A 41,303-nucleotide genomic window follows, 5' to 3' on the forward strand; every position below is an offset into this window, starting at 1 on the left:
CATCCACTTCAACCGCACCAAACTGGGGCATAAGCGACTGTGCGATAGGCATAAACCCATAGTCTAACTCTAGTCGGAGTTTTGTGGTTATTTTTTTCTCAATTGTTTGAAGCAGCTTGAGCGCTTGTTGCACTCCACCACCATAAGCTTTGACCAAACCGCCTGTGCCAAGCTTAATGCCGCCAGAGTAACGAGTGACCACCGCAGTGATCTCTCCAACTCCAGAGCCAGACAGCTGTGCGAGGATTGGTTTACCTGCCGTCCCTGAAGGTTCTCCATCATCACTAAAGCCCCACTTCATCGAATCTTCTGGTCGACCAGCAACAAATCCCCAGCAGTTGTGCCTTGCATCAGAATGTTTGGTTTTGATCTGCTCAACGAATGCTTTCGCCGCTTCCACGCTTGGTGTATGCGCTAAGTAAGTAATAAAGACACTCTTTTTAATCTCTTCTTCAAATTGAGCTGGTTGGGCAGGAATCAGATAAGGCAGGTCATTCATAGGATTAGGTCACTTTTCTCTTTGTTCAAAGTCTATCACGAGACGGAATTGTGAGTCGCATAAGATCTGCACCAGCGCACAATGTTAAACACTTGTTTAAAAAATGTGTTGAAATTAACCAATCCGAGGTCCAAACTAACTTCACTGGTCAAACCAGAACAACAAATATAACGACTTTCCTCTATATCTATTTGTTGCCCTACAGGCGCTCAGCCCGCATCAAATCGGTATACAGACAATCCAAGATTGTATGTCATGGAGATAGACAATGATTTACCAAGCCGAAACCCTACAGGTAAAGGAAGTACAAGATGGTATTGCAGAACTAAGCTTCTGCTCTCCAAAATCCGTTAACAAGCTCGACCTAGCGACACTAGAGTCACTCGACAAAGCCCTTGATGCACTAAAAGCGCACCAAGGACTGAAGGGCTTGATGCTCACCTCAGATAAAGACGCGTTCATTGTTGGCGCTGATATCACCGAATTCTTAGGTCTTTTCGCTAAGACAGACGCTGAACTCGATCAGTGGCTACAATTTGCTAACAGCATCTTTAACAAGCTGGAAGACTTACCGGTCCCGACTATCTCGGTACTAAAAGGTCACACGTTAGGTGGCGGTTGTGAGTGCGTGCTTGCAACTGACATACGAATTGGTGACAAGACCACCAGCATCGGTCTGCCAGAAACAAAACTGGGCATCATGCCGGGCTTTGGTGGTTGTGTGCGCCTGCCACGTGTTATTGGCGCCGACAGTGCGATGGAAGTGATCACACAAGGCAAAGCGTGTCGTGCGGATGAGGCATTAAAGATTGGTCTTCTTGATGCGGTTGTTGATAGCGACGCACTTTACGAGTCAGCACTCAAGACAATTACCTCGGCAATCAACGAGAAGTTGGACTGGCAAGCTCGTCGTAAGCAAAAGACATCACCACTTACGTTAAGTAAGCTCGAATCAATGATGAGCTTTACCATGGCGAAAGGTCTGGTGGCACAAAAAGCAGGTCCTCACTACCCAGCACCAATGACTGCCGTTATTACTATTGAAGAAGGCGCTCGCTTCGCTCGTAACGAAGCACTCGACATTGAGCGTAAACACTTCGTAAAACTGGCTAAGTCTGAAGAAGCAAAATCACTGGTTGGTTTGTTCCTTAACGACCAATACATTAAAGGGCTTGCGAAAAAATCCGCTAAGTCAACGAGTAAAGACACGCAACGTGCGGCTGTGCTTGGTGCGGGCATTATGGGCGGCGGCATCGCCTACCAATCTGCATTAAAAGGCGTACCGGTGTTAATGAAAGACATCGCGCAACCTTCACTCGATTTAGGCATTACTGAAGCATCTAAGCTACTAAATAAACGCTTATCTCGTGGTCGCATTGATGGCTTTAAGATGGCTGGTATTTTAGCGTCTATCACACCAAGCCTACATTACGCAGGCATCGAAGAATCAGACGTGATTGTTGAAGCCGTAGTAGAAAACCCGAAAGTAAAAGCAGCAGTTTTGAGTGAAGTCGAATCACATGTCGGTGAAGACACGGTTATCACCTCAAACACCTCGACGATTCCAATCAATCTATTAGCGAAATCGCTAAAACGTCCAGAAAACTTCTGTGGCATGCACTTCTTCAACCCAGTGCACCGCATGCCTCTTGTTGAGATCATCCGTGGTGAACATACCTCTGATGAAACCATCAATCGTGTTGTCGCCTACGCAGCGAAAATGGGCAAATCACCAATTGTCGTCAATGACTGCCCTGGGTTCTTTGTAAACCGCGTATTGTTCCCATACTTTGGTGGCTTTAGCATGCTACTTCGTGATGGCGCGGACTTTACGAAAATCGACAAAATCATGGAACGTAAGTTTGGCTGGCCGATGGGACCTGCATACTTGCTCGATGTTGTTGGTATTGATACTGCTCACCACGCACAAGCCGTTATGGCGCAAGGTTTCCCTGAGCGTATGGGCAAACAAGGTCGTGACGCGATCGATGCACTATTCGAAGCAAGCAAATACGGTCAGAAGAATGGCAGTGGCTTCTACAGCTACACCATAGATAGAAAAGGTAAGCCGAAGAAAACCTTCTCTGAAGAAATCTTGCCGGTACTTGCTGACGTTTGTGCCGATAAGCAGGACTTTGACGAACAAACCATCATTCAACGTATGATGATTCCAATGATCAACGAAGTGGTACTGTGTCTACAAGAAGGCATCATTGCCACTCCACAAGAAGCGGATATGGCACTGGTTTACGGTCTTGGTTTCCCTCCATTCCGCGGCGGCGTATTCCGCTACCTAGATAGCGTAGGTATTGCTGAGTTTGTTGCAATGGCAAAACAATACTCAGAGCTTGGTGCTATGTACCAAGTACCACAGATGCTGATTGATATGGCGGCGAAAGGTGAAAGCTTTTACGGTGCACAACAGCAAGGTTCTATCTAAGGAGGGATTCTAAAATGACTAATCAAACAAGAAATGTTGTCGTAGTCGATTGTCTACGTACACCAATGGGTCGCTCTAAAGGTGGTGCTTTCCGTCATACACGAGCAGAAGATCTATCTGCGCGCCTGATGAAGGGCATTCTTGCGCGTAACCCACAGGTAAACCCAAGCGAGATTGAAGATATCTACTGGGGCTGTGTACAACAAACCCTAGAACAAGGCTTTAACGTGGCACGTAATGCGGCGCTACTTGCTGGTCTACCAATTGAGATTGGCGCCGTGACGGTTAACCGCCTGTGTGGTTCATCCATGCAAGCGCTTCACGACGGTACACGTGCCATTATGACGGGTGACGCTGAAATCTGCCTAATTGGTGGTGTTGAGCACATGGGACACGTACCAATGAACCACGGCGTGGACTTCCACCCTGGCATGTCAAAGACAGTTGCAAAAGCAGCCGGCATGATGGGCTTAACAGCAGAAATGCTTGGTAAGCTGCATGGCATTAGCCGTGAGCAACAAGACGAGTTTGCTGCGCGCTCTCATGCTCGTGCACATGCTGCAACCCTAGAGGGTCGTTTTAAAAACGAAATCCTACCAATTGAAGGTCATGCGGCTGACGGCACGCTGTTCACTCTGGATTACGATGAAGTGATTCGCCCTGAAACGTCAGTTGAAGGTCTATCTCAACTTCGTCCTGTTTTCGATCCAGCAAACGGCACAGTAACAGCCGGTACATCATCGGCGCTGTCTGATGGTGCATCCGCGATGTTGATCATGAGCGAAGAGAAAGCCAATGAACTTGGTTTGAAGATTCGTGCACGCATTAAAGGTATGGCAATTGCCGGCTGTGATCCTTCTATCATGGGTTACGGTCCTGTACCTGCGACGCAAAAAGCACTCAAGCGTGCAGGTCTTTCAATTGAAGACATGGATGTAGTTGAGCTAAACGAAGCATTTGCCGCGCAGTCTCTACCATGTGCTAAAGACTTGGGTCTGCTTGATGTGATGGATGAGAAGGTCAACCTTAACGGGGGTGCGATTGCATTGGGTCACCCGCTTGGTTGTTCTGGCTCACGTATCTCAACAACGTTAATCAACCTTATGGAAGCGAAAGACGCGAAATATGGTCTGGCAACCATGTGTATCGGTTTAGGCCAGGGTATTGCGACCGTATTTGAACGACCTTAGGTTATTTGAGAATCACAGCAAATACTCCAATACTGAAAAGTTTTAGGGTTACACTTAAGGGCGGCATCTGATGTCGCCCTTTGTTTTACGCCAAACATTGCTTACATGCACAATAAGCATACATTAAATGCTCAAGTTTCATTTTATTCATAGACAAAGAAGACATACACTTAGCAGCAGTTGATATCTTGCTGCATGTGACCCAGAGTCACGCTACCGCACAATCGGAGAACCTTATGTTTAATGCTCTAGTTCTAAATCAAGAAGACAAACGTACTATCGCTAGCATCGAGCAAATCGATGAAACACAACTGCCTGAAGGCGACGTTCTGATTGACGTTGATTACTCATCGTTGAACTACAAAGACGGTCTTGCAATTACAGGTAAAGGTAAAATCATCCGTAACTTCCCGATGGTGCCGGGTATTGACCTAGCAGGTACAGTAGTAAGCTCAGAAGACGACCGCTACCAAGCAGGCGACAAAGTTGTTCTTACTGGTTGGGGTGTAGGTGAAAACCATTGGGGCGGTATGTCTCAACGTGCTCGTCTAAAAGCGGATTGGCTAGTACCTCTACCAAAAGGTCTGGACAGCAAGAAAGCAATGATGGTTGGTACTGCTGGCTTCACGGGCATGCTATGTGTTCAAGCACTGCTTGATGCAGGTATCAAACCTGAAAATGGCGAAATCCTAGTAACTGGCGCAAGTGGCGGTGTAGGCTCAGTAGCCGTAACGCTTCTAGCACAGCTTGGCTACAAAGTTGCTGCAGTAACAGGTCGCGTAGAGAAAAACGGCCCACTACTAGAAAAACTTGGTGCTAGCCGTATCATCGACCGCGTTGAATTTGAAGAGCCAGCACGCCCGCTTGAAAAGCAAGTATGGGCAGGTGCCGTTGATACTGTGGGCAGTAAAGTACTAGCAAAAGTATTGGCACAAATGGATTACAACAGTGCAGTTGCGGCTTGTGGCCTTGCAGGTGGCTTCGATCTACCGACGACAGTGATGCCATTCATTCTACGTAACGTTCGTCTACAAGGTGTGGATTCTGTTTCATGCCCATTTGAAAAACGTACTGCAGCATGGGAAAAATTGGTTGAGCTACTACCAGACAGCTACTTCGAACAAGCTTGTACTGAAGTTGAACTAGCAGAAGCACCAAAATACGCTGAAGACATCACAAACGGCCAAGTAACTGGTCGTGTGGTTATCAAGCTATAAGCGTTAACTCTTCGATAGAATAAACAAAGCCGGGTCATTGCCCGGCTTTTTGCTATTTCGATTTTCGGAAACATCAGTCCAATCCCATATCTTCAATTCGCTTGGCAATAAGACGACTACATTCTTCACGAACCACCGCACGCAACCATTCTTGAGCGGGAGAGTGCTCGCAACGTGCGTGCCAAATCATCGAATATTCAAACGGCGTGAATTGGAATGGTAATGGCTTCACCACCAAGTCATAACGATCAGCAACCAAGTACGCTAAATCGGCAGGTACGGTAATAATAATTGGCAGAGTATCGACAATCGCTAGCGCTGCTTCCAGGTGATAAGCGCGCAATACCATCTGGCGTTGTGGCTTCTCCACCAGCGCTTGCTCAATCAGTGCCTTAACCCCATCACTGATGGCAATCATGGCATGCGGATGACTGAGATAATCATCCAGACTCATCTCTTTCTCAGCTAGCGGATGCTGCTTAGATAGCAGACACAACACACCAACTCGCCCTAGCACTTCACTACGCAGTGGCTCCACAGGACCTGTAGGACGACAAATCGCTAAGTCCGCGCCTTCGTATGTTAATTGATCAGATAAACGGTCATGTTGCAGCGGCAAGAAGTTAAACGACACGTTCGGCGCTTCCTGATAGATACGTGGCAATGCAAAAGGCAAAATGGTTTGCATCGCGTAATCAGTTGTCGCGATATTAAACGTTTGATCGCAACTGCGTGGATCAAACTCGCGTGGAGAAAGCAATTGGCGCAGTGATTCCAGCGGCTCACCCAAAGAGCGATCGATTTCTAACGCTTTTTGGGTTGGGATCAAATGCTGACCTTGACGAGTAAACAGTGGGTCACCAAGCAGGTCACGTAAACGCCCCAGTACACGACTCATTGCCGATTGGCTTAAATTGAGACGCGTTGCAGCTTTACTTACACTGCTCTCTTCGATCAGCACACGTAACGCAACCAATAAGTTCAGATCTCGACGATAGATGTCTTCTAATTCCACGATTTGCCACTTAACATGTAGGGGATTTAGATAAATTGTACTCTTCAGGCAAAAAAAATCCCGCCTTTCAGCGGGGAAGCCCAAGAAAAATGGGGATAGTGTCGGAATGAAGTGTCGTTAAACTTGGTGAGCGGTATATCAATAGGTTCCGATTACAGCAAGAAGCGCTAATTTTCTTGCTCAGATGCACCTGACCATTTGTGCATCTCAATCCAAATCCCAATAATTGTTGCACTCATGCCTACGAGAGGCATCAATGAGGTTTCACCTGGCGTCCTAAGTACCAATGCACAGAACGAGATGAAACATAAAACCGAATAGATGGTTAGTCTGTCTAACGCTGTTAACATCGTCTCCCCTTGCCAGTTGTTACCAAATTGTTAATTTAAGGTAAATCAAAAAATTCGGTTTGCCAAGTGGTTATTGAATATTTTTTCAACGAAAGTAAAATTCAATGCTCAGTTAGTTACGAGAATCACACTATGAGTTTTAATCCTGAACTGGCGACCAAAACATTAGAGGCGGAAGGATTACGCTGCCCAGAGCCAGTGATGATGGTCAGGAAGACAATTCGAAACATGCAAGATGGTGAAGTATTGCTAGTAAAAGCGGACGACCCATCTACGACTCGAGATATCCCGAGTTTCTGTCGATTTATGGATCACCAGTTGATAGCGGCACAAACGGAACAACTTCCATACCAGTACCTGATCAAGAAAGGTTTGGAATAATCTCAGCAAGATCAAAAACGGCAGCCCAATAGGCTGCCGTTTGTTTATTCATCGTATTCTAGTGTGCGAACTTCAGATTGTAGCTTATTTAATTGTTTTCTCATTGCACGCATCTCTTCGTGCATAGGAATAATATGTGCGACCCGAATCCATGCTTCTACCGTTAAGCCGGTAAGAATGAAGGTCCCTGCTACAATCGGCAACCACATATCAGTCAGCACCATCGCCAACAAGCACAGCGCCAAACCAAAGGTGAATAAATAACTCTGACTCTTTGGGGACATCCCCATATAACGTGTAAGCATAAACTTGCCCTCTCGCCATCATTCACACCATTAAAGTACCATGACAAGTATGGCACTAATATGTCACCCGTCACGGTCTTGAACGATTTTAAGCCAGAGTTTGAATTCGCGCATTACTTCACTAGTTATTGATAATTAACACCATTTACGTGGAAAAATCAGAATAGTGCTGCACCAATAGCAAGAGCAACAAATAGGAAAGCGGTTACCTTACGAATCAACCCTAAAGGCATCTTATCCGCCGATAGCTTACCGATTAAAACCACAGGCACATTAGCCAGAAGCATACCGATCGTAGTACCAAGAATTACCCAACTCAACGCATCTGCGTATTGCGCACCCAAGATAGAAGTGGCGATCTGAGTTTTGTCGCCAATCTCCGCAACAAAGAAGGCAATAAAACTAGCAATGAATGGGCCTCGGTTAGAGATCTGCTCGTCGTCATCCAGTTTATCTGGGATCAATACCCAAGCCGCCATGGCAACAAAACTGACCACTAGCACCCACTTAAGGACTTCTGGTGAAAGATAATCGGCCACAACCACACCTAACCATGCAGCCAAAGCGTGGTTGGCAATCGTTGCCAAAAAGATCGCTGCAATAATTGGGATTGGTTTGCGGTAACGACTGGCGAGTAATAGAGATAGCAATTGGGTCTTATCGCCAATTTCTGCTAACGCTACAGTAGTAATTGAAATAGCTAAAACGCTCACGACATGCTCATTGGGGCGGGATAATTATTTTTAACCATAGACAAACCTCACGCCCCACCCCGGTTCGTGATGATTTGTCTAAGGTCTTGCTAAACTCATCGGGCTGATGAGTCTCGAGCGCCATGGTGATTTTGCACCAATTATGTTGACGAACGAACCGGATGAAACAGACATTTCATCGAGTAAGCTACTCCCCAAAGACAGGCGCAATTCTAGCCACCTTTTTCCACCACCTCAAGAGCGAAAGCCAGCGAAAACTCCCTTTTAAGAAAAATTCAGCAGATAACGCGGTAAAAATCCATTAAAGGAGAAAATTGCCCACGAATTAATCAAGATTAGCTCTACTCCCATGCTCAATATCTGGGTATACTTGATTGTTAATTTATTCAACCGTAATTACTTTGAATCGCTATTGTTGAGGCAAGAAAACCCAACAAAAGAGACGAATTCATGAGTAATAAGAGAATCGCGCGAACCTGACTTATGCAAAAATACGATATCAAAACCTTCCAGGGAATGATCCTCGCGCTGCAGGATTATTGGGCTCAGAATGGTTGTACCATTGTTCAACCACTAGATATGGAAGTTGGTGCGGGTACCTCTCACCCAATGACCTGTCTACGAGCACTTGGCCCAGAGCCAATGTCTACAGCTTACGTACAACCTTCACGTCGTCCTACTGATGGTCGTTACGGTGAAAACCCTAACCGCCTTCAGCACTACTACCAATTCCAAGTAGCGCTAAAACCATCGCCAGACAATATTCAAGAGTTGTACTTAGGTTCTCTAGAAGTACTTGGTATTGACCCACTTGTACACGACATCCGTTTCGTAGAAGACAACTGGGAAAACCCAACACTAGGCGCATGGGGTCTAGGCTGGGAAGTTTGGCTAAACGGCATGGAAGTGACTCAGTTCACTTACTTCCAGCAAGTTGGCGGCCTTGAGTGTAAACCAGTAACAGGTGAGATCACTTACGGTATCGAACGTCTAGCAATGTACATCCAAGAAGTAGATTCGGTTTACGATCTTACTTGGAACATCGCACCAGATGGCAGCAAAGTGACTTACGGTGATATCTTCCACCAAAACGAAGTAGAGCAATCGACTTACAACTTCGAGCACGCAGACGTTGAATTCCTATTCAGCTTCTTTGAGCAATGTGAAAAAGAGTGTAAAGAGCTGCTTGAGCTTGAAAAGCCACTGCCACTACCAGCTTACGAGCGCATCCTTAAAGCAGGTCACGCATTCAACTTACTAGACGCACGTAAAGCGATCTCAGTAACTGAACGTCAACGTTACATCCTGCGCATCCGCAACCTGACGAAAGCAGTTGCAGAAGCATACTACGCATCGCGTGAAGCTCTTGGCTTCCCAATGTGTAAGAAAGAACAAGCGTAAGGGGCAGAGTAACATGGCAAAAGAATTTCTAATCGAGCTAGGTACAGAAGAGCTACCACCAACGCAACTTCGTACTCTAGCTGAAGCATTCGCAGCAAACTTCGAAGCAGAACTAAAAGGCGCTGAGCTTGCTCACGAAGGCGTGAGATGGTTCGCGGCACCTCGTCGTCTTGCACTTAAAGTAGCAGCACTAGCAGACAGCCAGTCTGACAAAGTTGTTGAAAAGCGTGGTCCTGCGGTTTCTGCAGCGTTTGACGCGGAAGGCAACCCAACAAAAGCGGCTCAAGGCTGGGCACGCGGTTGTGGCATCACGGTTGACCAAGCAGAGCGCATGGTTACAGACAAAGGTGAATGGCTACTGTTCAAACAAGAAGTGAAAGGTCAGCCAACGTCTGAGATCGTCGTTGAACTTGCAGCGAAAGCACTAGCAAACCTACCTATCGCAAAACCAATGCGCTGGGGCAACAAAACGACTCAATTTATCCGTCCAGTTAAGACGCTAACCATGCTAATGGGTAGCGACCTAATCGAAGGCGAGATCCTTGGTGTCGCTTCAGACCGCACAATCCGTGGTCACCGCTTCATGGGTGAACAAGAGTTCACTATCGATTCTGCTGAGCAATACCCTGCGATCCTAGAAGAGCGCGGTAAAGTAATGGCAGATTACGAAGCGCGTAAAGCAATCATCCTAGCTGACGCACAAAAAGCGGCAGCAGCGGTTGGCGGTATCGCTGACCTAGAAGATGACCTAGTAGAAGAAGTAACGTCTCTGGTTGAATGGCCAGTGGTACTAACAGCGAAGTTTGAAGAAGAGTTCCTAAAAGTGCCTTCTGAAGCGTTGGTTTACACCATGAAAGGTGACCAAAAATACTTCCCTGTTTACGATGAAAACAAGAAGCTACTGCCTAACTTCATCTTCGTATCGAACATCGAATCAAAAGAGCCTCGTTACGTAATCGAAGGTAACGAGAAAGTAGTTCGCCCTCGTCTTGCTGACGCAGAGTTCTTCTTCAACACAGACCGTAAGCGTCCGCTTATCGACCGTCTGCCAGAACTAGAACAAGCGATCTTCCAAAAGCAACTGGGTACGATCAAAGACAAAACAGACCGCATCACTGAGCTTGCTGGCTACATTGCTGAGCAAATCGGTGCTGACGTCGAGAAATCAAAGCGTGCTGGTCTACTAGCAAAATGTGACCTAATGACCTCAATGGTATTCGAATTCACGGATACTCAAGGTGTTATGGGTATGCACTATGCTCGTCACGACGGTGAAGCAGAAGAAGTTGCAGTAGCACTGAACGAGCAATACATGCCTCGTTTCGCAGGTGATGAACTGCCATCAAACGGCGTTTCAACAGCAGTTGCAATGGCAGACAAGCTAGACACTATCGTAGGTATCTTCGGTATTGGTCAAGCACCTAAAGGCAGCGATCCATTCGCATTACGCCGCGCATCTCTAGGTGTACTGCGTATCATCGTTGAATACGGCTACAACCTAGATCTTGTTGACCTAGTGGCGAAAGCGAAATCACTGTTTGGCGATCGCCTAACTAACGACAACGTTGAACAAGACGTTATCGAGTTCATGCTTGGTCGTTTCCGTGCTTGGTACCAAGACGAAGGCTTCAGCGTAGACATCATTCAAGCGGTTCTAGCGCGTCGTCCAACGAAACCAGCTGACTTCGACCAACGAGTTAAAGCGGTATCTCACTTCCGTGAACTAGAAGCAGCAGAGTCTCTAGCAGCAGCGAACAAACGTGTAGGTAACATCCTAGCGAAATTCGACGGCGAACTAGCAGCAGACATCGACCTAGCACTTCTACAAGAAGACGCAGAGAAAGCACTAGCAGAAAGCGTTGAAGTAATGACAGAAGCGCTAGAGCCAGCATTTGCTACAGGTAACTACCAAGAAGCCCTAAGCAAGCTAGCTGACCTACGTGAACCAGTTGATGCGTTCTTTGATAACGTAATGGTAATGGCAGACGACGAAGCACTTAAGAAGAACCGTCTGACACTACTGAACAACCTGCGTAACCTGTTCCTACAGATCGCAGACATTTCTTTGCTTCAAAAGTAATTCATTACTCTTCGAAGTGATTAAGAGATAAGTAAAAGGGAAGCATCTGCTTCCCTTTTTTGTTGCTCTCTAAACTCAATCAAGGCGACAAGCCACTGATGGTTTAGACCCGAGGTTAACTTGCTCAGCAACAAGAATATGGTGAATTAACAAGGTTTAAAAGGAGGCATCGCTTCCCTTTTTTTTTGTTGAATGCTAAGGTTAATCCAGTTATGAAATCCATTGATTAGGTTGTTCATGTTAGTCGTACTGGTCGAAGACAACGAAATTCTCAATCACCATTAGCTTCGCAGCTCAAAGATCGCGGTCATACCGTTTATGCCGATAAAACCGCATCCGCTTGCCTGCAAACCATTCAAAAACACCCCAATGCGGATGCCATGATCATTGATCTTGGCTTACCTGATTTTGATGGAATCACCTTAATAAAGCAGATCCGCCGCAAAGAGATTAATGTACCGATCTTAATATTGACCGCTCGTGGCGATTGGCAAGATAAAGTGGAAGGACTGAACTCTGGTGCTGATGATTACCTCACCAAGCCGTTTCAGTTTGAAGAGTTAATGGCTCGCTTAGAGGCCCTAGTCCGTCGTTATCAAGGCTTCTCCACCAGCACCATAAACGCAGGCAACATAACGTTAGACACACAAGCGAAAAGCATCAGCTACGCAGACAACGTACTGGATCTCACCGCATTGGAATATCAAATCTTTGAGTATCTTATCCGTCATCGCCAAAAAGTGATTTCCAAAGAACAGATTGCTGACTCACTCTACGATGCCGGAGAGAGCGTACAGCTGAACAATATCGAAGTAATCATCTCACGCCTACGTAAAAAGCTTGCAGCCCATACCGATGATAAAATCATTAGCACGATTCGTGGCCAAGGTTATCGATTTGAATTAGAGGCTAAATAGAGAAAGCTCAATGTTAACAACAAGATTTCGCAGACAAGTTGTCGTAGCATCGGTTATTTTGACTGTCACTATAGGCTCACTGCTTGGAGTAATGGGCTATCAATACCAAAAAAACCGTTTGCTAGCTCAATATGCTGTCGAGTTGACGAATGATTTACCCTCATTCCTTGCTGAGATATGGAGTTCAAATCTCCTACCCCCATTTGAGCAATGGCAGGATAGCTACGCAAATAGCTCCGATAAATTTTCAATGGTGATATGCGACAAGAAAAATAATGAGCTCTGGCGATCTATTTCACCAGAGGCCTTTCACTCCTTATCAAAGCTAGACGGAGTAAAACTCAACGACTTATGCCGTAGCGATGCGCTTTCACAGAAAATTGGCTCAATAAAAATGATAGCGCTTACCTCAGGTTCACATGTACTCCTTCACACTATTGGCTTATCTGAACAAGACAAGATTCCTGGTGGACGCTTAATATCCATAAAGAAAATGGATCAGAGCATTAAACCCATTGAACAACTTAAGTGGCGAATCATCAAATTTGCTCTCTTAGGTACTCTGATAACATTGGTTATTGTGTATTTTCTATTTACTGTTGGTTTCAAGCCATTGAATACACTGCAAGTTGAACTATCAGAGATCAAAGCCGGTAAACGAACGAGATTAAACGATCAGTACCCAGAAGATCTGCAAAGTATCACAAGGGCGTTTAATGAACTGATGTTCCAACAACAAGAAAACGAACAGCGCTATCGCCGAGCATTAAACGATCTTGCACATAGTTTGAAAACACGAGTCGCAGTGTCGCAAGCCTTATTGGATGATATTGAAGAAGGCAAGATTCACGATATCAACCAACAGTTATTAGAAATGGATGATGTGATTCAAGGCCAGCTTAAACGTGCATCACTTGGTGTGAAAGGCATCGTAGAGAACGCAACACCAATTAAACCAATCCTAAATAGCCTCCTGTTGATGTTTGATAAGGTCCACATGGATAAGGGCATTCGCGTCGAACAGTTTATCAATAATGATCAGACTCTGCCGATGAGTAAAGCGGACGTCATGGAAGTGTTTGGCAATATTTTGGAGAACGCATATCGCTATGCCGAAAAGCGTATCGATGTGTTCATCAACAACACCGAAGAAGGCATTATCATTACCTTTAACAACGACGGCCCTGCAGTGGATGAGTCAATAAGCGAGACTTTATTTAAACGCGGAGTGCGTGCTGACGAGCAAAACCCAGGAACAGGGTTGGGATTGGCTCTGTGTGATGAGATCGTACACAGCTATAAAGGGGCAATATGGTTTGAAACACCAACTGACCCATCCATGGGTACAAGCTTGAAAGTGCTTTTGCCTTACCGTTAGCCTTGTTTAGGTAAACTGATATCAACGCGGCGATTTAACTCGCGCCCATGAGTGTTTGCATTACTACTCACTGGGTGCGTTTCGCCATCAGAGCGCGAAGAAGACACCTCTTCATCATGCCCTTCTAGGTATTGAGCGACTGCGTCTGCGCGCTTTAAACCCAATGTTAGGTTATATCCATTACTGCCCTTAGCATCCGTATTACCAACCACCAGTAATGAAGATTGAGGTCTCTGCTTCAGTTGCTGATTCAACTGAGTGAGAATGAACTTCGATTGAGTGTTTAAGCTCGCTTCGTCAAACTCAAACAGCACTCGGGCAGCAAGCTCACCTTGCTTTTGTTCCGTTAGTTGTGCACGGCTCAGCAGATACGAGGCGCAAGATTTATCAATACCAACCTGTTCCAACTGAGACAGTAGCATAGGTTCAAGCGCACTCTGTTCACCATCGACTGTAATTTGCATAAACGGCCCTTGATGGTATTTCACTTCCGTTTGATGCCCGAAAGACACCGATTCTTGGTACTGATTCTGCCCTTGCTGGCAATAGTAATATAGCGCTTGATTAGTGCTGTCTTGTGCGAATGATGGCATGGGTAAGCTCACGGCTAATGCCAGAATTAACTTGTTCATTGTATGACTCTCTACAAGGTTAGGTGACCGACTTCTTCGGTGATCAGAGATAAGATTTGATTCAATATGTCGTCAGTGTTTTCTGCTTTGTAGACGTTGTCCGCCCCGACACAATTACGTAGACCAACATTGGCATCCAACTCATAATCAAAACCAATCACCGACATACTGGCACTCATCTGTTCGCCCTCAGGTGTTTTCATGCCTTGACTCACGCCATTAATGACCTCTATCGAATCACTGGCTCCATCTGCCGTCACTTTTCCACCATTAATCATATTGAGGATGTTCGAACACATACCGCGATCCACCAGCTCTTCGGTTTGCCCAGCATAGTGATTAAAATCTTCACCATCGGACAAAATAATGATCAACTGCTTGGGGTTCTTTGCGAGTTGAGTGACGATTTGTCCTGCTCGAATAATTCCTTGCAGCGAGGCCGTACCACCGGAGGCTTTAAAACTATTCACCTGACGAGTAAAGCTATTAAAGTCCGTGGTATAGAAAATGTCATAGAACTCCGCTAAATCATCTTCATTTGGGATGCGCTTCGCTGCTCCCTTAACCACAAATTGGTTATTAATGGTCTTTTGCGGATAAAACGTATCGTCTTTGTCCCAACCATCCGCGTCATACTTAGTGATGCGCTGATCGCGAATAATCAGCTTGTTGTTATTACCTGTATTGATAGTACGGCGGTTGAATCCCGTGATAGCAACTCGATGTGGGTGCTCAACGTTTAATACATTGTATTGATCTAATTCATCGGTTACTTTTTCGATGATGTCTTTGAGATCTTCGATTTTGGTTTTCTTACCACCACTCCAGTTTTCATTCATCGAACCAGAAAAGTCGACGATAAAGGTAATGTCGACAGGCTGACCTTGATAACGTCGTGCCTTCGAGCTTCCGGTCACATCGAAAGTTTCTCCAAAACCAACCATCACACCCTGTCCAGGAAACCAAGACTCATGGCGAGTTTCCCCCGCGACACGATACTCAAAGTAACGCGCTTGCCCTTTTGACAAGCCAGCTTGGCAATCTGGCATCTCATCACAGGACAAACGCTGTACTTTTAAGTTCTCAATTCCATCAACGTCATACACATAATGCTCAATGTAGTTCTGTGCCAACGTGTGATTTTCGGAATCTTCCGCAGAAACCGCCAGCACCGCCGCTTCTGCGGCTTCTTCTAAGCGGGCTTTGGTCTGCAATGCTCTCGCCCCATCGGAGCCCAGCATAAAAACACCAAACAGGATAGGTATAATCATGGCGAATAACATACCGACATGACCGCTTTGCTTTTTCAAACTAGAGTGTCTTTGAATACTATGTGGCATGTTACCTCCCGATCACGACAGCATCAGATTCAACTCGAGTGAACTCAACACCCAACAAACTGCCAATCCAATTGTCGGTTTTATAGCAAACAGAAACACGATACAGCGGCATTTGGCGACCTCGGTTACTCACCACAGATAAGGAGCCCAACGAACTGATGTGCTCCCCCACTTGGCAATCTATCGCGCCACGTTTTTCGATGATCACTGGATTAGGTTTATCCACTGCGGCAAAGCTCAACTCTTCAACTTGTAAGCCATACTGACTGGTTTGAAAGTTACCAAACGTGCGTTCCAATGAGTGGCGAGTGATGGTATCGACATCGTCAGCTTCTTCTTTTGAAAGCTCATAATCCGCACCATAAAGCTGGGTACGCTCTTTCACCACATTCACTAGCGAATAAGTCAATCGGTCCAACTTCCCTTTTACCGACAGCTTAATAATTACATCACCACTAAACGCCAACAGTAAGCTGAAGAAAATACCAACAATGGCAAACTCAATACTGAAGGTGCCACGTTGTTTCTGTCGCCCTTGGCGATAATTAGATACCAAATTGAGATCGCTCATATTCTTGTACCACCACCATCTCTCGGCTCATAGTGCCTTGTAAGCCAATGAAATAGCTGAAGATAGGTTGGAAGTTGTAATCAATGTGATACACAGCCAAGGCCGCATTCTCCGCATCACCACACTCTTTACTGGCTTGCTCAGGCGCTAACTCGCACTGTTCGGTATAGGCCGTGAGTGATTCGATGTTGTCGAGGTATTGGATAGAAACACGAAAACGCTCAACATCGACCGCGGTATTCCAAATGCTACCTTCTCGGTTCAACACCGCTTGAACCGTTTGCATGTAATCGTCATTACGCTTTTTGGCAGTGCGTGAAATCTCTGAAATAGTCAGGTCGTTAATTGCTGAAATGTAAGACATATAGCTCATCTCAACCCACGCCATGCACATTAACCAAAAAGCGAAGAACCCTATCGCAAACTCAATACTGGCAACGCCACGTTGCTTAGCTTTCACGATTAGCTCCGGATAACACTTGTACTTTCTGTTGTGCTTTTAATGGGTCATAACTGCGTAGAGCACGGTAAATACTGTCTATTTGATGGTTGCTGTACTTCTCACTCAGTAGTTGTTTTACAAACTCATACTGGCCTTCCTTTGCCATGCTCAGTGTCAGGTTTGCCATCACTTGTTCATCTGCCTGACCATTTTTATACAGTGGCAGTAAGCGCTGAATCGCTTGTTTGTACTGACCCTCTGCAATATCAAGTACCGCAAGATTATTGTTAACCGTTACCCCATCGAAGAAGTGTTCGCGTGAACGCTCGAAATAGCGGCGAGCCAAATCATATTGGTAGTTATAGCCGTAGTAAGTACCAAGCAAGTTTTCTGCTTCCGCATTGCTCTGTTCGATTTCCAATGCCGCTTTTGCACTGCTGATCGCCGCAGGATATTGCGCCAACTCACCATAAGCCTGCGCCTGGATTAGCAAGGTATCGACACTCATTGATGATTTATTGGTTAATGGCTTGATATAAAACAGCGCCGATTCGGCATCACCAAGTGCGAGATAACTTTGCGCTAGCTTCTCACGCACTTGCGCATCATCGCTTTGTTGAAGTTGTTGTTTATACAAAGCCACCAATTGAGTGTGGTTGTTAGTTTTCTGGTAAATGGCTTCTTTGGAGTCTTGCTGTTGCCACGCTTGCTGGGTAGAACTGCACGCTGCAAGCATGGCTGGTAACAAACAAATCAGAATTTTTTTTAAACATGGGACATCATCCTCATCACCCCAGGAGCGGTGATAACAAAAACAAGTGGAATCAAGATAAAGACAATCAACGGAATCGACATCTTGGCCGCCAACTTCCCTATTTGCTCTTCAAGCTCCAACATCTGCACTTCACGAATATCGCCGGACAATGTCGTCAACATGGTGTAGATGGATGAGCCGTGCTGCATGCTTTGAGTTAACGTCAACATAAAACTGCGCATCTCAGACGATGGCACTTGCTGATACAACTCTTGTAGCGCACGCTCCATGCCCACAATTCGGGCACGCTGATTGGTGTTATCCAATAACTTGCCCAACTCAGGGTTAAAACTTTGAATCTCAACCGCCAGATATTTCAATGACGCTTCAATTGACATGCCGGTCTGAACACATATCGCCATGAGATCGATTAAATACGGCAAACTGCGGCTAATGCGTCGTTGTCGATTGGCCTTACGAACCTCTAGCCACATATCTGGCAATAAAATCACAGCCATCGCCCAAGCGGCAGCGAGAGCAATCCAATAATTAGTTGCGATATCTAACGTGAAGACCAACATGGCAATCAGCAATTCACCAAGCAGCAAGACCGAATACTTGAGTGGTGCAAACCAAGCGGCAGCATTAGGGTTCTCAATTCCAGCAAGATGTAAACGCTGCGGCAGACTCACATCACGCTTTTCTACCAAACTCGATAGTGGAGATAGAATTGACTCTAATCGAGACTCTTCTTGTTGATCACCTTTGTGTTGGCGAACGATTCTCGCCACTCGGCGTTGATAGCCGAAGTGGTTTAGCATCCAGTAAATAAGCAGAAGTACGCCGAAACTGACACCAACGAGAGAGAAAAACAGCCAAAACGTCGTTTGTGTCATCATTACTTCACTCTCTTCATTAGCGCCCAAATGATCGCCATACCAATTGCTTCGCTGATCACTAAGTAATACAGCAGCGGACGACCTTCGGGGTTAAACATCACGAACTCAAAGTTCTCTGGACTTAAAAACTGCAAAATAAACAGAAAGAAAAATGGCGTCGCCGAAACGATTTTTGCTGAAATACGAGCCTCAGACGTCAGGGCGAATTTCTTTCGCTCGACAGCTCGAGCTTCAAACATCTGACGATTCAAACGCGTCATGATTTCTTTCAACTGACCACCGCGCTGCATATTGGCTCGCAGTGTAATCACGAAGAAATGGAAGTTCGGGTTTGGAAAACGCAGACAAGATTTACGAAACACCTCATCAATTGACTCGCCCATTTTTAGACGCTCACCCATTAACTTGAACTCACGTCCAACTTCACCCTCGAGATTGTCACCCACGTACATGATGCCGCGGCCAATGCTCTCTCCCGCACTGATGGCGCTTGCCAGCATATTCAATGCATCCGGAAAGGTTTCATCAAACTGCCTTTGCTCACGCTTCTGTAGACATTGATAACCAAACCACCAGCCAAATAGCACCGCAAAGGGCAATAACTCATAAACAGCAAAGCGAGTGAATGTGCTATTTACTACTAAAGCCAGCACCATGACCAACATGGTGTAGAGCGTGATTTTAAGCAGAGCTAAACGGCCCAGTTGGCGCTTTAAATTATCCCAACGCGTTTTTAAGCCTTGGCGTAAGCTTCTATCTGACAAACTGGCAAAGTTCACCGCTTGACGAGTCAACGTTGTTTCTACACGGTTACGCTGTTGGTATTGAGTTAGATAACTATCAAGGCGCTTATTCTTTTCACCCATCAAGGCAACAATAATCAACGCAACACCACCGATTAAAATGAACCAGTACATGGCTTACCCCACAGCTTCGATGGCGCTGATGGTGTCAGCAAGCTCTTTGTCCACTCCGTAGAAACGCGCTTTTTCAAACAATACCGAGCGGCTCATCACCCCTGTTGTCTCGTAATGACCTGTGATCTTACCTTCATGATGATGAGGGTCAGACTGGAAGCAAAATAGCTCTTCAAGCACAACATTTTTCCCTTCCATGCCAATCACTTCTGTAATACTCATGACTTTACGAGAGCCATCGTGAAGTCGATTGACCTGTATAATGAGATCCACCGCGCTCACCAAAGATCGACGTATCGCCTCTAGTGGCAAATTATTTGTTGCCATCATGACCATAGACTCAACTCGAGCGAGAGCATCACGCGGGCTGTTGGCATGCAGCGTCGACATTGAGCCATCGTGGCCAGTGTTCATCGCTTGCAGCATTTCAAATGCTTCAGCACCACGACACTCACCAACAATGATGCGATCTGGACGCATACGCAGCGAGTTAATCATAAGATCGCGTGAATTCACTTCACCGGAGCCTTCGATGCCTGCAGTTCGAGTTTCCATACGAACCACATGAGGCTGAAGCAATCGCAGCTCAGCAGTATCCTCAATCGTTACCACTCGCTCACCTTGCGAGATGTATTGCGACAAAGCATTCAACAACGTCGTTTTGCCTGAGCCTGTACCACCAGCGACAAGAATATTTAGCCGACAGCGCGCCGCTAATTGCAGTAACTTCGCCATTTCAGGGCTCAATGCACCAAATTCAATTAAGTCGGCAAAACCAATGCTCTCCTGCCGAAACTTACGAATCGATATAGCCGTGCCATCAATCGCTATCGGTGGCAGAACGATATTCACACGGCTACCATCTTCTAAGCGCGCATCACAGGTTGGTGACGACTCATCGACACGACGACCAACACGACTGGCTATACGCTTGGCGATATCTGCAAGTTGCTTTTCATCAAGAAAGTGCACATCCGCTTGCTGCACTAAGCCAAAGCGTTCGACATACACTTGCTGGTGGCCATTGATCATGATGTCGGTAATAGTGTCGTCATCCATCAACACCTGCAGCGGTCCCAAGCCTACTAACTCATGAATCATGCTCACGACATATTCACTTCTCGCCAGCGAAGAAACCGATAGCTGGTCGCGACTGACCAACATATCTACCGCGTTACTTAACTGACGCTCTATGTCAGTTTTCGATAAGCTTTCTAGTGCAGATGCATCCAAGGCATTAAAAATTTGGTCACGCAGATGGATGTAGGTTTGTTTTGAGTGTTGCATTCCCTACCTCCTTAGCGATTAAACAGTTCTTGCACCCAAGAACGTTTTTGTTGCGGCTTATCACCTACCAGCAGTGCGACTAAATCACTCAAGCCTTGCTGCATTTCTGATTTAGTATCGATCAGTTGATGACCTTGAAGTAGGTAATGGTTCGCTTTGTGGTCAAACTCAATTTTGCAGTCGGCTTTGCGACCGAAATATTTACTAACGTCAGACATACTGATTGAAGCCGCATTGTCTGGACGCGATTGGTTCATCACGGTAAGAAGTGGCAGCTCCGGATAGCGCATTTCTAGTTCAGACACAACGCGGTTTAATTCTCGTAGCGACGACACCGTGGCATCAAACACCACCACTAACGTATCAATCTCAGCCACCGCACGATCGAATTCTTCATTTGTGGTGACGGTATGTGAATAGTCTTCAATCACAAATGAATGGTTCTTAACCACTTGCTCTTTCAGTGCTTGGGTATATTCATGTAGCTCAGCACGCGTAAACGCATCCGACTCCAAACCCAAAATAGCGAGGTTTCGTTCCAGACGTTGCACCAAGCTAGTGGCGAAATCACCATCAATGCTCGATACCAAAGTGCCTTTGCGTACACTGCGTTTACTGAATTTCTGCAAACCTAAAAGCACATCAATATTGCTGCCAGTGTAGGTGTGATCAACCAGCAAGGTAGGCGTTTTATGATGATGCCCCAATGAACGCGCCACTTCACTGGCAATCAGAGACGTTCCAACACCACCTTTGACGCCAAGAAACGCCACTTGCTTCGCTTTTCGATTCGAAGCCACACCACTTTGCTGCTGACGGTTACGACGTACACCATGGTAAAACTCCATGATTTCTTTGTCGGTCGCAGGCCAAAATAGGTAATAAAAACCAAGCTGTTTTAATGCACGAATCGTTGAGATCGCATCTTCGCTGCCAACGACCACAACCGACACGTGCGTAGGCAATTGATGGGCAATGTTTTTTGCATCTTCAACCACGCTTTGGCTTTTATTCAGCTCAACAATCACCACTTCCACACTTGAGTGCGTATGCAGTTCTGGGTAGTTTTTCTCTTGGTTGTTCACCGTGATTGGCTCGACTAAGCCTTCAAAGCGAAACGCCTTATGAACTAAGTCTTTGCACGCAGCGGTTTGATACAAGAACGCACACTTATTTTCTTTTTGTTGAGTGTGATTTGGCGTGCTCTTACTCAACTTATCCACTAAATCAAACATGATGAGTATTCCTCAATATCAAAGCGCATTCTGCGGATTAACCATCGACTGCCAACGGCTGCCATCGGTATAACAACCTAGGTGACCCAAACCGTAATCACCGATAACCTCTTGGTGGCATACTTCGAGCTGAGCTTGAAGCTGAATCACCGATACTTGCACATCAAAGCGATGAGACTTCGCGTGATGTTCGAGTGCTAACTGTTCGGCCGCCACGCCTTGCTGCAACAATGCCATGCGGTACTGCTGCGCCAACTTTTTGCCTTGAGCGTTGTAGCTGGTGATCTGCCATTTACTGCCCGCTTGATTCGGATACTTACGAACAAACTGAGTGAGCTTATTCATGGCGTAAGTTTGATTCTGGCTTTGTACCGCAAAGCTAAATTCAGTTGGCTTGAGTGAAATGCTTGTACCGCGAGGCTCAACAATATGGTCCGCGCAGCCAGATAGTGCTGTAATCGCAAGTAGAGCTAACATCCAGTTTTTCATTGACGGAAACCTCCCGCATTAAGAACTTCACCTGCCCATTGGTCTTGGGCCTTGTCATAACTGCCATCAAGCGCAAAAAAACGTCGTAACGTGCCGGTTTTTTCCATGGTTGGTAGCTGGATTTGATTCGCTTTCACTGGTTTCACCAAGTTGACAGTTGCTACGATAATTAACTCTGTTTTGTTGCGTTCTGTTCCTGTGTGGCGAAATAACGCCCCTAAAACAGGAATGTCACCGATAAAAGGAATTCGTGTCAGCGATTCACGCTCTTCACTATTAAGCAAACCACCCAGAACAAAGCTTTGACCATCACCTAATTCAACGGTGGTTTGTGCACGACGAGTTTTGAAAGCAGGTAAATCAAACACTTCGCTGGTGTAGGTGTTATCTAAAGAACTTACTTCTGGTGACAGTGCCAATTTGATTTTGTCGTCACGCAGCACTTTCGCCATTAGATCTAAACGCACACCGAATTCTTTGTAATCGACATCGCTAGCCCCATCGACCACCGTCACAACAGGCATTTCACCACCGACTAAGAAGCTTGCTTGCTCGCCAGAAATCACTGATAGGTTTGGCTCTGCCAACACTTGGCCGACCTTGTCTGAACCGACAGCTGAGATAACAGAAACAATGTCATCAGCACTGAAGCTGGTTAACTGATCGACAAAGATGCCTACATCACCACCAGAGCCCATCTTGATACCAAAGTCTTGAATAAAGCTGTGGGAGACTTCTGCAATGGTCAACTTAACGTTGACTTGCTTCGTCGCAGTAACTTCAATGTTGTTCACCACACCCTGATAGGTAGGGCGAGACATAAAGTCCACTTGAAGGTCGTCAGTCGAGCTATCGAGTTCTGGCATTTCAAAATCATGGTTAGTGAAAGACTTACCCAACAACTCACCCACCAAGGTGTAGATGTTGTCGCGTTCATTGTCTGAAACGGCACTGCCACTCAGTACAACGTTGCTACCAATACCGTTAACTTGAACATCAGAATATGGATATTGCACTTGAATTTGCTGTTCGATATTGCGGTAGCTTTTACTGACAATCAGGGTTTGGTTGATAAGCTCAGAACCATCACGGTCAAACACAATGAACGAAGCTTCACCTTCTGATTTACCCAGTAACACCACCTTGTGAGCATCGATAACTTGGTAGTCCGCCACTTTTTGGTTAGAAACAAACACCGAATCAACTTCAGCTTTAAACGATAAGGTTCTCGCGCCACCAGCAGAAAGCGTGGTAATGCCCTGAGCCTGTAAAGCGGTGGAAACAAGCATTAAGCAACAGATGCTAAATCGAGTTATGGTTTTCATCTTGCCTCCTAATTAAATCGATATTCTTTGATCGATTGGGTTTTCGTCGTTTGCCTTTCATCAGCAAAGCGAATCACATCGCTTGAGTTCGCATGCAATTCATCCACAAATTGCTCGCCAATCGATTTATGTACCGTAATTTCTGCTATGCGTTTTGCTACCGACAACTTAGCCAACTGACGGTTAGTAACTTGCAAAACGAGAGTGACATCAGTGGTTTTCTGATCGGTCAATGTACTAACTAGGCGCTGCTTCGAGATCATGTACAGCACGGGAACTTGAGCAATCAGTGGTGTCATGGTCAGATGTTCAATATCCGACACGGTGCTGTCTGCTGAGAGGTTTTGATCCATGGTGGAAATCACGGAGATATCGACCAAGTCACCAACGTCAATCGTTCCCCCCACGACATCATCACCCGGTACTGTGATATTGAACGGAGCGTAACCAGGCTTAGCCATGGTCGAGAGGTAATCACTTTCTCCCGGCGAAGTCAGCCTCTCTTGCGTCACCCATTCACCTTGATTCAGAGCTTCAATCGCAATTAGGCGCTTGCTCCAATCAAGCTTAATATCACTATCAACTCCGTGTTGCGCAGCTTGTGATTCGGTTAAATACTCAATCACTAAGTCTCGACGCTGCAATGCTTCACCCCGTTTTAGGTCGCGCTTTAACGTCCAGACTTTGAATTTTTTCTCTTCTTTCTTCGGCTGTTGTGTTTGTACAACCGGAACGGGTGGCTGTGATTGAGTCACGCCATAAAGCCCGACTGAAATGGCGATCGCCGCCAGAACAAGAATGACTTTTGAATTCATGGTTCACCTATAAAGATACAGCGATGCCAAACAGGCTTCCTAGACAAATAGGTACGCCATAAGGCACACCTCTTTCCATCCCAGCAGGATAATTACCGACTTGGTTAACGAGCCACTGCGTCAGAGCGAGCACTCCGCCCAAAGTGACAATCAACCAAATCGTCAACGGCAAGTACTGCGGCGCAATCATCAGTGCAAATGCAGCCAGTAATTTGCTGTCCCCTGCTGCAAGGATTCGTAGTTGAAACAGCACAGCACCTATCACCAATATCGCCATTGAAGACAGTGCGTGGCTGTACTCCCCTTTACTCAAGACAAAAAAAACACCCAGCAAAGCAACACTTAACGCCACTCCATTGGGTATTTTTCGGTATTTGATGTCTTGATAACTGGCTATAAAAGCCATGGTGGCAAGGGGAAGTAGCCACCATAGTTTTAACGGCATGAAATATAATTAACCGCCTGGAGTTACTTCATTTGCAGCAGTGATGTTGCTTGAGATTGTTTTAACTGCACCATCTAGTGCTTCATATAGTGCGTCGTTAAATACTGCCAATACGATTGCAGACATGCACACGCCTAGGATTGCGTATTCAATTGCTGTTACGCCGCGCTCGTCGCTTTTGAATGATTCGATGAACAGTTGTGTTTTTACAAATACGTTAGTAAACATTTTGACTCCTCAATTTTTCTAACACGTCAAAAAGATGACGGGGGAGATAGTAAGAATTGAGGGGATTTTGAGCAAACCAAGACCATAGTGCCTGACACTGCCCTGACAGATAGCGAGGTTTCATTCAGGTTGGATTCAGTTTTCGCATAGGAAAACGTTTACTTAATCACAACAAAAATTATTGTGGTCCGATTTTTTCTTTTTCGGCTTAATTCACACTTTGCGTCGTATAGACATTAAGGTAAGGTCAAGGATTATTCTATTGACCAGTCAAAGACTGGCGTTAAGACACATAAAGCAATCACAATGAATTAGGTATAACGACAAATGCAGTTCTCTAAGTTTGGTGAAAAATTTAATCAGTATTCAGGTATCACGCAGTTAATGGACGATTTGAATGATGGTCTGCGCACACCAGGTGCCATCATGCTCGGTGGAGGTAACCCAGCCGCCATTCCTGCCATGCTCGATTACTTTCGCCAAGCCAGTGAGGAAATGCTCGCCAATGGGGAGCTCGTCGCCGCCCTCGCCAACTATGATGGTCCGCAGGGTAAAGACGCGTTCGTTAAAGCGTTGGCTCAGTTATTCCGTGAAACTTACGGCTGGGATATTTCCGAGAAAAACATCAGCCTAACTAACGGCAGCCAAAGTGGCTTCTTCTACTTGTTCAACTTACTAGCAGGTCAGCAGCCAGACGGTTCGCACAAGAAAGTGCTACTGCCTATCGCGCCTGAGTACATCGGTTATGGTGATGCAGGCATTGATGAAGATATCTTTGTCTCTTACCACCCAGAAATCGAGCTGTTGGATAACGGTCTATTTAAATACCACGTCGATTTTGAGCAGCTAAAAGTTGATGACTCTGTTGCGGCAATCTGCGCGTCTCGCCCAACCAATCCAACAGGTAACGTACTGACAGATGAAGAAGTACGTAAGCTGGACAAGCTAGCACGTGAGAACAACATTCCGCTGATCATTGATAACGCCTACGGTCTGCCGTTCCCGAATATCATTTTTGAAGATGTCGAACCGTTCTGGAATGAAAATACCATCCTTTGCATGAGCCTATCTAAACTTGGCTTGCCGGGCGTGCGTTGTGGCATTGTGATTGCGAGCGAGGAAATCACGCAAGCGTTGACCAATATGAACGGCATCATCAGCTTAGCTCCAGGCAGTGTTGGTCCAGCGCTGGCAAACCACATCATTGGTAAAGGCGATCTGCTTAAACTGAGCTCAGAGGTGATTAAGCCGTTTTATAAGCAGAAGTCGCAACGTGCGGTTGAACTGCTCCAAGAAGCGATTACCGATGAGCGCTTTCGTATTCACAAACCGGAAGGCGCTATCTTCTTGTGGTTATGGTTCGATGAACTGCCAATTACGACAATGGAACTGTACCAACGCTTGAAAGCGCGTGGGGTTTTGATTGTTCCGGGTGAATACTTCTTTATTGGCCAAAAGGACGAGTGGGATCATGCGCACCAATGTTTGCGTATGAACTACGTTCAAGACGATGAGATGATGCAAAAAGGCATTGCGATTATCGCAGAAGAAGTGGAAAAGGCTTACCGCGAAGGTAAATAGACCGATTAAACTCAGCCGCTTCTCTTTGAAATTGCGGCTTGAAAACCCCAAACTAAAAAGAGCGCCCATATGGCGCTCTTTCTCATTCTATAACCGTGTGGTTAACTGAAGTGTCATCAGCTGATTAGCTGTTTTCAATCAGATTGTTACCACCGATAGCAATCTTACGCGGTTGCATTGCTTCTGGAATTTCACGAACTAAATCGATATGAAGTAGACCGTTTTCCATTGATGCACCAACGACTTTTACGTAATCCGCAAGTTGGAATTTACGTTCAAAATCGCGCTCCGCAATACCTTGGTAAACGTAGTTTTTACCTTCTTCGGCTTTACGCTCGCCCTTCACGATCAACATGTTTTCGTTTTGAGTCAAATCGAGCTGATCTTCAGCAAAACCAGCGACTGCCATAGTAATACGGTAGTTGTGCTCGTCTTTTTGCTCGATGTTGTATGGAGGGTAACCGCCAGAAGTGTTCTTCGCAGAGCTTGCTTCCATCAGGTTAAACAGACGGTCGAAGCCAATTGCATTACGGTATAGTGGTGAGAAATCTACATTACGCATAATCTATCCTCTTTTAAGCAATAGTCTTAGCCCAGATGAAGGTCATCCACGTGGCGTATTTATGCAAGAAAACGCCGAGCTAAGGGATCCGATGATTCATTCCTCTGACCTACTCTTTAGGTGCGGGGACATGATGTCGAATCTAGGGTCAAGTTGTGTGCTAATACTAAGTATCCTCTCCTGAGCGATCTCGTTTAGCGATTCCAGAGGCGCTGTTCTTCTCTTGTTGAGCAAGTCAGCCATCCCTCTTCATAACTAGATATAAGGTCGAAAAATGGGCTTTCAAGGGCTCCAGTGAAAATATTTTTAGCTCCCCGACTCGATCACCTCTCCCTCTCGAAGCGTTCCCATATTCATAGGCCGCAGCCGTTCTCGTATCTCGACTCTTTTATCTCGTTTCTACCCCCATAAAAAACGCCACCTCTTGCGAGATGGCGTTTTTAGTATGATTTGACTGAGCCTGTCCGACTACACGTCTAGGTTTGCTACTTTCAGCGCGTTCTCTTCGATGAAGTTACGACGCGGCTCAACTTGGTCACCCATTAGCGTTGTGAACAATTGGTCTGCGCCTACCGCATCTTCAATGGTTACTTGCATCATGCGACGTGTCTCTGGGTCCATTGTGGTTTCCCAAAGCTGATCTGGGTTCATCTCACCTAGACCTTTATAGCGCTGTAGGCTTAGACCACGACGCGACTCTTTGATTAGCCACTCAAGTGCCGATGCAAAGCTCGATACTGGCTGAGTACGCTCACCACGCTTGATGTAAGCACCTTCTTCTAGCAGGCCGTCTAGTGCTTCAGATAGATCCGCTAGCTTGCCGTACTCTTTCGAGTTCAGTAGGTCGATGCTCAGTGCGTAATCATGAGTCACACCGTGAGTACGTACGATGATCTTAGGTAGGTTTAGACCTAGCTCTTCGTGTTGCTCAACTTCGAAGCTGTATTGGCTTGCACCCACTTCTTTCGCGTTTAGCTGTTCAACTAGCTGTTTTGTCCACGCTTCTACTGCTGCAGCATCGTGACATTGCTCTGCCGTTAGACGCGGCGTGTAGATTAGCTCATGAACTAGCGCGCTTGGGTAACGGCGGCTCATGCGATCCGCTAGCTTGATACCAGCGTTGTATTGCTGAACTAGCTTCTCTAGCGCTTCGCCTGCCAATGCTGGCGCTTCTGCGTTTACGTGTAGTGACGCGTTATCAAGTGCCAAAGCAACTTGGTATTGGTTCATCGCGTCTTCGTCTTTGATGTACTGCTCTTGTTTGCCTTTCTTCACTTTGTAAAGCGGTGGCTGAGCAATATACACATAGCCACGCTCGATAAGCTCTGGCATTTGACGGTAGAAGAAGGTCAACAGTAGCGTACGGATGTGCGAACCATCGACGTCAGCATCGGTCATGATGATGATGTTGTGGTAACGCAGTTTGTCCGGGTTGTACTCGTCACGACCGATACCACAGCCTAGTGCAGTGATCAGCGTTGCTACTTCTTGAGAAGACAGCATCTTGTCGAAACGCGCTTTTTCTACGTTAAGAATCTTACCTTTTAGCGGTAGGATTGCTTGGTTCTTACGGTTACGGCCTTGTTTTGCGGAGCCGCCTGCCGAATCACCCTCCACTATGTATAGTTCAGAGAGTGCTGGATCTTTTTCCTGACAGTCTGCAAGTTTGCCTGGCAGACCAGCTAGATCTAGTGCGCCTTTACGACGAGTCATTTCACGAGCTTTACGCGCGGCTTCACGAGCACGAGCTGCATCGATGATTTTCGAACAAACCATCTTCGCTTCAGTCGGGTTCTCAATCAGGAACTCAGACAGTTTCTCACCCATTGATGATTCAACCGCTGACTTCACTTCAGAAGAAACCAGTTTGTCTTTAGTTTGGCTTGAGAACTTAGGATCAGGCACTTTAACCGAAACAACCGCAGTTAGACCTTCACGCGCATCATCACCAGAAGTTGCTGTTTTCGCTTTCTTAGAGAAGCCTTCTTTGTCCATGAAAGAGTTCAGTGTACGCGTTAGCGCTGCACGGAAACCGGCAAGGTGAGTACCACCATCGCGTTGTGGGATGTTGTTAGTGAAACAGTAGATGTTCTCTTGGAAACCGTCATTCCACTGCATCGCCACTTCTACCGAGATACCATCTTCGCGCTCAAAATCGAAGTGGAAGATTTTCTCAATGATTGGAGTTTTGTTGGTGTTTAGGTGCTCAACGAACGCTTGAATACCGCCTTCAAACATGAAGTGGTCACTCTTATCTGCTTCACGCTCATCAACCAGCTTGATAGAAACACCTGAGTTTAGGAAAGAAAGCTCACGTAGACGTTTTGCTAGGATATCGTAATGGAATTCGATATTTGTGAAGGTTTCAGCGCTTGGCCAGAAGCGGATCTGTGTACCCGTTTGGTCAGTATCACCAATTACTGCTAGTGGCGCTTGAGGCTCACCGTGATGGTAAGTTTGCGTATGGATATGACCGCCGCGGTGGATAGTCAGAACCACTTTTTCAGACAGTGCGTTTACTACTGAAACACCTACGCCGTGAAGACCGCCCGATACTTTGTATGAGTTATCGTCGAACTTACCACCAGCGTGAAGTACCGTCATGATAACTTCTGCTGCTGATACTTTTTCTTCTGGGTGCATTTCTGTTGGAATGCCACGACCATCATCCGTAACTGAAACCGAGTTGTCCTCATGAATTGTCACAACGATGTCTTTACAGTGACCTGCCAACGCTTCATCAATTGAGTTATCCACCACCTCGAAGACCATGTGGTGAAGACCAGTGCCGTCGTCCGTGTCGCCGATGTACATACCTGGACGCTTACGTACCGCATCCAGACCCTTCAGTACCTTAATACTCGATGAATCGTAATTTTCAGACATGAGTTTCTCTCTTCTAGTTTGACTCTATCCTGCCATGTTCCACATGAAACAATTTGCCCGTATCGTCCAACATATCGGCGATTTGGCTTTCAGTGATAGAGCTTACAAATACTTGTGCGCCCGTCTCTTTCAAGCAGTCAGCTAGACGCTTGCGACGTTGGCTGTCTAATTCCGACGCAAAGTCGTCAATTAGGTAAATACATTGTTTGCCGGTCATTTCGGTAAGGTGTTGCCCCTGCGCCACACGCAAAGCACACACCATGAGTTTTAATTGACCGCGTGACAAAACGTCCTCAACGGGCGTTCCGTTCACTTTAATGCGCAGATCAGCTTTATTCGGACCACTAAAGGTGTAACCCAATGACTGATCACGCTCGAAATTTTTTTTCTAGTATCTCATGATAAGGGGTATCTTTGTCCCATCCACGATAATACTTTAATTGGATCTCAAATTCTGGCAAAAATGTCTGACAGATGGTTTCCGCTACGCTTTTCATCTGTTCGATGTACAGCGCCCGCCATTGACTGATATTTTCAGCCAAACGTGCCATCTCTTGATCCCAATAACTGAGTTCGCGATAACTTCTGGCAGTTTTAAGCAGTGCATTACGTTGCTTGTTAAGACGCTTGAAACGTCCCCATGCATCATAGAAAGCGGGCTCAGTGTGAAAAACGCCCCAGTCGATGAATGCGCGACGATGTTTTGGACCATCCGTTAGTAGATCAAACCCTTCCGGATGTATCAACTGCAAAGGCAAAACTTGTGCAAGTTGCGCCAGTTTTTGTCCAGATTGACCGCCTATTTTAACCTCTGTTGAGCCATCACGCTGCTTATTAATGCCGATAGGTAGCTCAAATTGATCCGAGTTCAAAAAACGACCATGAACAAACAGCTCGTCACACTCATTTTGGATAACTCGACCCGTCAGCGAACTCTTGAAAGAGCGTCCATGTCCGAGCAAGTAAATTGCTTCTAGAACACTGGTTTTACCGCTGCCGTTCGGCCCAATAAGAAAGTTAAAGCCTGCTGATAGGTCAATATCACAGGCTTTAATGTTTCGAAACTGCTGAATGATGAGGCGAGAAAGTGGCATTCAGATGGCTTATAGACGGATTGGCATCACCACGTACATTGCACTGTCGTCGTCTGCGTTTTCAATCAACGCACTGGCGTTGGCATCCGACATCGACACACGCACGTTGTCGCAACGCAGGGTATTAAGTACATCAAGCACGTAGCTTACGTTGAAGCCGATCTCGATAGCGTCACCTTCAAAGGTCACGTCGAGCATTTCTTCCGCTTCTTCTTGCTCTGGGTTGTTAGCGGTAATGCGCATTTCACTGCCCGCAAGATTTACACGAACACCACGGAATTTTTCGTTAGAAAGAATCGCAGCGCGTGAGAAAGCCTGACGCAGTTCATCACAACCGGTTTCCAACGTTTTGTTGGTACTTTGTGGCAATACGCGGCGATAGTCAGGGAAACGACCATCAACCAGCTTAGAAGTGAAGATAAAGTTGTTCACTTCTGCACGCACGTTTGAGCTACCGATTTGTAGCACAACAGGTTGCTCTGGTGCGTCCATCAGTTTAACCAACTCTTGTACACCTTTACGTGGCACGATGATTTGCTTCTGCGCAAAATCCGCACCGAGCTGAGTTTGAGATACCGCCATACGGTGACCGTCAGTAGCTACGCTGCGTAGCGTCGTACCATCGATTTCAAACAACATGCCGTTTAGGTAGTAACGAACGTCTTGGTTCGCCATTGAGAATTGCGTTTTTTCGATCAGCGTACGCAGATCAGACTGAGTCAGTGATACTTCCACTTCACTCTGCCAATCTTCGATGTTCGGGAAATCGTTCGCTGGAAGTGTTGCCAATGAGAAACGGCTACGGCCAGAACGAACTTGCACGCGATCGCCTTCTAGTACGAAGGTGATGATAGAGTCATCCGGCAGACCACGGCAGATATCAAGAAACTTACGAGAAGGAACGGTAATGCTGCCCGCTTCGAAATCCCCTTCTAGAGTCACTTTGCTCACCAATTCCACTTCCAAATCGGTCGCGGTCATGGATAACACGTTCTCTTCTACTTTAAGCAGTAGGTTACCCAGAATTGGTAGGGTTGGTCGGCCACCTAGTGCGCCCGAAACCTGTTGTAGCGGTTTGATTAAATGACTACGTTCAATGGTAAATTTCATGCTTGGCTCTTTACGCTGTCAGCTCAATTAATGATTTGCTTAGAATACTGTCATTCTAACCGATTACGAAGACAGGGTGCGAATCAAGTTAGAGTAATCTTCTTTAATATCGTGGCTCTCTTCACGCAGCTGCTCAATCTTGCGACATGCATGCAGTACCGTGGTGTGGTCACGACCACCAAACGCATCGCCAATTTCTGGCAAGCTGTGATTGGTCAACTCTTTTGCCAACGCCATCGCCAACTGACGAGGACGAGCAACCGAGCGAGAGCGACGTTTAGATAGTAGGTCAGCAACCTTAATCTTGTAATATTCAGCGACCGTCTTTTGAATGTTATCGATCGTCACCAATTTCTCTTGCAGAGCAAGCAGATCGCGCAGCGCTTCACGAACAAAATCAATCGTAATTGGGCGGCCAGTAAAGTTTGCGTTTGCGATTACGCGGTTCAGTGCACCTTCCAGTTCACGAACGTTAGAGCGTAGACGCTTAGCAATAAAGAACGCCACTTCATCCGCTAAGTGGATTTGGTGGTCTTCAGCTTTCTTCATCAAGATCGCCACACGAGTTTCTAACTCAGGCGGCTCGATCGCGACGGTTAGACCCCAACCGAAACGTGATTTCAGACGATCTTCTACACCGCTGATCTCTTTTGGATAACGGTCAGATGTCAGGATGATCTGTTGGTTACCTTCTAATAGTGCATTGAAGGTATGGAAGAATTCTTCTTGTGAGCGCTCTTTATTAGCAAAGAATTGGATGTCATCGATAAGTAGCGCATCAACACTGCGGTAGTAGCGTTTGAATTCTTCAATCGCGTTGTTTTGCAGTGCTTTCACCATATCTTGCACAAAACGCTCAGAGTGCATGTACACCACTTTTGCGTTGGGATTGTTATCCACAATCGCGTTACCTACCGCGTGCAAAAGGTGGGTTTTACCCAAACCTGTACCACCGTATAAGAATAGTGGGTTATAGGCTGCGCCTGGGTTATCCGAAACTTGACGAGCAGCAGCAAGACCCAATTGGTTCGACTTACCTTCTACGAAGTTGTTGAACTTGTGTTTTGGGTTCACGTTTGAACGGTGGTTGATGTCAGCGATCGCTTGCGCGTCGTCATCCCACGTTTTATGCACAGGCTTACGTGCTTGCAGTTGAGCAGGCGCTGAAGATTCTGCAGCCACGTCTGCCGGCGTACGTGTCGGTGCCGGTTTTGGTGCTGCAACTGGGCGACTGCCCACTTCAAAGCGCAGGCTAGGTACGTCGTTACCACAGTATTCTTGCAGTAAACGATTGATGCTGTTCAGGTACTTGTCGCGAACCCAATCCAACACGAAGCGGTTAGGTGCGAACAGAGTGAGAGTATTGTCATTGAGCTCCGCTTGTAACGGACGAACCCACATGCTGAATTCTGTAGCTGGTAGCTCTTCTTGAAGCTGCTGCAAACATTGCAACCAAAGCGAAGATGACACGGTGCCCCCACTGAGTATTTGAATTATCGGAAAAGACTGGCAATTTTACCTGTTGATAACCAAGATCGCCAGCAATTGATCGACGATCCAGTGAATAAGATCTAAGTTATTCACAATATTTTCGCTCAACTTAGAGAGATCAACACATCTTGCCCCAAATTTGCCCACACAACGATCCACATTTGGGCAAAATAGGCCAGATCGAGCGATTGGTGATAACTCTGTGTATGAATTTCTGTTCACTGATATTTTTCGATCGTCATTTCCACTCTTTCCGATCGTTTTTTCATCATTTATCCCTATATCTTGGCTACTATCTATACCAAATAAGATCTTATTACTCTGAGGTCTAGGTTATTGCACTTGGTTATTTATTTAATTGAGCTAACTGACAGTAGTATTTCCAACCATAAAAGTATGGAGATGTATTATGAAAAACTGGATTAAGGTTGCCGTTGCAGCCATCGCTTTGTCTGCCGCGACCGTTCAAGCGGCAGTCGACACTGCCGCTACTGAAGTAAAAGTAGGCATGTCTGGCCGTTACTTCCCATTCACCTTTGTGAAGCAAGATAAGCTGCAAGGCTTTGAAGTGGATATGTGGGATGAGATCGGTAAACGTAACGATTACAAGATCGAATACGTCACAGCGAACTTTTCTGGTTTATTTGGCCTACTAGAAACGGGCCGTATTGATACCATCTCGAACCAGATCACCATGACAGATGCGCGTAAGGCGAAATACCTATTTGCTGACCCATACGTAGTAGACGGTGCGCAAATTACCGTGCGTAAAGGCAACGACAGTATTCAAGGTGTCGAAGATCTAGCAGGCAAAACCGTTGCAGTTAACCTAGGCTCTAACTTTGAGCAGTTGCTTCGCAGCTACGACAAAGACGGTAAGATCAACATCAAGACTTACGATACAGGTATTGAACATGATGTGGCACTAGGTCGTGCTGATGCCTTCATCATGGACCGTTTGTCTGCTTTAGAACTGATTAAAAAGACAGGTCTACCGTTACAACTTGCGGGCGAACCATTTGAAACGATTCAAAACGCTTGGCCATTCGTTGATAACGAAAAAGGTCGTAAGCTACAAGCGGAAGTGAATAAAGCACTTGCAGAAATGCGCGCAGACGGAACAGTAGAGAAGATTTCAGTGAAATGGTTTGGTGCCGACATCACGAAGTAAACTTCTCTTCTTTTAGGACGCAGAGCTTTATCTCGCGTCCTTTTTTAACTCAATGACAAGGTGGAACTTCGTATTCCACCTTTTCTTTTCTCAAGGTAAGTCGTATGGGATTTGATTTTAATTACATGTTGGAACTGCTGCCAATACTGCTCAAGTATCTTGGCACAACCATGGAAATGGCCACATGGGGATTGGTCTTTTCACTGATTCTGTCCGTCATTTTAGCGAACATTCGCGTATTTAAGCTGCCAGTTCTCGATCAATTGAGCCAACTTTATATCAGTTTCTTCCGTGGTACCCCACTTTTAGTACAACTGTTTTTGCTTTACTACGGCTTACCGCAAATCTTCCCGTTCATGGTGGGTATCGATGCCTTTTCAGCCGCAGTGATTGGTTTGACATTGCACTTTGCCGCTTACATGGCAGAGAGCATTCGTGCCGCCATCATTGGTATTGATCGCAGTCAAATGGAAGCAAGCTTGTCGGTCGGTATGACAACCACACAAGCGATGCGCCGTGTGATTTTACCGCAGGCAACCCGTGTCGCACTGCCTTCATTGATGAACTATTTCATCGATATGATTAAGTCCACCTCCCTCGCCTTCACGCTTGGAGTGGCTGAAATCATGGCTAAAGCGCAAATGGAAGCCTCTTCTAGCTTCCGCTTCTTTGAAGCTTTCCTTGCCGTTGCTCTGATTTACTGGGGTGTGGTGGTTATCCTGACTCGAGTACAAATTTGGGCAGAGGCGAAATTGAATAAGGCGTACGTACGATGATCAAATTAGAAAATATCCACAAACGCTTTGGCGAAACAGAAGTCCTCAAAGGTATTGATCTCGATATCAAGCAAGGTGAGATCATCGTTATTATTGGCTCAAGTGGTACGGGTAAATCGACCCTATTGCGCACCGTTAACTTCTTAGAGCAAGCGGATGAAGGTCGCATTACCATCGATGACATCTCCGTCGATACACAAAAATATACCAAAGCCGAAGTATTGGCTCTGCGCCGCCGAACTGGGTTTGTTTTTCAAAACTATGCCCTATTTGCTCATATGAACGCGCGTCAGAACATCGCTGAAGGCTTGATCACGGTACGCGGTTGGAAAAAAGAAGACGCTCTCAAGCGTGCTCAAGAAATTCTGGATGACATCGGTCTTGGCGATAAAGGAGAAAGTTATCCAGCGGCTCTGTCTGGTGGACAACAACAACGTGTGGGTATCGGCCGAGCGATGGCGCTACAACCGGAACTGCTGCTTTTTGATGAGCCAACGTCTGCGCTGGATCCGGAATGGGTCGGAGAAGTTCTCTCATTAATGAAGAAGTTAGCTAATCAACATCAGACCATGTTGGTGGTTACACACGAGATGCAATTTGCCAAAGAAGTGGCGGATAGAGTGATCTTTATGGCCGACGGCAACATTGTTGAACAAGGTTCTCCACAAGATATCTTCGATAATCCACAAGATCTTCGTTTGAAAAAATTCCTTAACCAAGTTGGAATAGAGTAAAGATCAAGCATCAAGATCAATCGATCCTTGAGATTTTACTCACACTACGTATAATCGCCCGGCCGGAATTTCGTACTCATGAGTCATTGACACATTATGTGAGTGTGATTACAATTCCGCCTCTTTGTTGAGAGGCGTCGGTTGTTCTTCTTTAATAAAGAGCTTCTTTATATAAAGAAAGCAAAATGCCCACGCCGGGTTTAACAAGAACCTAAAACTACTGATCAGTAAAGGTAATTATCATGAAACGCACTTTTCAACCTACAGTTCTAAAGCGCAAGCGTACTCACGGCTTCCGTGCTCGCATGGCAACTAAGAACGGTCGTAAAGTTATCAACGCACGTCGTGCAAAAGGCCGTGCGCGCCTATCAAAATAATCGCTAGTTTATTTTGAACACGTACGCGTTTAATCGGGAGTTACGCTTGTTAACTCCCGAGCATTATCAAAACGTCTTCCAGCAAGCTCATCGAGCTGGCTCGCCTCATTTCACCATCATTGCTCGCAATAACAAACTTTCTCACCCACGATTAGGTTTAGCTGTTCCGAAAAAGCAAATCAAAACTGCTGTCGGTCGTAACCGTTTTAAGCGTTTGGCTCGTGAAAGCTTTCGTAACAATCAACATCAGCTTCCAAATAAAGATTTTGTTGTGATCGCGAAGAAAAGCGCGCAAGATTTAAGCAATGAGGAATTATTTAAGTTGTTTGATAAGCTATGGCATCGCCTGTCTCGCCCTTCACGTGGATAGCCATTGGGCTCGTTAATCTTTATCGCTGGTTTATCAGCCCTCTGATTGGTCCTCGCTGCCGGTTCACACCAACTTGTTCCACTTACGCGCTAGAAGCTTTGAGAGCTCACGGTTTTGTAAAAGGATGTTGGTTATCAGGCAAACGTCTATTAAAATGCCACCCTTTGAATGAAGGGGGGTATGACCCCGTTCCACCAGTCCAAAAACAAGACAGAGATAACTAACGATGGATTCTCAACGTAATATCCTGCTCATTGCTCTGGCACTGGTTTCTTTCTTGCTGTTCCAACAGTGGCAAGTCGCAAAGAACCCAGCACCTCAAGCAGTTGAACAGGCTCAATCAAGCAGTACTCTACCTGCACCATCTTTTGCTGACGAGCTAGACCCAGTTCCTGGTCAACAGCAAGCTTCTGCAAAAACTATCACAGTAACGACTGATGTTTTAACTCTGTCGATCGACACCGTTGGTGGCGATGTGGTACATGCCGACCTAAACAAATACTCTGCTGAACTTGATTCATCAGACCCATTCGTTCTGCTAAAAGACACTAAAGGTCACCAGTTCATCGCGCAAAGCGGTCTAGTGGGCCCTCAAGGTATCGACCTAAGCAGCACTAACCGTCCTCACTACAACGTGAGCGCAGACAGCTTTACTCTAGCTGACGGTCAAGACGAACTACGAGTTCCAATGACATTCACTGCGAACGGTATCGAATACATCAAGACTTACGTATTTAAACGTGGCAGCTACGCGCTAAACGTAGAATACGATGTCGTGAACAACTCTGGTAACAACGCGACATTTGGTATGTACGCTCACTTGCGTCAAAACCTAATGGACGCTGGTGGTAGCATCACAATGCCTACTTACCGCGGCGGTGCTTACTCAACAGAAGACGTTCGCTACAAGAAATACAGCTTTGAAGATATGCAGGATCGTAACCTGTCTATCAACCTAGCAGATGGCCAAGGTTGGGCAGCAATGATCCAACACTACTTCGCTGCAGCTTGGATCCCACGCAACGAACCAGGTACTAACCTGTACACTCGCGTAATTGGTAACCTAGGCGACATCGGCGTACGTATGCCAAACAAAACTATCGCAACGGGCGACCAAGCGAAGTTTGAAGCAACACTATGGGTTGGTCCTAAGCTACAAAACGAAATGGCAGCAGTGGCCCCAAACCTAGACCTAGTAGTGGACTACGGCTGGCTATGGTTCATCGCTAAACCACTTCACTCACTACTTGCTTTCATCCAAAGCTTTGTGGGTAACTGGGGTGTGGCAATCATCTGTTTGACCTTCATCGTTCGTGGTGCAATGTACCCACTAACGAAAGCGCAATACACGTCTATGGCGAAAATGCGTATGCTACAGCCTAAGCTGCAAGCAATGCGTGAGCGCATCGGTGATGACCGTCAGCGCATGAGCCAAGAGATGATGGAACTGTACAAGAAAGAGAAAGTGAACCCACTGGGTGGCTGTCTACCTCTTATCCTACAGATGCCTATCTTCATCGCGCTTTACTGGGCACTAATGGAATCGGTTGAGCTACGTCACTCACCATTCTTCGGTTGGATTCACGACCTTTCAGCACAGGACCCATACTACATCCTGCCGCTACTGATGGGTGCGTCAATGTTCCTAATCCAGAAGATGAGCCCAACAACAGTAACGGATCCAATGCAGCAGAAGATCATGACCTTTATGCCGGTTATGTTTACCTTCTTCTTCTTGTTCTTCCCATCAGGCCTAGTTCTATACTGGTTGGTGTCGAACATCGTTACGCTTATCCAGCAAACTTTGATTTACAAAGCGCTGGAGAAAAAAGGCTTACACACTAAGTAACCTTGATAGAAAAGCATAAGAAAGGCGGCCAAAAGGTCGCCTTTTTGTTTTTGGCTGATTACAATTCAGCTAATTAATTGGTTCTGGCTCCCTAGAGGTGTAAACCCTATAGCCCAGCTCAAAAGGCAAGATTATGACTACAGATACGATTGTCGCTCAGGCTACCGCACCCGGTCGTGGTGGTGTCGGCATTATTCGTGTTTCAGGCCCTAAGGCCAATCAAGTGGCGCTAGAAGTCACAGGTAAGACGCTAAAGCCTCGCTACGCAGAGTATCTGCCATTTCAAGCGGAAGATGGCACCGTGCTAGACCAAGGCATTGCCCTGTACTTCCCTAACCCACATTCGTTTACAGGCGAAGACGTACTTGAACTGCAAGGCCACGGTGGCCCTGTGGTAATGGATATGCTGATTAAGCGTATCTTGGGTATCGACGGCGTACGTGCCGCTCGACCTGGTGAGTTCTCAGAACGCGCCTTCCTAAACGACAAGATGGACCTAACTCAAGCAGAAGCGATTGCCGACCTGATTGATGCCAGCTCAGAAGAAGCAGCAAAATCAGCACTGCAATCACTGCAAGGCCAGTTCTCACAACGCATCCAAACGCTGGTGGAATCTCTGATCCACTTACGTATCTACGTGGAAGCGGCCATTGACTTTCCAGAAGAAGAAATCGACTTTTTGGCCGATGGTAAAGTGTCTGGTGACCTACAAACAATCATCGATAACCTCGATGCAGTACGTAAAGAAGCCAACCAAGGCGCGATCATGCGTGAAGGCATGAAAGTCGTGATTGCAGGCCGACCTAATGCGGGTAAATCAAGCCTATTGAACGCTCTATCCGGCAAAGAGTCCGCTATCGTTACCGATATCGCCGGTACTACGCGTGACGTATTGCGTGAACACATTCATATCGATGGCATGCCTTTACACATCATCGATACTGCTGGTCTGCGTGATGCCTCTGATGAAGTAGAGAAAATCGGTATCGAACGTGCATGGGATGAAATCGCCCAAGCAGACCGTGTTCTGTTTATGGTTGATGGCACCACAACCGACGCAACTGATCCAAAAGACATTTGGCCAGACTTCGTTGATCGCTTGCCAAACAGTATTGGCATGACGGTGATCCGCAACAAAGCGGATCAAACCGGTGAAGAAATGGGGATCTGCCATGTAAACGATCCGACTCTGATTCGCCTTTCTGCAAAAACAGGCGCAGGTGTGGATGCTTTGCGTACTCACTTAAAAGAGTGTATGGGCTTCTCAGGCAATACGGAAGGCGGCTTTATGGCTCGTCGTCGTCACCTAGATGCGCTAGAACGTGCTGCTCAACATCTTCAAATCGGCCAAGAACAGCTTGAAGGCTATATGGCTGGCGAAATCTTGGCAGAAGAGCTGCGCATTACTCAGCAGCACTTGAATGAGATTACCGGAGAGTTCAGCTCTGATGACCTCCTCGGCCGAATCTTCTCCTCATTCTGTATCGGTAAATAATCAAAACACGCGGTGTTAAGCATAGGTTTAACACCGCGTTTCTTTTTGTACTGGCGCTAATAACACGTTGGCGTCAGTGAGGCTCAATAAAGGAAGACACATGATCCACATTATTACAGGCAGTACGTTAGGTGGCGCAGAATACGTTGGTGATCACCTAAGTGATCTACTCAATGAGAACGGTTTTGAAACAACGATCCACAACCAGCCGGAGTTGTCTGCGATCGAAAACCAAGGCACTTGGTTGGTGATCACTTCAACTCACGGCGCGGGTGAATACCCAGATAACATTCAGCCTTTCATTGCTGCATTACAAAACACACCGCCTAAGATGGCGGACGTAAAGTTTGCTGTGATAGCGATTGGTGACTCAAGTTACGATACGTTCTGTGCTGCAGGCCAACATGCTTACGACCTGTTAGAAGACATTGGCGCAACGCCAATCACAGACTGCTTGAAGATTGATGTACTTAGCCACGACGTACCTGAAGACGCCGCAGAAGTGTGGTTGAAGGAAAATCTGGCTCGCTTTTCTGCTTAAT

At 46.2% G+C, this 41,303-nt stretch carries 40 protein-coding genes and 2 pseudogenes (1 of these 42 cut by a window edge); 18 read left to right on the forward strand and 24 right to left on the reverse strand.

The window, feature by feature from the left end; translation table 11 throughout:
• On the reverse strand, positions 1-499 hold the 5' portion of the coding sequence (locus KHO06_RS16605; RefSeq protein WP_009699111.1) for a YigZ family protein. It extends 125 nt beyond the left edge of the window; only the first 499 of its 624 coding nucleotides appear in the window; its start codon is at positions 497-499; its stop codon lies beyond the left edge, outside the window.
• A 268-nt stretch (positions 500-767) separates the two neighbouring features.
• On the opposite strand from KHO06_RS16605, the gene fadB reads away from it, so the two are divergent.
• The 3 genes from fadB to KHO06_RS16620 all read left to right on the forward strand — a co-directional run bounded on the left by fadB (position 768) and on the right by KHO06_RS16620 (position 5,346).
• Complete coding sequence (fadB, locus tag KHO06_RS16610) at positions 768-2,939, forward strand: fatty acid oxidation complex subunit alpha FadB (protein WP_212581890.1); 2,172 nt, start codon at positions 768-770, stop codon at positions 2,937-2,939.
• 14 nt (positions 2,940-2,953) lie between these two features.
• Positions 2,954-4,129: an acetyl-CoA C-acyltransferase FadA gene (fadA, locus tag KHO06_RS16615; RefSeq protein WP_020195206.1), complete on the forward strand. Its 1,176-nt coding sequence runs from the start codon at positions 2,954-2,956 to the stop codon at positions 4,127-4,129.
• A gap of 236 nt (positions 4,130-4,365) precedes the next feature.
• Positions 4,366-5,346 (forward strand): MDR family oxidoreductase, encoded by a 981-nt coding sequence (locus KHO06_RS16620; RefSeq protein ID WP_009708064.1) that lies wholly within the window; start codon positions 4,366-4,368, stop codon positions 5,344-5,346.
• Positions 5,347-5,419: 73 nt separating this feature from the next.
• On the opposite strand, the gene KHO06_RS16625 is transcribed toward KHO06_RS16620, so the two are convergent.
• Together KHO06_RS16625 and KHO06_RS16630 are read right to left on the reverse strand one after the other, a co-directional pair.
• Positions 5,420-6,361 (reverse strand): LysR family transcriptional regulator, encoded by a 942-nt coding sequence (locus tag KHO06_RS16625; RefSeq protein WP_038892429.1) that lies wholly within the window; start codon positions 6,359-6,361, stop codon positions 5,420-5,422.
• Positions 6,362-6,528: 167 nt separating this feature from the next.
• Positions 6,529-6,711 (reverse strand): hypothetical protein, encoded by a 183-nt coding sequence (locus KHO06_RS16630; protein WP_005426049.1) that lies wholly within the window; start codon positions 6,709-6,711, stop codon positions 6,529-6,531.
• A 132-nt stretch (positions 6,712-6,843) separates the two neighbouring features.
• Here KHO06_RS16630 and tusA point away from each other — a divergent pair, with 132 nt between their 5' ends.
• Positions 6,844-7,092, forward strand: a complete 249-nt coding sequence (tusA, locus tag KHO06_RS16635) for a sulfurtransferase TusA (protein WP_005426051.1) — start codon at positions 6,844-6,846, stop codon at positions 7,090-7,092.
• A gap of 44 nt (positions 7,093-7,136) precedes the next feature.
• Here the strand turns inward: tusA and KHO06_RS16640 are convergent, their stop codons facing one another.
• Positions 7,137-7,397, reverse strand: a complete 261-nt coding sequence (locus KHO06_RS16640; RefSeq protein ID WP_005426054.1) for a hypothetical protein — start codon at positions 7,395-7,397, stop codon at positions 7,137-7,139.
• Positions 7,398-7,555: 158 nt separating this feature from the next.
• Positions 7,556-8,110, reverse strand: a complete 555-nt coding sequence (locus KHO06_RS16645; protein ID WP_005426057.1) for a TMEM165/GDT1 family protein — start codon at positions 8,108-8,110, stop codon at positions 7,556-7,558.
• A 483-nt stretch (positions 8,111-8,593) separates the two neighbouring features.
• On the opposite strand from KHO06_RS16645, the gene glyQ reads away from it, so the two are divergent.
• From glyQ to KHO06_RS16665, 4 genes and pseudogenes are all read left to right on the forward strand, one after another.
• Positions 8,594-9,511, forward strand: coding sequence for a glycine--tRNA ligase subunit alpha (glyQ, locus tag KHO06_RS16650; protein ID WP_038885249.1), 918 nt, complete (start codon positions 8,594-8,596; stop codon positions 9,509-9,511).
• 13 nt (positions 9,512-9,524) lie between these two features.
• On the forward strand, positions 9,525-11,591 hold the full coding sequence (glyS, locus tag KHO06_RS16655; RefSeq protein WP_045421102.1) for a glycine--tRNA ligase subunit beta: 2,067 nt from the start codon (positions 9,525-9,527) through the stop codon (positions 11,589-11,591).
• Between the two features lie 237 nt (positions 11,592-11,828).
• Positions 11,829-12,508: pseudogene (locus tag KHO06_RS16660) on the forward strand (response regulator transcription factor).
• 394 nt (positions 12,509-12,902) lie between these two features.
• Positions 12,903-13,886, forward strand: coding sequence for an ATP-binding protein (locus tag KHO06_RS16665; RefSeq protein ID WP_244858368.1), 984 nt, complete (start codon positions 12,903-12,905; stop codon positions 13,884-13,886).
• On the opposite strand, the gene KHO06_RS16670 is transcribed toward KHO06_RS16665, so the two are convergent.
• The 14 genes from KHO06_RS16670 to KHO06_RS16735 are packed head-to-tail and all read right to left on the reverse strand — an operon-like array spanning position 13,883 to position 25,265.
• Positions 13,883-14,518, reverse strand: coding sequence for an OmpA family protein (locus tag KHO06_RS16670; RefSeq protein ID WP_212581891.1), 636 nt, complete (start codon positions 14,516-14,518; stop codon positions 13,883-13,885). The genes KHO06_RS16665 and KHO06_RS16670 overlap by 4 nt on opposite strands.
• Before the next feature lie 11 nt (positions 14,519-14,529).
• A complete protein-coding gene (locus tag KHO06_RS16675; protein WP_081234507.1) occupies positions 14,530-15,858 on the reverse strand; it encodes a pilus assembly protein TadG-related protein in 1,329 nt (442 codons plus the stop codon).
• Position 15,859: 1 nt separating this feature from the next.
• The gene (gene tadF / locus KHO06_RS16680; RefSeq protein ID WP_212581892.1) at positions 15,860-16,429 is read right to left on the reverse strand and encodes a tight adherence pilus pseudopilin TadF; all 570 of its coding nucleotides are present in this window, start codon (positions 16,427-16,429) and stop codon (positions 15,860-15,862) included.
• Positions 16,404-16,889: a pilus assembly protein gene (locus KHO06_RS16685; protein ID WP_212581893.1), complete on the reverse strand. Its 486-nt coding sequence runs from the start codon at positions 16,887-16,889 to the stop codon at positions 16,404-16,406. The genes tadF and KHO06_RS16685 overlap by 26 nt, the downstream gene beginning before the upstream one ends.
• Positions 16,879-17,607: a secretion protein gene (locus tag KHO06_RS16690; protein ID WP_212581894.1), complete on the reverse strand. Its 729-nt coding sequence runs from the start codon at positions 17,605-17,607 to the stop codon at positions 16,879-16,881. The genes KHO06_RS16685 and KHO06_RS16690 overlap by 11 nt, the downstream gene beginning before the upstream one ends.
• Positions 17,608-17,636: 29 nt before the next feature.
• Positions 17,637-18,524, reverse strand: a complete 888-nt coding sequence (locus KHO06_RS16695) for a type II secretion system F family protein (RefSeq protein ID WP_052446975.1) — start codon at positions 18,522-18,524, stop codon at positions 17,637-17,639.
• Positions 18,524-19,441 (reverse strand): type II secretion system F family protein, encoded by a 918-nt coding sequence (locus KHO06_RS16700; protein ID WP_212581895.1) that lies wholly within the window; start codon positions 19,439-19,441, stop codon positions 18,524-18,526. Before KHO06_RS16700 ends, KHO06_RS16695 begins: the two co-directional genes overlap by 1 nt.
• Positions 19,442-19,444: 3 nt before the next feature.
• The gene (locus KHO06_RS16705) at positions 19,445-20,728 is read right to left on the reverse strand and encodes a CpaF family protein (protein ID WP_212581896.1); all 1,284 of its coding nucleotides are present in this window, start codon (positions 20,726-20,728) and stop codon (positions 19,445-19,447) included.
• 11 nt (positions 20,729-20,739) lie between these two features.
• Entirely contained in the window at positions 20,740-21,963 is a 1,224-nt protein-coding gene (locus KHO06_RS16710; RefSeq protein WP_212581897.1) for an ATPase, read from the reverse strand.
• Between the two features lie 18 nt (positions 21,964-21,981).
• Complete coding sequence (locus KHO06_RS16715; RefSeq protein WP_045451489.1) at positions 21,982-22,452, reverse strand: hypothetical protein; 471 nt, start codon at positions 22,450-22,452, stop codon at positions 21,982-21,984.
• Positions 22,449-23,777, reverse strand: a complete 1,329-nt coding sequence (locus KHO06_RS16720) for a pilus assembly protein N-terminal domain-containing protein (RefSeq protein ID WP_212581898.1) — start codon at positions 23,775-23,777, stop codon at positions 22,449-22,451. Before KHO06_RS16720 ends, KHO06_RS16715 begins: the two co-directional genes overlap by 4 nt.
• 8 nt (positions 23,778-23,785) lie before the next feature.
• Positions 23,786-24,592, reverse strand: a complete 807-nt coding sequence (gene cpaB / locus KHO06_RS16725) for a Flp pilus assembly protein CpaB (RefSeq protein ID WP_045451491.1) — start codon at positions 24,590-24,592, stop codon at positions 23,786-23,788.
• Positions 24,593-24,599: 7 nt separating this feature from the next.
• Positions 24,600-25,037, reverse strand: a complete 438-nt coding sequence (locus tag KHO06_RS16730; RefSeq protein WP_212581899.1) for an A24 family peptidase — start codon at positions 25,035-25,037, stop codon at positions 24,600-24,602.
• Between the two features lie 9 nt (positions 25,038-25,046).
• Positions 25,047-25,265, reverse strand: a complete 219-nt coding sequence (locus KHO06_RS16735) for a Flp family type IVb pilin (RefSeq protein ID WP_212581900.1) — start codon at positions 25,263-25,265, stop codon at positions 25,047-25,049.
• A gap of 327 nt (positions 25,266-25,592) precedes the next feature.
• On the opposite strand from KHO06_RS16735, the gene KHO06_RS16740 reads away from it, so the two are divergent.
• Complete coding sequence (locus tag KHO06_RS16740) at positions 25,593-26,846, forward strand: valine--pyruvate transaminase (RefSeq protein ID WP_050920106.1); 1,254 nt, start codon at positions 25,593-25,595, stop codon at positions 26,844-26,846.
• 124 nt (positions 26,847-26,970) lie between these two features.
• On the opposite strand, the gene KHO06_RS16745 is transcribed toward KHO06_RS16740, so the two are convergent.
• The 5 genes and pseudogenes from KHO06_RS16745 to dnaA all read right to left on the reverse strand — a co-directional run bounded on the left by KHO06_RS16745 (position 26,971) and on the right by dnaA (position 33,968).
• Positions 26,971-27,408 (reverse strand): Hsp20 family protein, encoded by a 438-nt coding sequence (locus KHO06_RS16745; protein ID WP_005426066.1) that lies wholly within the window; start codon positions 27,406-27,408, stop codon positions 26,971-26,973.
• A 468-nt stretch (positions 27,409-27,876) separates the two neighbouring features.
• The gene (gene gyrB, locus KHO06_RS16750; protein WP_212581901.1) at positions 27,877-30,294 is read right to left on the reverse strand and encodes a DNA topoisomerase (ATP-hydrolyzing) subunit B; all 2,418 of its coding nucleotides are present in this window, start codon (positions 30,292-30,294) and stop codon (positions 27,877-27,879) included.
• Between the two features lie 13 nt (positions 30,295-30,307).
• A pseudogene (recF, locus tag KHO06_RS16755) lies at positions 30,308-31,388 on the reverse strand (DNA replication/repair protein RecF).
• A 9-nt stretch (positions 31,389-31,397) separates the two neighbouring features.
• Complete coding sequence (gene dnaN, locus KHO06_RS16760; RefSeq protein ID WP_012126666.1) at positions 31,398-32,498, reverse strand: DNA polymerase III subunit beta; 1,101 nt, start codon at positions 32,496-32,498, stop codon at positions 31,398-31,400.
• Between the two features lie 63 nt (positions 32,499-32,561).
• On the reverse strand, positions 32,562-33,968 hold the full coding sequence (dnaA, locus tag KHO06_RS16765) for a chromosomal replication initiator protein DnaA (RefSeq protein WP_005532851.1): 1,407 nt from the start codon (positions 33,966-33,968) through the stop codon (positions 32,562-32,564).
• Between the two features lie 430 nt (positions 33,969-34,398).
• Between dnaA and KHO06_RS16770 the strand changes: the two genes are divergently transcribed.
• The 9 genes from KHO06_RS16770 to mioC all read left to right on the forward strand — a co-directional run bounded on the left by KHO06_RS16770 (position 34,399) and on the right by mioC (position 41,302).
• Positions 34,399-35,160 (forward strand): amino acid ABC transporter substrate-binding protein, encoded by a 762-nt coding sequence (locus tag KHO06_RS16770; protein WP_043883062.1) that lies wholly within the window; start codon positions 34,399-34,401, stop codon positions 35,158-35,160.
• Between the two features lie 104 nt (positions 35,161-35,264).
• A complete protein-coding gene (locus KHO06_RS16775) occupies positions 35,265-35,936 on the forward strand; it encodes an amino acid ABC transporter permease (protein WP_005451049.1) in 672 nt (223 codons plus the stop codon).
• The gene (locus KHO06_RS16780; RefSeq protein ID WP_212581902.1) at positions 35,933-36,670 is read left to right on the forward strand and encodes an amino acid ABC transporter ATP-binding protein; all 738 of its coding nucleotides are present in this window, start codon (positions 35,933-35,935) and stop codon (positions 36,668-36,670) included. Before KHO06_RS16775 ends, KHO06_RS16780 begins: the two co-directional genes overlap by 4 nt.
• Before the next feature lie 242 nt (positions 36,671-36,912).
• Positions 36,913-37,047 (forward strand): 50S ribosomal protein L34, encoded by a 135-nt coding sequence (gene rpmH / locus KHO06_RS16785; protein ID WP_005378825.1) that lies wholly within the window; start codon positions 36,913-36,915, stop codon positions 37,045-37,047.
• Between the two features lie 46 nt (positions 37,048-37,093).
• Positions 37,094-37,417: a ribonuclease P protein component gene (gene rnpA, locus KHO06_RS16790; RefSeq protein WP_009699098.1), complete on the forward strand. Its 324-nt coding sequence runs from the start codon at positions 37,094-37,096 to the stop codon at positions 37,415-37,417.
• Positions 37,384-37,641 carry a membrane protein insertion efficiency factor YidD gene (gene yidD, locus KHO06_RS16795; protein ID WP_005451046.1) on the forward strand — a complete coding sequence of 86 codons (258 nt, stop codon included), beginning with the start codon at positions 37,384-37,386 and terminating at the stop codon, positions 37,639-37,641. Before rnpA ends, yidD begins: the two co-directional genes overlap by 34 nt.
• Before the next feature lie 2 nt (positions 37,642-37,643).
• On the forward strand, positions 37,644-39,266 hold the full coding sequence (yidC, locus tag KHO06_RS16800) for a membrane protein insertase YidC (RefSeq protein WP_010444766.1): 1,623 nt from the start codon (positions 37,644-37,646) through the stop codon (positions 39,264-39,266).
• Positions 39,267-39,399: 133 nt separating this feature from the next.
• On the forward strand, positions 39,400-40,761 hold the full coding sequence (gene mnmE, locus KHO06_RS16805) for a tRNA uridine-5-carboxymethylaminomethyl(34) synthesis GTPase MnmE (RefSeq protein WP_038892423.1): 1,362 nt from the start codon (positions 39,400-39,402) through the stop codon (positions 40,759-40,761).
• 100 nt (positions 40,762-40,861) lie between these two features.
• Entirely contained in the window at positions 40,862-41,302 is a 441-nt protein-coding gene (mioC, locus tag KHO06_RS16810) for an FMN-binding protein MioC (protein WP_005424936.1), read from the forward strand.
• The last annotated feature ends 1 nt before the right edge of the window (position 41,303 follow it).

This window comes from Vibrio sp. B1FIG11, from assembly GCF_905175335.1.
Taxonomy (GTDB): domain Bacteria; phylum Pseudomonadota; class Gammaproteobacteria; order Enterobacterales; family Vibrionaceae; genus Vibrio; species Vibrio campbellii.

What these genes read in the sequence shown, in the direction of transcription:
- fadB (WP_212581890.1), top strand. Translation starts at nt 768, where the DNA reads ATGATTTACCAAGCCGAAACCCTACAGGTAAAGGAAGTACAAGATGGT.
- fadA (WP_020195206.1), top strand. Translation starts at nt 2,954, where the DNA reads ATGACTAATCAAACAAGAAATGTTGTCGTAGTCGATTGTCTACGTACA.
- KHO06_RS16620 (WP_009708064.1), top strand. Translation starts at nt 4,366, where the DNA reads ATGTTTAATGCTCTAGTTCTAAATCAAGAAGACAAACGTACTATCGCT.
- KHO06_RS16630 (WP_005426049.1), bottom strand. Translation starts at nt 6,711, where the DNA reads ATGTTAACAGCGTTAGACAGACTAACCATCTATTCGGTTTTATGTTTC.
- tusA (WP_005426051.1), top strand. Translation starts at nt 6,844, where the DNA reads ATGAGTTTTAATCCTGAACTGGCGACCAAAACATTAGAGGCGGAAGGA.
- KHO06_RS16640 (WP_005426054.1), bottom strand. Translation starts at nt 7,397, where the DNA reads ATGCTTACACGTTATATGGGGATGTCCCCAAAGAGTCAGAGTTATTTA.
- glyQ (WP_038885249.1), top strand. Translation starts at nt 8,594, where the DNA reads ATGCAAAAATACGATATCAAAACCTTCCAGGGAATGATCCTCGCGCTG.
- glyS (WP_045421102.1), top strand. Translation starts at nt 9,525, where the DNA reads ATGGCAAAAGAATTTCTAATCGAGCTAGGTACAGAAGAGCTACCACCA.
- KHO06_RS16665 (WP_244858368.1), top strand. Translation starts at nt 12,903, where the DNA reads ATGATAGCGCTTACCTCAGGTTCACATGTACTCCTTCACACTATTGGC.
- KHO06_RS16670 (WP_212581891.1), bottom strand. Translation starts at nt 14,518, where the DNA reads ATGAACAAGTTAATTCTGGCATTAGCCGTGAGCTTACCCATGCCATCA.
- KHO06_RS16675 (WP_081234507.1), bottom strand. Translation starts at nt 15,858, where the DNA reads ATGCCACATAGTATTCAAAGACACTCTAGTTTGAAAAAGCAAAGCGGT.
- tadF (WP_212581892.1), bottom strand. Translation starts at nt 16,429, where the DNA reads ATGAGCGATCTCAATTTGGTATCTAATTATCGCCAAGGGCGACAGAAA.
- KHO06_RS16690 (WP_212581894.1), bottom strand. Translation starts at nt 17,607, where the DNA reads ATGCTTGCAGCGTGCAGTTCTACCCAGCAAGCGTGGCAACAGCAAGAC.
- KHO06_RS16695 (WP_052446975.1), bottom strand. Translation starts at nt 18,524, where the DNA reads ATGATGACACAAACGACGTTTTGGCTGTTTTTCTCTCTCGTTGGTGTC.
- KHO06_RS16700 (WP_212581895.1), bottom strand. Translation starts at nt 19,441, where the DNA reads ATGTACTGGTTCATTTTAATCGGTGGTGTTGCGTTGATTATTGTTGCC.
- KHO06_RS16705 (WP_212581896.1), bottom strand. Translation starts at nt 20,728, where the DNA reads ATGCAACACTCAAAACAAACCTACATCCATCTGCGTGACCAAATTTTT.
- KHO06_RS16710 (WP_212581897.1), bottom strand. Translation starts at nt 21,963, where the DNA reads ATGTTTGATTTAGTGGATAAGTTGAGTAAGAGCACGCCAAATCACACT.
- KHO06_RS16715 (WP_045451489.1), bottom strand. Translation starts at nt 22,452, where the DNA reads ATGAAAAACTGGATGTTAGCTCTACTTGCGATTACAGCACTATCTGGC.
- KHO06_RS16720 (WP_212581898.1), bottom strand. Translation starts at nt 23,777, where the DNA reads ATGAAAACCATAACTCGATTTAGCATCTGTTGCTTAATGCTTGTTTCC.
- cpaB (WP_045451491.1), bottom strand. Translation starts at nt 24,592, where the DNA reads ATGAATTCAAAAGTCATTCTTGTTCTGGCGGCGATCGCCATTTCAGTC.
- KHO06_RS16730 (WP_212581899.1), bottom strand. Translation starts at nt 25,037, where the DNA reads ATGCCGTTAAAACTATGGTGGCTACTTCCCCTTGCCACCATGGCTTTT.
- KHO06_RS16735 (WP_212581900.1), bottom strand. Translation starts at nt 25,265, where the DNA reads ATGTTTACTAACGTATTTGTAAAAACACAACTGTTCATCGAATCATTC.
- KHO06_RS16740 (WP_050920106.1), top strand. Translation starts at nt 25,593, where the DNA reads ATGCAGTTCTCTAAGTTTGGTGAAAAATTTAATCAGTATTCAGGTATC.
- KHO06_RS16745 (WP_005426066.1), bottom strand. Translation starts at nt 27,408, where the DNA reads ATGCGTAATGTAGATTTCTCACCACTATACCGTAATGCAATTGGCTTC.
- gyrB (WP_212581901.1), bottom strand. Translation starts at nt 30,294, where the DNA reads ATGTCTGAAAATTACGATTCATCGAGTATTAAGGTACTGAAGGGTCTG.
- dnaN (WP_012126666.1), bottom strand. Translation starts at nt 32,498, where the DNA reads ATGAAATTTACCATTGAACGTAGTCATTTAATCAAACCGCTACAACAG.
- KHO06_RS16770 (WP_043883062.1), top strand. Translation starts at nt 34,399, where the DNA reads ATGAAAAACTGGATTAAGGTTGCCGTTGCAGCCATCGCTTTGTCTGCC.
- KHO06_RS16775 (WP_005451049.1), top strand. Translation starts at nt 35,265, where the DNA reads ATGGGATTTGATTTTAATTACATGTTGGAACTGCTGCCAATACTGCTC.
- KHO06_RS16780 (WP_212581902.1), top strand. Translation starts at nt 35,933, where the DNA reads ATGATCAAATTAGAAAATATCCACAAACGCTTTGGCGAAACAGAAGTC.
- rpmH (WP_005378825.1), top strand. Translation starts at nt 36,913, where the DNA reads ATGAAACGCACTTTTCAACCTACAGTTCTAAAGCGCAAGCGTACTCAC.
- yidD (WP_005451046.1), top strand. Translation starts at nt 37,384, where the DNA reads ATGGCATCGCCTGTCTCGCCCTTCACGTGGATAGCCATTGGGCTCGTT.
- yidC (WP_010444766.1), top strand. Translation starts at nt 37,644, where the DNA reads ATGGATTCTCAACGTAATATCCTGCTCATTGCTCTGGCACTGGTTTCT.
- mnmE (WP_038892423.1), top strand. Translation starts at nt 39,400, where the DNA reads ATGACTACAGATACGATTGTCGCTCAGGCTACCGCACCCGGTCGTGGT.
- mioC (WP_005424936.1), top strand. Translation starts at nt 40,862, where the DNA reads ATGATCCACATTATTACAGGCAGTACGTTAGGTGGCGCAGAATACGTT.